The sequence below is a fragment of the Streptomyces sp. NPDC034111 genome, from assembly GCF_055575375.1.
In genome coordinates, this window is the sequence record NZ_JBVIST010000017.1 from 57672 (window position 1) to 115014 (window position 57343).

The 57343-nt window shown below is 70.7% G+C and carries 47 protein-coding genes (2 of these 47 only partly in view); 14 read left to right on the top strand and 33 right to left on the bottom strand.

Translation table 11 applies throughout. The features are described from left to right. Positions 1–217 carry the end of an aminoglycoside phosphotransferase family protein gene (locus ACZ55A_RS28940; RefSeq protein ID WP_468846028.1) on the top strand. 695 nt of this gene lie to the left of the window's left edge, so only the last 217 of its 912 coding nucleotides appear in the window; its start codon lies beyond the left edge, outside the window; it ends in the stop codon at positions 215–217. A 61-nt stretch (positions 218–278) separates the two neighbouring features. Here ACZ55A_RS28940 and ACZ55A_RS28945 read toward each other — a convergent pair whose 3' ends face one another. The 10 genes from ACZ55A_RS28945 to ACZ55A_RS28990 form a co-directional block, all read right to left on the bottom strand. Next, complete coding sequence (locus tag ACZ55A_RS28945) at positions 279–1988, bottom strand: proline--tRNA ligase (protein ID WP_468846030.1); 1710 nt, start codon at positions 1986–1988, stop codon at positions 279–281. 382 nt (positions 1989–2370) lie between these two features. Continuing rightward, positions 2371–2907, bottom strand: coding sequence for a GNAT family N-acetyltransferase (locus ACZ55A_RS28950; RefSeq protein ID WP_468846033.1), 537 nt, complete (start codon positions 2905–2907; stop codon positions 2371–2373). A gap of 48 nt (positions 2908–2955) precedes the next feature. Continuing rightward, positions 2956–3801 carry a GNAT family N-acetyltransferase gene (locus tag ACZ55A_RS28955; protein ID WP_468846035.1) on the bottom strand — a complete coding sequence of 282 codons (846 nt, stop codon included), beginning with the start codon at positions 3799–3801 and terminating at the stop codon, positions 2956–2958. A 174-nt stretch (positions 3802–3975) separates the two neighbouring features. Further along, complete coding sequence (gene ispG / locus ACZ55A_RS28960) at positions 3976–5133, bottom strand: flavodoxin-dependent (E)-4-hydroxy-3-methylbut-2-enyl-diphosphate synthase (RefSeq protein WP_468846038.1); 1158 nt, start codon at positions 5131–5133, stop codon at positions 3976–3978. Positions 5134–5320: 187 nt separating this feature from the next. After that, positions 5321–6622 (bottom strand): M50 family metallopeptidase, encoded by a 1302-nt coding sequence (locus ACZ55A_RS28965; protein ID WP_468846041.1) that lies wholly within the window; start codon positions 6620–6622, stop codon positions 5321–5323. After that, a complete protein-coding gene (gene dxr / locus ACZ55A_RS28970; protein ID WP_468846044.1) occupies positions 6619–7884 on the bottom strand; it encodes a 1-deoxy-D-xylulose-5-phosphate reductoisomerase in 1266 nt (421 codons plus the stop codon). The genes ACZ55A_RS28965 and dxr overlap by 4 nt, the downstream gene beginning before the upstream one ends. A gap of 109 nt (positions 7885–7993) precedes the next feature. After that, the gene (locus ACZ55A_RS28975; RefSeq protein ID WP_468846047.1) at positions 7994–9913 is read right to left on the bottom strand and encodes an acyl-CoA dehydrogenase family protein; all 1920 of its coding nucleotides are present in this window, start codon (positions 9911–9913) and stop codon (positions 7994–7996) included. Positions 9914–10442: 529 nt separating this feature from the next. Next, on the bottom strand, positions 10443–11903 hold the full coding sequence (locus tag ACZ55A_RS28980) for an aldehyde dehydrogenase family protein (RefSeq protein WP_468846050.1): 1461 nt from the start codon (positions 11901–11903) through the stop codon (positions 10443–10445). A gap of 284 nt (positions 11904–12187) precedes the next feature. Next, complete coding sequence (locus ACZ55A_RS28985; protein ID WP_468846052.1) at positions 12188–13852, bottom strand: PucR family transcriptional regulator; 1665 nt, start codon at positions 13850–13852, stop codon at positions 12188–12190. Between the two features lie 181 nt (positions 13853–14033). Further along, on the bottom strand, positions 14034–16526 hold the full coding sequence (locus ACZ55A_RS28990) for an ATP/GTP-binding protein (protein ID WP_468846055.1): 2493 nt from the start codon (positions 16524–16526) through the stop codon (positions 14034–14036). Between the two features lie 288 nt (positions 16527–16814). On the opposite strand from ACZ55A_RS28990, the gene gabT reads away from it, so the two are divergent. Both gabT and ACZ55A_RS29000 read left to right on the top strand, forming a co-directional pair. Beyond that, positions 16815–18164: a 4-aminobutyrate--2-oxoglutarate transaminase gene (gabT, locus tag ACZ55A_RS28995; RefSeq protein ID WP_468846058.1), complete on the top strand. Its 1350-nt coding sequence runs from the start codon at positions 16815–16817 to the stop codon at positions 18162–18164. Between the two features lie 545 nt (positions 18165–18709). Next, positions 18710–19489 (top strand): phosphatase PAP2 family protein, encoded by a 780-nt coding sequence (locus ACZ55A_RS29000; protein WP_468846060.1) that lies wholly within the window; start codon positions 18710–18712, stop codon positions 19487–19489. 128 nt (positions 19490–19617) lie between these two features. Here the strand turns inward: ACZ55A_RS29000 and ACZ55A_RS29005 are convergent, their stop codons facing one another. The 6 genes from ACZ55A_RS29005 to ACZ55A_RS29030 all read right to left on the bottom strand — a co-directional run bounded on the left by ACZ55A_RS29005 (position 19618) and on the right by ACZ55A_RS29030 (position 26956). Beyond that, entirely contained in the window at positions 19618–21033 is a 1416-nt protein-coding gene (locus ACZ55A_RS29005; protein ID WP_468846262.1) for an NAD(P)/FAD-dependent oxidoreductase, read from the bottom strand. Positions 21034–21053: 20 nt separating this feature from the next. Then, on the bottom strand, positions 21054–21917 hold the full coding sequence (locus tag ACZ55A_RS29010; protein WP_468846062.1) for an ABC transporter permease: 864 nt from the start codon (positions 21915–21917) through the stop codon (positions 21054–21056). After that, positions 21917–22855: an ABC transporter permease gene (locus tag ACZ55A_RS29015; RefSeq protein ID WP_468846064.1), complete on the bottom strand. Its 939-nt coding sequence runs from the start codon at positions 22853–22855 to the stop codon at positions 21917–21919. The genes ACZ55A_RS29010 and ACZ55A_RS29015 overlap by 1 nt, the downstream gene beginning before the upstream one ends. Further along, positions 22852–24015 carry an ABC transporter ATP-binding protein gene (locus tag ACZ55A_RS29020; protein ID WP_468846068.1) on the bottom strand — a complete coding sequence of 388 codons (1164 nt, stop codon included), beginning with the start codon at positions 24013–24015 and terminating at the stop codon, positions 22852–22854. The genes ACZ55A_RS29015 and ACZ55A_RS29020 overlap by 4 nt, the downstream gene beginning before the upstream one ends. Positions 24016–24100: 85 nt before the next feature. Beyond that, complete coding sequence (locus ACZ55A_RS29025) at positions 24101–25348, bottom strand: polyamine ABC transporter substrate-binding protein (RefSeq protein WP_468846070.1); 1248 nt, start codon at positions 25346–25348, stop codon at positions 24101–24103. Between the two features lie 90 nt (positions 25349–25438). Beyond that, positions 25439–26956 carry a gamma-aminobutyraldehyde dehydrogenase gene (locus ACZ55A_RS29030; RefSeq protein ID WP_468846073.1) on the bottom strand — a complete coding sequence of 506 codons (1518 nt, stop codon included), beginning with the start codon at positions 26954–26956 and terminating at the stop codon, positions 25439–25441. A 201-nt stretch (positions 26957–27157) separates the two neighbouring features. On the opposite strand from ACZ55A_RS29030, the gene ACZ55A_RS29035 reads away from it, so the two are divergent. After that, positions 27158–27781, top strand: a complete 624-nt coding sequence (locus tag ACZ55A_RS29035; protein WP_468846075.1) for an NADAR family protein — start codon at positions 27158–27160, stop codon at positions 27779–27781. 13 nt (positions 27782–27794) lie between these two features. Then, complete coding sequence (locus ACZ55A_RS29040; RefSeq protein ID WP_468846078.1) at positions 27795–28865, top strand: adenosine deaminase; 1071 nt, start codon at positions 27795–27797, stop codon at positions 28863–28865. Positions 28866–28974: 109 nt separating this feature from the next. Here the strand turns inward: ACZ55A_RS29040 and ACZ55A_RS29045 are convergent, their stop codons facing one another. Then, positions 28975–30156 (bottom strand): polyamine ABC transporter substrate-binding protein, encoded by a 1182-nt coding sequence (locus tag ACZ55A_RS29045; protein WP_468846080.1) that lies wholly within the window; start codon positions 30154–30156, stop codon positions 28975–28977. A 141-nt stretch (positions 30157–30297) separates the two neighbouring features. Next, positions 30298–31752 (bottom strand): gamma-aminobutyraldehyde dehydrogenase, encoded by a 1455-nt coding sequence (locus ACZ55A_RS29050; protein WP_468846083.1) that lies wholly within the window; start codon positions 31750–31752, stop codon positions 30298–30300. A gap of 177 nt (positions 31753–31929) precedes the next feature. On the opposite strand from ACZ55A_RS29050, the gene ACZ55A_RS29055 reads away from it, so the two are divergent. From ACZ55A_RS29055 to ACZ55A_RS29070, 4 genes are all read left to right on the top strand, one after another. Continuing rightward, positions 31930–32403, top strand: coding sequence for an Lrp/AsnC family transcriptional regulator (locus tag ACZ55A_RS29055; protein WP_018087114.1), 474 nt, complete (start codon positions 31930–31932; stop codon positions 32401–32403). A gap of 2 nt (positions 32404–32405) precedes the next feature. Continuing rightward, complete coding sequence (locus ACZ55A_RS29060; RefSeq protein WP_468846086.1) at positions 32406–33767, top strand: aspartate aminotransferase family protein; 1362 nt, start codon at positions 32406–32408, stop codon at positions 33765–33767. A 254-nt stretch (positions 33768–34021) separates the two neighbouring features. Then, positions 34022–34762, top strand: a complete 741-nt coding sequence (locus ACZ55A_RS29065; protein ID WP_468846089.1) for an ABC transporter ATP-binding protein — start codon at positions 34022–34024, stop codon at positions 34760–34762. Further along, entirely contained in the window at positions 34744–35916 is a 1173-nt protein-coding gene (locus ACZ55A_RS29070; RefSeq protein WP_468846091.1) for a hypothetical protein, read from the top strand. The genes ACZ55A_RS29065 and ACZ55A_RS29070 overlap by 19 nt, the downstream gene beginning before the upstream one ends. Before the next feature lie 189 nt (positions 35917–36105). Here ACZ55A_RS29070 and ACZ55A_RS29075 read toward each other — a convergent pair whose 3' ends face one another. Both ACZ55A_RS29075 and ACZ55A_RS29080 read right to left on the bottom strand, forming a co-directional pair. Beyond that, positions 36106–36537 (bottom strand): protein-tyrosine phosphatase family protein, encoded by a 432-nt coding sequence (locus ACZ55A_RS29075; protein WP_468846094.1) that lies wholly within the window; start codon positions 36535–36537, stop codon positions 36106–36108. Between the two features lie 141 nt (positions 36538–36678). Beyond that, on the bottom strand, positions 36679–37119 hold the full coding sequence (locus ACZ55A_RS29080; protein ID WP_468846097.1) for a RidA family protein: 441 nt from the start codon (positions 37117–37119) through the stop codon (positions 36679–36681). A gap of 131 nt (positions 37120–37250) precedes the next feature. On the opposite strand from ACZ55A_RS29080, the gene ACZ55A_RS29085 reads away from it, so the two are divergent. From ACZ55A_RS29085 to ACZ55A_RS29095, 3 genes are all read left to right on the top strand, one after another. Continuing rightward, positions 37251–37658, top strand: coding sequence for a MarR family winged helix-turn-helix transcriptional regulator (locus ACZ55A_RS29085; RefSeq protein ID WP_468846264.1), 408 nt, complete (start codon positions 37251–37253; stop codon positions 37656–37658). A 10-nt stretch (positions 37659–37668) separates the two neighbouring features. Continuing rightward, positions 37669–38880: an LOG family protein gene (locus tag ACZ55A_RS29090; protein WP_468846100.1), complete on the top strand. Its 1212-nt coding sequence runs from the start codon at positions 37669–37671 to the stop codon at positions 38878–38880. Between the two features lie 139 nt (positions 38881–39019). Then, entirely contained in the window at positions 39020–40021 is a 1002-nt protein-coding gene (locus ACZ55A_RS29095) for a DMT family protein (RefSeq protein WP_468846103.1), read from the top strand. 88 nt (positions 40022–40109) lie between these two features. Here ACZ55A_RS29095 and ACZ55A_RS29100 read toward each other — a convergent pair whose 3' ends face one another. The 4 genes from ACZ55A_RS29100 to rlmN form a co-directional block, all read right to left on the bottom strand. Continuing rightward, complete coding sequence (locus ACZ55A_RS29100) at positions 40110–41195, bottom strand: ABC transporter ATP-binding protein (protein ID WP_468846106.1); 1086 nt, start codon at positions 41193–41195, stop codon at positions 40110–40112. Beyond that, entirely contained in the window at positions 41195–42937 is a 1743-nt protein-coding gene (locus ACZ55A_RS29105; protein WP_468846266.1) for an ABC transporter permease, read from the bottom strand. Before ACZ55A_RS29105 ends, ACZ55A_RS29100 begins: the two co-directional genes overlap by 1 nt. Beyond that, positions 42913–43992, bottom strand: a complete 1080-nt coding sequence (locus ACZ55A_RS29110) for a thiamine ABC transporter substrate-binding protein (protein ID WP_468846109.1) — start codon at positions 43990–43992, stop codon at positions 42913–42915. Before ACZ55A_RS29110 ends, ACZ55A_RS29105 begins: the two co-directional genes overlap by 25 nt. Positions 43993–44250: 258 nt before the next feature. After that, positions 44251–45357: a dual-specificity RNA methyltransferase RlmN gene (rlmN, locus tag ACZ55A_RS29115; RefSeq protein ID WP_468846112.1), complete on the bottom strand. Its 1107-nt coding sequence runs from the start codon at positions 45355–45357 to the stop codon at positions 44251–44253. 183 nt (positions 45358–45540) lie between these two features. On the opposite strand from rlmN, the gene ACZ55A_RS29120 reads away from it, so the two are divergent. Further along, positions 45541–46332, top strand: coding sequence for a bestrophin-like domain (locus ACZ55A_RS29120; RefSeq protein WP_468846115.1), 792 nt, complete (start codon positions 45541–45543; stop codon positions 46330–46332). A gap of 232 nt (positions 46333–46564) precedes the next feature. Here the strand turns inward: ACZ55A_RS29120 and ACZ55A_RS29125 are convergent, their stop codons facing one another. The 5 genes from ACZ55A_RS29125 to rpsB all read right to left on the bottom strand — a co-directional run bounded on the left by ACZ55A_RS29125 (position 46565) and on the right by rpsB (position 51223). Then, positions 46565–47731 carry a phosphatidate cytidylyltransferase gene (locus ACZ55A_RS29125; RefSeq protein WP_468846117.1) on the bottom strand — a complete coding sequence of 389 codons (1167 nt, stop codon included), beginning with the start codon at positions 47729–47731 and terminating at the stop codon, positions 46565–46567. Then, positions 47731–48288: a ribosome recycling factor gene (frr, locus tag ACZ55A_RS29130; protein ID WP_030413725.1), complete on the bottom strand. Its 558-nt coding sequence runs from the start codon at positions 48286–48288 to the stop codon at positions 47731–47733. Before frr ends, ACZ55A_RS29125 begins: the two co-directional genes overlap by 1 nt. 176 nt (positions 48289–48464) lie before the next feature. Further along, positions 48465–49235, bottom strand: coding sequence for a UMP kinase (gene pyrH, locus ACZ55A_RS29135; RefSeq protein WP_468846120.1), 771 nt, complete (start codon positions 49233–49235; stop codon positions 48465–48467). A gap of 164 nt (positions 49236–49399) precedes the next feature. Beyond that, on the bottom strand, positions 49400–50236 hold the full coding sequence (tsf, locus tag ACZ55A_RS29140; RefSeq protein ID WP_468846123.1) for a translation elongation factor Ts: 837 nt from the start codon (positions 50234–50236) through the stop codon (positions 49400–49402). Between the two features lie 108 nt (positions 50237–50344). Further along, positions 50345–51223, bottom strand: coding sequence for a 30S ribosomal protein S2 (rpsB, locus tag ACZ55A_RS29145; protein WP_336051814.1), 879 nt, complete (start codon positions 51221–51223; stop codon positions 50345–50347). 645 nt (positions 51224–51868) lie between these two features. Here rpsB and ACZ55A_RS29150 point away from each other — a divergent pair. Next, a complete protein-coding gene (locus ACZ55A_RS29150; RefSeq protein WP_468846126.1) occupies positions 51869–52894 on the top strand; it encodes a murein hydrolase activator EnvC family protein in 1026 nt (341 codons plus the stop codon). A 423-nt stretch (positions 52895–53317) separates the two neighbouring features. Here ACZ55A_RS29150 and ACZ55A_RS29155 read toward each other — a convergent pair whose 3' ends face one another. From ACZ55A_RS29155 to ACZ55A_RS29170, 4 genes are all read right to left on the bottom strand, one after another. Then, complete coding sequence (locus ACZ55A_RS29155) at positions 53318–53860, bottom strand: TetR/AcrR family transcriptional regulator (RefSeq protein ID WP_468846268.1); 543 nt, start codon at positions 53858–53860, stop codon at positions 53318–53320. A gap of 122 nt (positions 53861–53982) precedes the next feature. After that, the gene (gene whiG, locus ACZ55A_RS29160) at positions 53983–54819 is read right to left on the bottom strand and encodes an RNA polymerase sigma factor WhiG (RefSeq protein WP_468846129.1); all 837 of its coding nucleotides are present in this window, start codon (positions 54817–54819) and stop codon (positions 53983–53985) included. 361 nt (positions 54820–55180) lie between these two features. Beyond that, positions 55181–56398: a DNA-processing protein DprA gene (gene dprA, locus ACZ55A_RS29165; protein WP_468846132.1), complete on the bottom strand. Its 1218-nt coding sequence runs from the start codon at positions 56396–56398 to the stop codon at positions 55181–55183. A gap of 4 nt (positions 56399–56402) precedes the next feature. Next, positions 56403–57343, bottom strand: the 3' portion of a protein-coding gene (locus ACZ55A_RS29170; protein WP_468846134.1) for a YifB family Mg chelatase-like AAA ATPase. 736 nt of this gene lie beyond the right edge of the window; only the last 941 of its 1677 coding nucleotides appear in the window; its start codon lies off the right edge, out of view; it ends in the stop codon at positions 56403–56405.

The window sequence follows — 57343 nt, forward strand, 5'->3', positions numbered from 1 at the left end:
GCTGGTGCTGGACCGCTTCGAGGACCTGATGGCCGGCTCCGGTGCAGCCGCCGCGGCCCGCCGCCGGGTCGCCAAGCTCGCCGACTCCCTGGACGTGGACCGGGACCGGCTGCGCGGCTGGGCGCTCTACCGGGCGGTGGCCGCGGGCGTGCGCGAGGTGGCCGGGGGCGACCGCCGGCGCGGCGAACTGCTGCTGGAGTTCGCGGCCTGGCTGTAGCGCGGACGCGAACGGGCCGGCCCGGGGCGCTCTTCCCCGGGCCGGCCCGTTCGCCTTGCCGTTACGCGCTGAGCCGGGCGACGGCCTCCTCGACCGTCAGCTCCTCACGCTCGCCGGTGCGCCGGTCCTTGACCTCGACGACGCCCTCGGCGGCGCGCCGCCCGGCGACCACGATGGTGGGCACGCCCAGCAGCTCGGCGTCGGTGAACTTCACACCGGGCGAGACACCGGCCCGGTCGTCGACCAGCACCCGCAGGCCCGCGGCGCCGAGCCGGTCGCCGATCTCCAGCGCGAGTTCGGTCTGGGTGGCCTTGCCGGCCGCGACGACATGGACGTCGGCCGGTGCGACCTCGCGCGGCCAGCACAGCCCCTTCTCGTCGTGGGTCTGCTCGGCGAGCGCGGCCACCGCACGGGAGACACCGATGCCGTACGAACCCATCGTCACCCGGGCCGGCTTGCCGTTCTGGCCCAGGACGTCGAGCTCGAAGGCGTCCGCGTACTTGCGGCCGAGCTGGAAGATGTGGCCGATCTCGATGGCGCGGTCGATACGCAGGCCGGTGCCGCACTTCGGGCAGGGGTCGCCGGGCTCGACGACGACCACGTCGAGGTACTCGTCGACCTCGAAGTCACGGCCGGCGACCACGTTGCGGGCGTGCTTGCCGTCCTTGTTGGCGCCGGTGACCCAGGCCGTGCCGGGGGCGACCCGGGGGTCGGCGAGGTACTTGAACGCCTTGCCTGCCAGGCCCTGCGGGCCGACGTAGCCGCGGACCAGTTCGGGGTGGGCCACGAAGTCCTCGGCGGTGACGAGTTCGACGGTGGCCGGCGCGAGGTGCTCGCCGAGCTTGCCCATGTCCACCTCGCGGTCACCGGGCACGCCCACCGCGACGATCTCGCCGTCGACCTTGACCAGGAGGTTCTTCAGCGTCGCGGAGGCCGGTACGTCCAGGAACTCGGCCAGCGTCTCGATGGTCGGGGTGTCGGGGGTGTCCAACTCCTCGACGGGGCCGTGCCCGGAGCCGTCGACCGGTTCGACCTTGACCGTCACGGCCTCGGTGTTGGCGGCGTAGTCGCAGTTCGGGCAGTCGACGAAGGTGTCCTCACCGGCCGCGGCGGGCGCCAGGAACTCCTCGGAGGCGGAGCCGCCCATCGCGCCGGAGACGGCGGAGACGATGCGGTAGTCCAGGCCCAGCCGCTCGAAGATCTTCTGGTAGGCCCCGCGGTGCAGCGCGTAGGACTGCGCCAGACCCTCGTCGGTGGTGTCGAAGCTGTACGAGTCCTTCATGTGGAACTCGCGGCCGCGCAGCACACCGGAGCGGGGGCGGGCCTCGTCGCGGTACTTGATCTGGATCTGGTAGAGGATCACCGGCAGGTCCTTGTAGGACGTGCACTGGTCCTTGACCGTGAGGGTGAAGATCTCCTCGTGAGTGGGGCCGAGGAGGTAGTCGGCGCCCTTGCGGTCCTTGAGGCGGAAGAGCAGGTCGCCGTACTCCTCCCAGCGGCCGCTGGTCTCGTAGGGCTCCTTGGGCAGGAGGGCCGGCAGCAGGACTTCCTGGCCGCCGATCGCGTCCATCTCCTCGCGGACGACGCGGGAGACGTTCTCCAGGACCTTCATGCCCAGCGGCAGCCACGTCCAGATGCCGGCGGAGGAACGGCGGACGTACCCGGCGCGGACGAGCAGCTTGTGGCTGGCGGTCTCGGCGTCGGCCGGGTCGTCGCGCAGTGTCTTGATCATCAAGCGGGACATGCGCTGGACCTGTGCGGCGTTGGCCATGGGAGATTCTCCTGCGTAAGAAAGGTGACTCCCTGGAGGTTAGCCGGAGGGGGATGTCCCGCGGAAATGGGATGCCGCTGCGCTTGGGCTTGCTTCCCACGTTTTCGGCTGTCCCGCCGTGGTGGTTTCGCGTCGTTGCGCCGCTCCGCTGCGCTTTGCCTTGGCCCACGTTGTCGGCTGCGGCGCCGTGCGTGTTCTCGCCGTTGCGCCTGCGGCGGGCGGTTGTGTGGTGGGTGCGGTGACGGGCCTCCGGGGCCTTGTTTGTGGACTGCTTCGCTTTACGTCCACAAACAAGGCCCCTCCGGCCCGTCCCCTCCCGTGGTGGGAAGGGAAAAGGCCGGTGGGGGCGGGGGTGAGTGGTCCCCTGGGGTCTGTGGCGCGGTCAGCGGCGCTTCAGGGGGAGCTGGGCTCCCATTACCGCGTACGGCGTCGGGGCGCTGGGGAAGAGCACCCGGCGGGCGATGTCCTCGTAGCCGAGGGAGCGGTACAGCTTGCGGGCGGGGCTTTCGACGTCGATGGCCGACAGGATGGAGCGCGGCTGGCTCGCCTCGTCGGTGATCCGGGTGATCAGTTCGCGTCCGATGCCGTGCCCCTGGTAGGCGGGGTGGACATGCAGCTCGGTGATCGTGAAGGAGTCGTCGAGCCAGTGGTCGAGGCCTTCCCTGCGCAGATACGGCTCGACGACGGTGGACCACCAGTGGGCGCGGTCGTTGGGCATCCCGTAGACGAAGCCCACGAGCCGGCCGGCGGGAGTGGTGGCGCCGAGGGCGCGGGCGCCGGTGCAGCCGAGGTGGCGCAGCACGATGTGGCGGCGGACGGCGATCTCCTCGTCGCTCAGTCCGAAGGCGAGCGCCTGGACGGCGAGCGCGTCATCCACGCGGGCAGCGAGATCGAGGGGGCCGACCGCGACGTCATCCATGGTCGGAGCGTACAAGGCCGCGGGCCGGAACAGTACGTTCCCGGCAGGTCAGAACAGCACGCTCATGAAGGCGCCGACTTCCTCGAAGCCCACCCTGCGGTAGGACGCGCGGGCGGCGGTGTTGAAGTCGTTGACGTAGAGGCTGACGACCGGGGCGACATCGCTGAGCGCATAGCGCAGCACCGCTGCCATACCGGTCTCCGACAGGCCCTTGCCGCGGTAGGCGGGGTCGACCCAGACGCCCTGGATCTGGCAGGCGCGCGGGGTGGCGGCGCCGATCTCGGCCTTGAAGATGACCTTGCCGTTCTCGACGCGGGCGAAGGAGCGGCCGGCGCCGACGAGTTCGGCGACCCGGGCCTGGTAGAGCAGCCCGCCGTCGCCGGCCATCGGGGAGATGCCGACCTCTTCGGTGAACATGGCCACGCACGCCGGCATGATCAGGTCCATCTCGTTCTTGCGGATCCGCCGGACGTACGGGTCGGGCGCGATCTCGGCGGACGGCGAGCTGGTGACCATCAGGGGCTGGTGGGCGCGGATCTCGCGGGCCGGGCCCCAGTGGGGCTCCAGGAGGGACCACAGTTCGGCGGTGGGTCCCGCGGGGCCGACGATGGAGGAGCAGCGGCGGCCCTGCCGGCGGGCGCGCTCGGCGAAGCCGTGGACGGCCTCGGAGGTGGCGCAGACGGGGACGAGGTTGGCGCCGGCGTAGCAGAGCGATTCCAGGCGGCCGCCGGCGTACCAGCCCCACATCTCGCCGCCCAGCCGCCAGGGGTCGAGCCCGGCGACCTGCACGCGGGCGGTGACGAAGGCATTGGTGACCGGATCGCGGTCGAGCACCGCGAGTGCGTCATCGAGCTCCCCGGGCTCGAGGACCTTGATGGCAGGGGTCGTCAGCACGTCTCGGAATGCCTCACCGTTACGGGCCTGGGAGGCCAGGCGGGAGCAGGTCTTGGCACTTTACCTCCACCTGCGCGGGAGTACCCGGCCCGCGTCGGGAGGGACCACACCGGGCAGCCGTGAGCCCCGCGGCCCGGGTGGGCGGCGGGGCTCACACGTGGCTGTGGCGGCGGGTCAGCCGGCGGCGGTGACGACCGGTTCGCCGGAGGCGACGCCGTCCTTCTCCATCTGCTCGGCGATCTTCATGGCCTCTTCGATGAGGGTCTCGACGATCTTCGACTCGGGGACGGTCTTGATGACCTCGCCCTTGACGAAGATCTGGCCCTTGCCGTTGCCGGAGGCGACACCGAGGTCGGCCTCGCGGGCCTCGCCGGGGCCGTTGACGACACAGCCCATGACGGCGACGCGGAGCGGCACCTCCATGCCCTCCAGGCCCGCGGTGACCTCGTCGGCGAGCTTGTAGACGTCGACCTGGGCGCGGCCGCAGGACGGGCAGGAGACGATCTCCAGCCGGCGCTGGCGGAGGTTGAGCGACTCCAGGATGGAGATGCCGACCTTGACCTCTTCGGCGGGCGGCGCGGAGAGGGAGACGCGGATGGTGTCGCCGATGCCCTCGGAGAGCAGGGCACCGAAGGCGACCGCCGACTTGATGGTGCCCTGGAAGGCGGGGCCGGCCTCGGTGACGCCGAGGTGGAGCGGGTAGTCGCACTGGGCGGCAAGCTGGCGGTAGGCGTTGACCATCACGACCGGGTCGTTGTGCTTGACCGAGATCTTGATGTCGCGGAAGCCGTGCTCCTCGAAGAGGGACGCCTCCCACAGCGCGGATTCGACCAGTGCCTCGGGGGTGGCCTTGCCGTACTTCTGGAGCAGCCGGCGGTCCAGGGAGCCGGCGTTGACGCCGATCCGGATCGGGGTGCTGGCGTCGCCGGCCGCCTTGGCGATCTCCTTGACCTTGTCGTCGAACTGCTTGATGTTGCCGGGGTTCACCCGGACCGCGGCGCAGCCGGCGTCGATGGCGGCGAAGACGTACTTCGGCTGGAAATGGATGTCCGCGATGACTGGAATCTGCGACTTCCGGGCGATCACGGGAAGCGCATCGGCGTCGTCCTGGGTCGGGCAGGCGACCCGGACGATCTGGCAGCCGGAGGCCGTCAGCTCGGCGATCTGCTGAAGCGTCGCCCCGATGTCGGACGTACGTGTGGTCGTCATCGACTGCACCGAGACCGGTGCGTCTCCGCCCACGGCGACCGGACCGACGTGGATCTTGCGGCTGACCCGTCGGTCGGCAAGCTTGGTCGGTACGTCCGGCATTCCCAGTGAAATGGCAGTCATCTGGCGAGCAACCCCAAGGTATGTATCAAGGTCCCGAATCGGCGGGCTCCGGCTTCCGAGGTTACGGCACAGGGGTTGCAGGAGGCACATCGCTCCCCCGTGGCCCCTCGAAAGGAGAAGGCCGGACACCTCCAAACGCCACGGAGGTGCCCGGCCGCCGTAAACCCGCGTTTTTCGGTCGGCGCTGTCAGGTCAGTTTCACCGGGTTCACCACGTCGGCGACGAGCACCAGCAGGGTGAAGCAGATGAAGATCCCGGCGACCACATAGGCGACCGGCATCAGCTTGGCCACGTCGAAGGGGCCGGGGTCCGGCCGCCGGACGATCTTGGCGAAGGCGCGGCGGATCGACTCCCACACGGCGCCGGCGATGTGCCCGCCGTCCAGCGGCAGCAGCGGCAGCATGTTGAACAGGAACAGCGAGAGGTTGAAGCCGGCGACCAGGAAGAGCATGGTCGCCACCCGCTGCTCCGGCGGGATGTGCAGCGAGAAGACCTCGCCGCCGACCCGGGCCGCGCCGACCACGCCCATCGGGGAGTCCTGCTTGCGCTCGCCGCCGTTGAAGGCCGCGTCCCACAGGTCCGGGACCTTGGCGGGCAGGTTGACCAGCGAGGACACGCCCTGCTCGACCATGTTGCCCATCCGGTCCACGGACTGGCCGAAGCTCTGCTTGACGACGCCGCTGGCCGGCGTGAAGCCGAGGAAGCCGGCCTTGACGAACTGCCCGGGGACATAGCCGCCGTGCCCGTCGGTCTTGGCGACCTTGTTCTCGATCAGATCGGCGTGCAGCGTGGTGCGTGCGCCGTGCCGCTCGACGACCAGGGTGGCCGCCCCGGTGGTCTCGCGGATCTGCTGCTGGAGGGTCCCCCAGTCCGGTACGGCGTGGCCGTTGAACGAGACGATCTTGTCGCCGGCCCGCAGGCCCGCGGCCTTGGCCGGGGAGTCCTTGGCGCCGGCCGGGCACTTGTCGGTCTTGGCGGCGGCCGAGATCACACAGTCCGAGACGGAGCCGACCTGGGTGGTCTGGGTGCTGATGCCGAAGCCCATCAGCACGCTCATGAAGATCACGACCGCCAGGATCAGATTCATGAACGGCCCGGCGAACATCACGATGATGCGTTTCCAGGGCTTACGGGTGTAGAAGAGCCGCTTCTCGTCACCGGGCTGTAGCTCCTCGAAGGCCGCCGAGCGGGCGTCCTCGATCATCCCGCGGAACGGCGAGGTGGAGCGGGCCTGCAACTTTCCGTCGTCCCCGGGCGGGAACATCCCGATCATGCGGATGTAGCCGCCGAGCGGAATGGCCTTGATGCCGTACTCGGTGTCGCCCTTCTTACGGGAGAAGAGCGTCGGCCCGAAGCCCACCATGTACTGCGGCACGCGGATACCGAACATCTTGGCCGTCGAGAGATGGCCGAGCTCGTGCCAGGCGATGGAGAACAGCAGGCCGACGACGAAGACGACTATGCCGAGGATGGTCATCCAGGTCGTCATGCGCGAGCCTCCGAAGGTGTCCGTGCCGCACGGGCGGCCAGTTCGCGGGCGCGGGCGCGCGCCCAGGTTTCCGCCTCCAGGACGTCCGCGACGGTGAGGGAGGTTCCCTGCGAGGGCGTTCCGTGTTCGGCGACCACATCGGCGACGGTATCCACAATCCCTGTGAACGGCAGCCCGCCCTTGAGGAATGCCTCCACGCACTCCTCGTTGGCCGCGTTGAAGACCGCCGGGGCGGTGCCGCCCAGGTCACCCACGTGGCAGGCGAGCGGGACGGACGGGAAGGCCGACGCGTCGAGCGGGAAGAACTCCCAGGTCTGGGCCTTGGTCCAGTCCACGCCCGGTGCGGCGTCCGGGACCCGCTCGGGCCAGCCCATGCCCAGCGCGATCGGCATCCGCATGTCGGGCGGGCTGGCCTGGGCGAGCGTGGAGCCGTCGGTGAACTCCACCATCGAGTGGATGTAGGACTGCGGGTGGACGACGACCTCGATGCGGTCGAACGGCACATCGAAGAGCAGATGCGCCTCGATCACCTCCAGGCCCTTGTTGACCAAGGTCGCCGAGTTGATGGTGACGACCGGGCCCATGGACCAGGTGGGGTGGGCCAGTGCCTGCTCGGGCGTGACATCGGCCAGCTGCTGCTTCGTACGGCCGCGGAACGGGCCGCCGGAGGCGGTGACCACGAGCTTGCGGACCTCGGCGCGCTCGCCGCCGGCCAGCGCCTGGAAGAGCGCGGAGTGTTCGGAGTCGACCGGGACGATCTGACCGGGCTTGGCGAGCGCCTTGACCAGCGGACCGCCGACGATCAGCGATTCCTTGTTGGCGAGGGCCAGCACCCGGCCCGCCTTCAGGGCGGCCAGGGTGGGGGCGAGGCCGATGGAACCGGTGATGCCGTTGAGGACGGTGTGGCACTCGGAGGCGGCCAGCTCGGTGGCCGCGTCGGGGCCGGCCAGGATCTCGGGCAGCGGCTCGCCCGCGCCGTACCGCTCGGCCAGCGCGGCGCGCAGCGCCGGCACCGCGTCCTCGCGCGCCACCGCGACGGTGGCCACTCCCAGCTGGTGCGCCTGCTCGGCGAGCAGCCCGGTCCGGCCGCCGGCCGCGGAGAGCGCAGTGACCCGGAAGCGGTCGGGGTTGCGCAGCACGATGTCGATCGCCTGGGTGCCGATCGAGCCGGTGGAGCCGAGGATCACGACACGGCGCGGGCCGTCGGGGTTGCCGGAGGCCGGCTCGAAGCGCAGGTGCGGATGGGCGAGGGAGTCCGTCATGGGGTCCATTGTGGCCGGTCGCCGGGGTGGCGTGGACACGGAGGGCGCGCCCGGGGCCCGTCCGGCGGATCTTCACCGGACGGGCCCCGGGCGTACGGTCGCGGCGGGCTCAGTGGATCGGGCGGTGGACGTTGTCCTTGCGGCTGGGGCCCGGGGTGGCGTCGGCGATCCAGGGGCCGTCGCCGCTGGGGTCGACGACGCCCTCCTCCAGCCAGGCGTAGCTGCCGCCGAGGACGCCGGAGACGACCTTGCGGTCGAGCTCGTCGGTGTTGGTCCACAGCCGGCCGAACAGCTCCTCGATGCGGATCCGGGCCTGCCGGCAGAACACATCGGCCAGCTGCTGCGCCTCGCGGCCGTGCTCGCCGGTCTCGCGCAGGTACTCGGCCCGTACGCAGGCGGCGCTCATCGCAAAGAGCTCGGCGCCGATGTCGACGATCCGGCCGAGGAAGCCCTGTTTGGTCTCCATCCGGCCCTGCCAGCGGGACATCGCGTAGAACGTGGAGCGGGCGAGCTTGCGCGAGGTCCGCTCGACATACCGCAGCTGGCCGGCCAGCAGGCCGAACTCCTGATAGGTACGCGGGAGTTGGCCGGGTCCGGCGACGAGCTTGGGCAGCCAGCGGGCGTAGAAGCCGCCGGCCCTGGCCGCCGCCCTGCCCTTGTCGGCGAGGGTCTTGTCGGGGTCGATGAGGTCGCCGGCGACGGACAGATGGGCGTCCACCGCCTCGCGGGCGATCAGCAGATGCATGATCTCCGTCGACCCCTCGAAGATCCGGTTGATGCGCATATCGCGCAGCATCTGCTCGGCGGGTACGGCACGTTCGCCGCGGGCGGCGAGCGAGGGGGCGGTCTCGAAGCCGCGGCCGCCGCGGATCTGGACGAGTTCGTCGGCCATCAGCCAGCCCATCTCGGAGCCGTAGAGCTTGGCGAGGGCGGCCTCGATACGGATGTCGTTGCGGTTCTCGTCGGCCATCTGGGAGGAGAGGTCGACGACCGCTTCGAGGGCGAAGGTGGTGGCGGCGATGAAGGAGATCTTGGCGCCGACGGCCTCGTGCTTGGCGATCGGCCGGCCCCACTGCTCACGGGCCGCCGACCACTCCCGGGCGACCTTCAGGCACCACTTGCCGGAGCCGACGCACATCGCGGGCAGCGAGAGCCGTCCGGTGTTGAGCGTGGTCAGGGCGATCTTCAGGCCGGCGCCCTCGGGGCCGATGCGGTTGGCGGCCGGGACCCGTACCTGGTGGAAGCGGGTGACGCCGTTCTCCAGGCCGCGCAGGCCCATGAAGGCGTTGCGGTTCTCGACCGTGATGCCGGGCGAGTTCGCCTCTACGACGAAGGCGGTGATGCCGCCCTTGTGTCCCTCGGAGGCGGGCACCCGTGCCATCACCACCAGCAGGTCGGCGACCACACCGTTGGTGGTCCACAGCTTCACCCCGTCGAGGATGTAGTCCTCGCCGTCCGGGACGGCCGTGGTCGCCAGCCGGGCCGGGTCGGAGCCGACGTCGGGCTCGGTCAGCAGGAACGCCGAGATGTCCGTACGGGCCAGCCGCGGCAGGAAGGTCTCCTTCTGCTGCTGGGTGCCGAACAGCTTCAGCGGCTGCGGTACGCCGATCGACTGATGCGCGGAGAGCAGCGCGCCGATGGCCGGGCTGGCGGTGCCGACCAGCGACAGCGCCCGGTTGTAGTAGACCTGGGTGAGCCCGAGACCGCCGTACTTCGGGTCGATCTTCATCCCGAGGGCGCCGAGCTCCTTGAGCCCGTTGACCGTCTCGTCCGGAATCTTCCCCTCGCGCTCGATCCGGGCGCTGTCGACCTTGGTCTCGCAGAATTCCCGCAGTGTGGCGAGGAACTTCTCGCCCCGGCGCACATCGTCGACCGCGGGGGTCGGGTGCGGATGGATGAGGTCGAGCCGGAAGCGCCCCAGGAACAGTTCCTTGGCGAAGCTGGGCTTGCGCCAGTCCTGCTCACGGGCCGCCTCGGCGACCTGGCGTGCTTCGCGCTCGGAAACGTTGCGGATGGATGGAGCGGTCATCAGGAGCTCACCTCGCCGCGGAATCGGGAGTTCTGCGCCGGCGGGCCGGACGGGCCGCTGGAACAGCGCTACTTGTGAGAGTTACCCGATCCGCGCGGGTTGCACCACTGGAGGTACCGGGAGAACAGGTCCCGAGCGATGCCTCCTGGCCATGCGGGACACAGCCGTCGGGGCGGCCTCCGGTCGCCCCGGCGCTCTCCGCCCTTCGGGGGGTGCCGCATACCGCGCCGGCAGTACTCCCGACCGCGTCTCCCCCTTGAGGCAGGCCCCCGGCTCCGCCTCCGACAGGAGGCATCGGCCGCGGCCGCGCCGTACGGTCAAGATCCGGCGTGGGGGGGGGCTGCGCTGCCGGCGGGGGGAGAACGGGGGGGCGCGGCGCGCTCCGGAAACAGGGTGCCGGAGCGCGCCGCGTCAGGGGCCGGCGCCGGGGGGTGCGCCGGCCGGGGCCCGGACGGTGATACGGCCCAAGGGACGGCCGTCGCTGTCCACCGGTCCGGGCCGCGCCGGGGGATATCCGCTCGAGGGCGGGTTACAGCGCCAGCCCGGTGAGGACCAGCACCCGCTCGTAGGTGTAGTCCTCCATCGCGAAGCGCACACCCTCGCGGCCCACACCGGACTGCTTGACGCCGCCGTACGGCATCTGGTCGGCGCGGTAGGACGGCACGTCGCCGATGACCACGCCGCCGACCTCCAGCGCGCGGTGGGCACGGAAGGCGGTCTGCGTGTCGTGCGTGAACACCCCCGCCTGGAGGCCGAACTTGGAGTCGTTGACGGCTGCGAACGCCTCGTCCTCCCCGTCGACCTTCTTGAGGGTGAGCACCGGGCCGAAGACCTCCTCGCAGGCGAGGGTGGCGTCGGCGGGCACGTCCTCCAGGACGGTCGGCGCGTAGGAGGCACCGTCGCGCTTGCCGCCGGCGAGGAGCTTCGCACCCCGCTCCACGGCCTCGTCCACCCAGGCCTCGACGCGCTTGGCCGCGTCCTCGTTCACCAGCGGGCCGACCTCGGTCGCATCGTCCGACGGATCGCCGGTGACCTGCGCCTCGACGGCCGCCACGATCTTCGGCACCAGCCGGTCGTACACGGAGGCGTCCGCGATGACCCGCTGCACCGAGATGCAGGACTGGCCGCCCTGGTAGTTGGAGAAGATCGCGATGCGCTGCGCCGCCCGGTCCAGGTCCGCCTCGGAGGACCAGTCGGGCAGTACGACGGCCGCGCCGTTGCCGCCGAGCTCCAGGGTGCAGTGCTTGCGCGGCACCGAGTCGAGGATGGCGTAGCCGACCTTCTCGGAGCCGGTGAAGGAGACGACCGGCAGCCGCTCGTCCTGGACCAGCGCCGGCATCCGGTCGTTGGGCACCGGGAGGATCGACCAGGAACCGGCCGGCAGGTCGGTCTCGGCCAGCAGCTCGCCGATGATCAGGCCGGAGAGCGGGGTGGCCGGCGCGGGCTTGAGGATGATCGGGGCGCCGGCGGCGATGGCCGGGGCGACCTTGTGGGCGCAGAGGTTCAGCGGGAAGTTGAACGGCGCGATGCCCAGGACCGTGCCGCGCGGGAAGCGGCGGGTCAGCGCGAGCCGGCCGGCGCCACCCGCGTCGGTGTCCAGCCGCTGTGCCTCGCCACCGTTGAAGCGGCGGGCCTCCTCAGCGGCGAAGCGGAACACGGAGATGGCCCGGCCGACCTCACCGCGCGCCCACTTGACCGGCTTGCCGTTCTCCGCGGAGATCAGCTGCGCGATCTCCTCCGTACGCTCCACCAGCCGGCGCTGCACATGGTCCAGCGCGGCGGCCCGCACATGCGCGGGGGTCGCCGCGAACTCCGCCTGGACGGCGACGGAGGCGGCGATCGCCTCCTCGACCTGGGCCTCGGTGGGAACGCTCACCGTGCCGACGAGGCGTCCGTCCCAGGGGGAGGTGACATCGAAGGTGGCGTCGCCGGTGGCCTTGCGGCCGGCGAGCCAGAAGGCGGTGGGGGCTGCATCAGTGTGGATCGGCACAGTGGAACCCGGCCCTTCAGAAGTGGTGGGTGGTGCGCAAGGCTCAGGGAGCGGCTCTGCGATGTGGACTCTGCCCCCACGGTAGGGGTGCGGCGGCGCCAAGGCGTTTGTCCGAAGCGTAGTAATGCGGGGGCGGGCCTCTCCGTGGTGGAGGGGGCACTCGGGGCGGGGGCAACGCCCGGCCAGGGCAGACGTCACCGGGGCCCGGGCACAGCCACGCCCAGGCCTGGTTCAGTCGGCCAGGCGTTCACTCACGGGACCGCCACGTCCGGCGTCACGCGGCGTCACTCCCCCTGCGGCGCCGACGTCGCCTTCAACGCCAGCCACAGCTCCATCCGCACATCCGCATCGTCCAGCGAGCGGCCCAGGATCTCCTCCACCCGCCGCATCCGGTAGCGCAGTGTGTGCCGGTGTACGCCCAGGTCGGCGGCGGCCGCGTCCCACTGGCCGTGCCGGGCGAGCCAGGCGCGCAGCGACGCCACCAGATCGCCGCGGCCGTGCGCATCGTGCTCGCGCAGAGCCCGCAGCAGCCCGTCCGCGAAGGCCCGTACCGCCTCATCGGCGAGCAGCGGCAGCACCGACCCCGCCGCCACGTCCTCGTGCTCGACCAGCGCCCGTCCGCGCCGGCGGGCCACCGACAGCGCCTGCTCGGCCTGCCGGTAGGCGTTGGCGGCCGCTATCGGCCCGGTCGGCGCCGACAGCCCGACCGCCACGGTGGCGCCGCCGTGCGCCGCCCCGTCCCGCCCCGACCGGCCACGCGGCCGCCCCTGCGCACCCGACCGGGCCTGGGCCTCCGCGGCGTACGCGGCACAGGCGTCCGCGGCCGCGCCGCCGTCCGCGACCAGCACGATCAGCCGCCCGCCGTCCGGGACCGCGAGCACCGCCTCACCGGTCCGCGCGGCCGCCGAATCCATCGCGTCGGCGAGCTCCTCCAGCACCCCGGCGGGCCCGGTGCCGACGCCCGAGGACGCGGCCCCGCCGCTCGACGCCTGCTCCTCGGCCGGCACCGGCTCGGCGACCACCATCCGGAACGGTGCGTCCAGCAGCCCCCCGTAGAGACGTCCGGCCACCGCCCGCGCATGGTCCGGCTCCCCCGCGAGCAGCATCTTCAGCACGGCCGCGCCCAGCCGCTGCTCGGCGTCCTGGAGCGCCCGGGACCGCTCGGTGGTCAGCGTGAGCAGCGCGACCGCGGAGTGCACCGCGTACCGCTCGGCCGTACCGAGCCGGGCGCCCGTCCCGACGGCCAGCACACCGCGCGCCCTGCGCCCCGTACCCAGCGACTGAAGCTCGACCCGGTCGTCCCCCTCCGCATCGCTGACGACCGAGCTTGCGGGCGCGGGCCGCTCCCGCAGCCGCCCCACGTCCTCCGCAAGCCGGGCCGCCCGCCGCGCCGCCCAGTCGGGAGCGGCGGCCACCACCGCCCCCGACGCGTCGTAGAGCGCCGCCCAGCCGTCCAGATGCGCCGCGAGCCGGGCCAACAGCTCCGCCGGCCCCTCCGCACTCAGCGCCGCCCGGGTCAGCTCCCGCTGCGCCTCGAAGCCCGCGGTCACCGCGCGGTACTGATCGGCGGCCACCGCGGCCGAAACGGCCTTGCTGATCGCGATGAACGGCGTCCTGCGCGGCACCCCGAGCAGCGGCAGCCCCTCCGCCCGCGCCGCCTCGACCAGCGCCCGCGGTACGTCCTCGTAATTCACCCCGACCGCGAACCCCAGCCCGACCACGCCGGCCTCCGCGATCCGCCGCACATACCGGCGGGTCGCCTCCGGATCCTCCGCGTCCAGCTTGAGCGCGGTGATCAGCAGCAGCTCACCGCCCTCCATGTACGGCACCGGATCGATCAGCTCACTGGCATGCGCCCAGCGCACCGGAACGTCCAGCCGCTCCTCGCCCGCGAGCACACTCAGCTTGAGCGCGGTGTGGTTGACCAGAGAAGCGAGGGTGTGCGGCATGAGACCTTCGATGGCTTTGAAGACTCCGACGACTCGACGCCTTCGACGACTGCGGTCGACAACCGGGCGCCGACCGATACTTTGCGCCGCCCCGTATGAACGGCCCATGTCGATTCTGCCTCAGCGGAGGAATCCGAGGGAGCCCCACTCCCGTGGCTACGCCGGTATGCCGCTACACCGGTCAGGACCGCAGGTCGACGAGTACGGGCGGCGCCGACTCCCCGGTCACGGAGGTCACGGACACCACCGCATGACCGGGCGGCAACGCATTGGCGAGGTCGGAGGCCGACCAGCGCTCCCGCTCCACGGTGCGCACGGTGACGGCCTTGGCGGTCACGTTCTTCCCGGTGACCAACCGCCGGATGGAGTGCAGGACCTTGGTGAACGGCTCGTCGGAGACGATCTGCCGGTCGGTGACATCGCGTGTCTCCACCCAGGCCTTGCCCCACACCTCGGCGAACCGCGCCCCGTCCCAGGTCGTCACGCCCGCGAACGCCATCCGGCAGCCGACCGCCCCGAGCAGCGCACCCCGCAGCGACTCAGGTACGTCGTCCAGCCCCCGTAGGGTCAGCACGGCCCCCGCATTCGCCGTTCGCAGCCGCTGCAGTCCGCGCAGCGCCTCCTGCGTGATCACATGTGACGCGTCGTCAAGCACCAGGCAGGCGAAGACGGACCGGTCCGTCCGGGCCGCCGCGCACTCGGTGAACTGCGCGAGCACCAGCCGGGCCAGGATCCGCGAGGCGTCCGCGTGCCCGCGCTCGGGCAGGTCGATCCGCACCCGCAGAGGGTGGTCGAGGGAGCGCAGGGAGACCTGTCGCGAACGCCCGGTCGGATCGAAGAACTCCGCGAAGGCCGGCCGGTCCAGCAGCGCGATCCGGTCGGCGAGCAGCACTCCGAGGTCCCCGGGCCGCTCGGCCTGCCGCTCCCGCGCGTCCAGCTCCCGCAGCGCACCGTCCTCCTCGGCCGCCTGCAACGCGGTGCGCAGGCCCGCCATCGCTTCCCTGGATCCGTCCAGCAGCTCCCGCAACTCGGGCACCCGGGGGAACCGGCCGTACGCGGTCCGGAACGGCCCGAGCAGCTGCCCCAGCACGGTGGCCGCCCGCCGCCCGTCTCCCCCGGGCATCGCCGCGACCAGGTCACCCACCAGGGCCTCGGCCAGGATCGCGGCCGCCTCATCGGCGTCCGTCGTCCCGCCGTACAGGTCCAGGTCGCAGTCCGCGTCGCGCTGGCCGACCCTGATCACGGCGTCGAAGGCGTCATCGGGCGCGGACGCCGCCCCCGCCGTCCCGACGGACACCACGGCGGCCCGCCCGGAGAGCGCCTGGAGGCACAGGGCCTCCACCAGGGGCCGCACCAGGCGAGAGGTCTTTCCGGAGCCGGCCGGACCGAGCGCCAGCAGCGACGTGCCGAGCACGTCCGGTTCGAGCGCGAAGCCGGTGCCACGCCGGTCGTAGGGATTGCGTGTGTCTTCGGACGCGGTGCCGATCCGTACCTGGGAGGTCAGCAGGTCGTGCCGTGCGGTACGCGTCGTCAGATCCCGTGCCCCCGACGGGTGCAGGCAGGCGGCGGCTCCGGCCTTCCGAACGCTGTCGATGAACGCAGGCAGCCGGCTGGGCTGCGCGCGCACCGACTGCCAGGCACGGCTGAGCCGAGCGTGATCGACGTCGTTCATGAGCCCGGACCGCGCCTCGGACGCCAGGCGGTCGGCGGCCTCAGAGGCGCCGGCCGCACGAAGATCGGCCCACTCGGCCTGATCGACCTCGAGCAGCCGGGCACCGTTCTCCGGGGCCTTTGCGGCATCGGCGGTCGCCCGGCGGCCCGAGGAAACGTAGCGGCGCCACGCTTCGGGCAGACACGCGAACCTGCCGAAGAGGGCCAGCAGCAGCCCCAGGTCGATGAGCGAATAGCTGGTGGCGTAGTAGAAGTAGGACGCCCCCTGCCCCGACACCGGCGTCATGTTCTCCAACTGCAGCATCAGGAGCGACGAATCGGTCGTCTTGTCGATGCACCACTGCCAGAGAAACCAGACGAGCACCAGAGTCACGGCGGCCCGCGCGAGCAGCTGCCCGTCGGGGAGGGAGCCCGGTTCCTTGGGCGCGAGCCAGGAAGGAAGCCGGTCCCAGACCCGGTTCGCCACTGGGGCGATGAGCCGGCGGACAAGCGTGGGCCATCGCCCCACCCTGCCGAAGAGGATGACGATCGCGCCGAGCACAAGCGCCATATAGACGAACGACGAGATGATGTTGGCGTTGCCCGTCTTCCACGAGTCGGGCAGCATCACCTCGCGCGGCCATTTCCAGTAGGGGCCGAGGTAGTCGTTCATCAGCAGCGACCAGACCAGCCAGGCGCACAGGAACGAAATCACCGCTCCGGCGATGAGCTGCGGCACCGCGATCTCTTGCGGTTCGTCCTGTGGTTTGGGTTTGTGCTCGAACGCCCACACGCCCGGCCCGGCCAGTACGCGCGGAGCGCTCAGCCAGGCCATGAAGGGGGACTGCGGAGCAGCGCCGGCCGGGCCCGCGGCAGCGGGCGTCACGCCCGCGCCGCCCGCGCCGGACGGGACGGTGAGCCGCGGTGGCGCACTGGGCCGCGGCGGGGTGTCCGGGGGTGCCGCCGGCCGCGGGACCTGGTCGGAGCGGGTGTTGCGTGCGTCGTGCGTGCCCTCGGTGTCCATCCGGTGCCCCTTGTCCCCCTTGAGCCGTGGCCTGGTGCGTTGTTGGGGCGGCTGCCGGTCGGGCGGCCGCCTTGCCATTGTCATGCCCGCGCTCGCGCCCGCCGGTGCCGGGCGCGCCGTCGCTCAATCTACTGGCCGCGGTCCGTCGCTATGTCCGGTGCGGACAACGCAACACGCGCACTTCTCCCGAACGGAACATGCCAGACCCGCCCGGCCGCCCCTAACCTGCGAGAACAAGACCTCTGTACGAGACCTGTGTACGTTCCCGTTCCACTCCAGGAGACTGCCATGACCGAACTGTCCGGAGGCCCCGGCCTCCCCCAGGAGCGTCGCGTCGTCACCGCGATCCCCGGCCCGAAGTCGCAGGAGCTGTGGGCCCGTAAGCAGGCCACCGTGGCCGGTGGTGTCGGCGCCGTGCTGCCCGTGTTCGTCAAGCGCGCGGGCGGCGGTGTCCTGGAGGACGTGGACGGCAACTCCCTGATCGACTTCGGCTCGGGCATCGCGGTGACCTCGGTCGGCAACAGCGCGGAGGCGGTCGTCCGCCGGGCCACCGCGCAGCTCGCCGACTTCACCCACACCTGTGCGATGGTCACGCCGTACGAGCCGTACATCGAGGTCTGTGAGCAGCTGGCCGAGCTGACGCCGGGCGACCACGCGAAGAAGTCGGCGCTGTTCAACTCGGGTGCGGAGGCCGTGGAGAACGCGGTCAAGATCGCGCGTGCGTACACCAAGCGGCAGGCCGTGGTCGTGTTCGACCACGGCTACCACGGCCGTACGAACCTGACGATGGCGCTGACCTCCAAGAACATGCCGTACAAGCACGGCTTCGGCCCGTTCGCGCCCGAGGTCTACCGCGTGCCGCTGGCGTACCCCTTCCGCTGGCTGACCGGCCCGGAGAACTGTGCGCAGGAGGCCGCCGACCAGGCCATCTCGCAGATCACCAAGCAGGTCGGCGCGGAGAACGTCGCGGCGATCATCATCGAGCCGCTGCTCGGTGAGGGCGGCTTCATCGAGCCGGCGAAGGGCTTCCTCCCGGCGATCGCGAACTTCGCCAAGGAGAACGGGATCGTCTTCGTCGCGGACGAGATCCAGTCCGGCTTCTGCCGTACGGGTCAGTGGTTCGCGTGTGAGGACGAGGGCATCGTGCCGGACCTGATCACGACCGCCAAGGGCATTGCCGGTGGTCTGCCGCTGGCCGCCGTGACCGGCCGTGCGGAGATCATGGACGCCGCGCACGCGGGCGGCCTGGGCGGCACCTACGGCGGTAACCCGGTGGCCTGCGCCGCGGCGCTCGGCTCGATCGAGACCATGCGCGAGCAGGACCTGAACGCCAAGGCGCGGCGGATCGGCGAGATCATGAAGGCACGCCTGACCGCGATCGCCGAGAAGTACGACATCATCGGCGAGGTCCGCGGCCGCGGCGCGATGATCGCGATCGAGCTGGTCAAGTCCGGTTCCAAGGACCCCAACCCGGAGGCGACCGGCGCGCTCGCCAAGGCCTGCCACCAGGAGGGCCTGCTGGTCCTGACGACCGGTACCTACGGCAATGTGCTGCGCTTCCTGCCGCCGCTGGTCATCGGCGAGGACCTGCTCAACGAGGGTCTGGACATCCTCGAGGCGGCGTTCGCCAAGATCTGAGTGTGCCCGGCGTACGGCCCGGGGGACGGCTGCGGTCGTTCTCCGGGCCGTACCCGTTGGCGTGCCCGTTCGCCGGCCGGTCCGGGCTCTGCGCGCGTGCCGCCGGACGCGGGTAGCTGGAGGGGCGGCGTGAAGAAGATGTGCGGGGCCAATGGCGGCCGGGTGATGCGCCTGTCGGATGCGCTCCCAGTGCCGTACGGTTTCTGCAGATGAGAGAAACACCCCGCCCGCAGGGGACTGCGGGTGACGCCCGGTCGGCGCTTCCCCGGCTCCGATCAGGCCGTGCCCTCGCGCACAAGACCGGAACCCCTGGAATGGGGGGCTCCGGGAATCCTCACCGATCGGATGTCCGCCCGCCCCATACCCCCCGGGGCGCGCGGAACACCGGTCAGCACGGCCGCCTCGGAACCACCCCCCCTGTTCCGAGGCGGCCGCCCCTTTTTCCGGTTTTCCCGGGTTCCCCTTGCTCGCCAGGCCGGCGCGGCGCCTCGCCTCTGACGGTCGGTCTCTTCAGCGCGCTGCTCTTCGCCGCGCTCACCTGGCAGGTGGCGGACCACGGCCCGTTGCGCGTCCTCGACGAACGGGTGGGCCGCGCCGTCGCCGACGGCGGACCGTCCTCCTCCGGATCCCCCGTCTCCGCCTTCGCGTCCTCGGCCTTCCCGTCCTCCGTCGCCGAGTTGTTCGCCGATCTCGGCAATACGGTCGTCGCGCTGCCGGTGCTGCTGGCGGTGATGGTGTGGGCGGGGTGGCAGGAGTGGCGTCGCAGGAGCCAGGACGTGGCGGACGGTGGCCGTGCCGGTGTGCGCTGGTGGCTGCCGTCGTGCACCGCCGGGCTCGTACTGGCCGCGGTGCCCGCGCTCGTCGTCCCTCTCAAGCTCTGGCTCGCCCGGCCGGGCCCGCCGCGGATGGCCGGCGGTCCGCACGACGGCTTCTATCCCTCGGGGCACGGCGCCACGGCGGCGGTCGCCTACGGAGTGGCCGCGCTGCTGCTGATACGGGGTCAGGAGGGCCGGCGGGCCGGCCGATGGCGGGACAGGACGAGCACGGTGGTGCTCTGTGCGGGGGTCGTTCTGCTCAACGCCGGTGTGGGTGCCGGTCTGGTCCGCCGCGGCTACCACTGGCCGCTGGACGTACTCGGCAGCTGGTGTCTGGCCGGGGTGCTGCTCGCGGTGTGGTGGGCGGTGTGCGGCCGGTGGTGTTCCAAGGGCGGGCAGCCATCGTGTTCCAAGGCCGGACAGCGGTCGCGGTCCTACGGCGGACAGCGGTCACGGCCCAACGACGGACAGCGGTTGCGGGCCAACGGCGGGCGGCGGGCCGGGGCGTAGCCGGGCGGGGTTGACCGTGGGCGCCGCGCGGCGTGGCGTATGGAAGCGCGTGGGGGCGTGCGGCCTCGATCACGCGACTGCACATGCCCCCACGCCCCAACCCTCCGTGTCAGCTGTCGGATCCCACCTCAGCTGTCGAAGCCCAGGCCCACCTTGTCCATGGCCTTCAGCCACAGATTGCGGCGCCCTCCGTGGGTGTCGGCGCGGGTCATCGACCACTGGGTGATGCCGATGCCCGCCCAGCGCAGCGGCTCGGGCGGGAAGGGCAGTGGCTTGCGGCGCACCATTTCCAGTTCGGTGCGCTCGGTGCGTTCGCCCGCGAGCAGGTCGAGCATCACGTCGGCGCCGAAGCGGGTGGCGCCCACGCCGAGCCCGGTGTAGCCGGTGGCGTAGGCGACCCGGCCGGCGTGTGCGGTGCCGAAGAAGGCCGAGAAGCGCGAGCAGGTGTCGATGGCGCCGCCCCAGCTGTGGGTGAAGCGCAGCCCCTCCAGCTGCGGGAAGCAGCGGAAGAAGTGCCGGGCGAGCTTCTCGTACGTGGCCGGGTGGTGGTCGTACTCGGCGCGTACCCCGCCGCCGTAGCGGTAGACGATGTCGTAGCCGCCCCACAGGATGCGGTTGTCGGCGGTGATGCGGAAGTAGTGGAAGTGGTTGTTGCTGTCGGAGAGGCCCTGGCGGTTCTTCCAGCCGATGGCGGCGAGCTGTTCGTCGGAGAGCGGCTCGGTCATCAGGGCGTGGTCGTAGACCGGGACGACGTACGGGCGTACCCGCTTGACCAGTGAGGGGAAGGCGTTGGTGCCGAGGGCGACTTGGCGGGCGAAGACCCGGCCGTAGGAGGTGCGGACGGCCATGCCGGTGCCCTCGGAGGCGAGCGCGGTGGCGGGGGTGCGCTCGTAGATGCGGACGCCGAGGCCGAGGCATGCCTTCTTCAGGCCCCAGGCCAGACGGGCCGGGTTGAGCATGGCGACGCCGTCGCGGTCCCACAGGCCGGCCAGGAAGGTCGGGGAGTCGACCTCGGCGCGCAGGGCGTCCTGGTCGAGGAAGGTGTGCCGGTCGAGGCCGAGCTGTGCGGCCTCATCGGCGGCTTCCTGGAGTTCGGCGACCTGGTGGGGCTCGGTGGCGATGTCGATCTCGCCGGTGCGCTCGAAGGCGCAGTCGATGCCGTAGCGGGCGACCGCCTCCTCGATGGCGTCGAGGTTGCGGATGCCGAGCTCTTCGAGCGTGGCGAGTTCACCGGGCCAGCGGGCCAGGCCGTTGCCGAGGCCGTGGGTGAGGGAGGCGGCGCAGAACCCGCCGTTGCGTCCGGAGGCGGCCCAGCCGACCTCGGCGCCTTCGATGAGCACGACGTCGCGCTCCGGGTCACGCTCCTTGGCGATCAGTGCGGTCCACAGCCCGGAGTAGCCTCCGCCGACGACGAGCAGATCGCAGGTCTCGTCGCCGACGAGGGCGGGCCGGGCGGCGGGGCGGGCCGGGTCGTCGAGCCAGAAGGGGGTGGGGGCGGCGTCCGCGAGCGCATGGACGGCGGACGTTCCGGACAGGTGCGGCATGGCAGCTCGTGCCATGGTTCTCAGCTCCTCTTGCTCCTCTTACGGCGGTTTCCGGCCAGTTGGCCGACGACTACGCACAACACGGCGACCAGGAACATCGCCGTACCGATGACATTGATCTGGACGGGCGTGCCGCGCTGCGCCGATCCCCAGACGAACATGGGGAAGGTGACGGTCGAGCCTGCGTTGAAGTTGGTGATGATGAAGTCGTCGAAGGAGAGCGCGAAGGACAGCAGCGCGCCGGCCGCGATACCGGGCGCGGCGATCGGCAGCGTCACCCGCAGGAAGGTCTGGGTGGGCGAGGCGTAGAGGTCCTGGGCGGCCTGTTCGAGCCGCGGGTCCATGCTCATCACCCGGGCCTTGACGGCGGTGACGACGAAGCTCAGACAGAACATGATGTGCGCGATGAGGATCGTCCAGAAGCCGAACTCGATGCCCATGTTGAGGAAGAGGGTCGCCAGCGAGGCGGCCATGACGACCTCGGGCATCGCCATCGGCAGGAAGATCAGGGTGTTGACGCCGGCCCGGGCGCGGAAGCGGTAGCGGGCCAGCGCGAACGCGATCAGGGTGCCGAGTACGGTCGCGCCGACGGTGGCCCAGACGGCGATCTGGAGGCTCAGGCCCAGCGAGCCGCACAGGTCGGCGACACCGCACGGATCGGTCCAGGCGTCCGTGGAGAAGTGCTGCCACTGGTAGTTGAAGCGGCCGTTGGGCTTGTTGAAGGAGAAGACCATCACGACGACGTTGGGCAGGATCAGATAGGCCAGGGTGGCCAGTCCCGCGAGCGTGATGATGTTGCGGCGCAGCCAGCGCAGCCCCTTGTTGGGCGTGCGGGCGGCGGTGGGTGCGGCGGTCCCGGTTGCCGTGGTCCCGTTTGCTGCCATCAGACCAGATCCTCCGTCCCGGACTTGCGGATGTAGATCGTGACCATCGCGAGGATGGCCGCCATGAGGATGAAGGAGAGCGCGGCGGCGGTCGGGTAGTCCAGGACCCGCAGGAACTGCGACTGGATGACGTTGCCGATCATCTTCTGGTCGGTGGAGCCCAGCAGTTCGGCGTTGATGTAGTCACCGGCGGCCGGGATGAAGGTGAGCAGGGTGCCGGCGACGACACCGGGCATGGACAGCGGGAACGTCACCCGGCGGAAGGTGGTCGCCGGGCGGGCGTAGAGGTCGCCGGCGGCCTCGTGCAGCCGGGGGTCGATGCGCTCCAGCGAGCTGTAGAGCGGCAGGACCATGAACGGAAGGAAGTTGTAGGTCAGTCCGCAGACCACCGCGAGCGGGGTGGCCAGCACCCGGTGCCCTTCGGTGATGCCCAGGGCGCTGGTGAGGTCCAGGAGGTGCAGCGAGTTCAGCACGCCGACCACCGGACCGCCGTCGGCCAGGATCGTCTTCCAGGCGAGCGTGCGGATCAGGAAGCTGGTGAAGAACGGGGCGATGACCAGGATCATCACCAGATTGCGCCAGCGTCCCGCCTTGAAGGCGATGAGGTACGCCAGCGGGTAGCCCAGGAGCAGACAGAGCGCGGTGGCGACCGCGGCGTAGCCCACGGAGCGGAGGAACTGCGGCCAGTACTCGCCGAGTGCGTCCCAGTAGGTGGCGAAGTGCCAGGTGACCTTGAAGCCCTCTTCGAGGGAGCCGGTCTGGATCGAGGTCGACGCCTGGTAGACGAGCGGGGCGGCGAAGAAGACGATCAGCCACAGGATGCCGGGCAGCAGCAGCCAGTAGGGGACGAGCCGCTTGCGGGCCGGGACCTTGCGGAGGGCGAGCGGTGCGGCCTCGGCCTGCTCGTCCGGCGGCGCGGGTGTCTCGGTGGTGGTCATGCGGCCTCCTCGTCGAGGTCCGCACCGGCCTGGATGTCCTGGGCGGCGTCCAGCCCGAAGGTGTGCGCCGGGCTCCAGTGCAGCACGACCTCGGCGCCGGGGACGAGGCGGCCGTCGCGCTCGATGTTCTGCTCGTAGACGGCGAGTTCGCCCAGGCCCGGCACATCGACGACGTACTGGGTGGAGACGCCGATGAAGCTGGCGTCCTTGATGCGGCCGGGCAGCCGGTTGTGGCCTTCGGTGATGGCGCCGGCGTCGTCGGTGTGCTTGAGGGCGACCTTCTCGGGCCGTACGCCGGCCAGCACCTTCTCGCCCGTACGGGCCGAGGCGCTGCATCGGGCGGCGGGCAGCCGCAGCTTGGCGTCGGCCGCCTTGAGCAGCAGCTCGTCACCGCCGGCCTCGACGACCTCGGCCTCGATGAGGTTGGAGGTGCCCAGGAAGTTGGCGACGAACGTGGTGGCGGGGTTCTCGTAGAGGTCGGCGGGGGCGCCGAGCTGTTCGACCCGGCCGCCGTTCATCACCGCCACGGTGTCGGCCATCGTCATGGCCTCCTCCTGGTCGTGGGTGACATGCACGAAGGTGATGCCGACCTCGGTCTGGATGCGCTTGAGCTCCAGCTGCATCTGGCGGCGCAGCTTGAGGTCGAGGGCGCCCAGCGGCTCGTCCAGCAGCAGCACCTGGGGGTGGTTGATCAGCGCCCGGGCGACGGCGACGCGCTGCTGCTGGCCGCCGGAGAGCTGCTGCGGCTTGCGGCGCGCCATCGGGCCGAGCTGGACCAGGTCGAGCATCTCCTCGACCTGCTTCTTGACGGACTTGATGCCGCGCCGGCGCAGTCCGAAGGCGACGTTCTCGTAGATGTCCAGGTGCGGGAAGAGCGCGTAGTTCTGGAAGACGGTGTTGACCTGGCGCTTGTAGGGCGGCAGGGCGGTGACGTCCTGGCCCGACAGCTCGACGGTGCCGGTGGTGGGCTCCTCCAGTCCGGCGATCATCCGCAGGGTGGTGGTCTTGCCGCAGCCGGAGGCGCCCAGCAGCGCGAAGAAGGAGCCCGCGGGGACGGTGAGGTCGAGCGGGTGGACGGCGGTGAAGGAGCCGTAGGTTTTGCTGATCCCGGTGAGGCGGACGTCACCGCCGCTGCTCTGGGTGTGCGCGTTCTTGGTCATGTCGGTCGTCCCGTGGGTCGGAGGTCGAAGACGGCTCGTGGGGGGGGTGGCGTAGCCGGGCGCGTGGCGCGCCGGTCATATCCGGTCAGGCGCCGGTGAGCTGGGTGAACTTCTCGCTGAACGCCTTGCTCTCCTTGGCGCTCAGGGCGCGGAAGGAGTGGGACCTCTCGGCCATCTCCTCGTCCGGGATGATCAGCGGGTTGCGCGCCGCCTCCTTGTCGATCTTGGCAAGCTCGTCGCGTACGCCCTCCACGGGGCAGACGTAGTTGATGTACGCCGCGATCTTCGCCGCCACCTTCGGCTCGTAGAAGTAGTCGATGAGCCGTTCGGCATTGGCCTTGTGACGTGCCTTGTTCGGCACCATCAGGTTGTCCGTGGACGTCATACAGCCGGCCTTGGGGATGGCGAACTCGATGTCCGGGTTGTCGTTCTGCAACTGGACGACATCACCCGCCCAGGCCACACAGGCCGCGAGGTCGCCCTTGTCCAGGTCGGTGGTGTAGTCGTTGCCGGTGAAGCGGCGGATCTGCTTGCGGTCGACGCCCTTCTGGAGCCGGGCGATGGCCGCGTCGAAGTCGTCCGCGGTGACGTCCTCGGGCTTCTTGCCCATGTCCAGCAGGGTCAGCCCGACGCTGTCGCGCATCTCGGTGAGGAATCCGACCCGGCCCTTGAGCTTGGGGTCCTCCAGCAGCTGGCTGATCGAGTCGACCTTGCGTCCGCCGGTGGCCTTCTTGTTGTACGCGATGAGCGCCGGGATGCCCTGCCAGGTGTAGGAGTGCGCACGGCCCGGGTCCCAGGCGGGGTTGCGGAACTGCGGCGAGAGGTGGGCGTAGGCGTTCGGGAGGTTGGCCGGATCCAGCTTCTCGATCCAGCCCAGGGAGATCATCCGCGCGCACATCCAGTCGGTGAGCACGATCAGATCCCGGCCGGTGTCCTGTCCGTTGGCCAGCTGCGCCTGGATCTTGCCGAAGAACTCGTCGTTGTCGTTGATGTCCTCGGTGTACTTGACGGCTATGCCGGTGCGCTTGGTGAAGGCTTCCAGCGTCGGCCGGTGCTTGCCGTCGTCGGTGACATCGATGTACTCGGTCCAGTTGGAGAAGGTGATGCGCTTCTCCTTCGCCGAGTGGTCCGTGGTCGAGCCCGCGTCCGTACGGCTCGCGGGCGGGATGCCGCAGCCGGACAGCGCCCCCAGGCCCCCCGTCACGGCCGCCATGGCACCGGTCGCGCGCAGCAGCGAGCGGCGGGTCATGGCGAGCCGGCCGCTGGTCCAGCTACGGCGCACGGCGGCCAGTTCGGCCGCGGAGAATGGTTCGGGCTGCTCGTGGTGCTCCATGCGCGGTGCCTTTCAGGAGGGGAGCCCGGCGCGGGGCCGGTGAGGAGGGTGCCGCATGGGGGGTGGGGGGTTCGATCCAGGGGACGGGGGCTAGCCGCGGTCCCCGAAGATCGTGCGGTGCCAGTCCTTCCTGGCGACCGCGGTGTTGTCGTACATGACGTGCTTGACCTGGGTGTACTCCTCGAAGGAGTAGGCCGACATGTCCTTGCCGAAGCCGGACGCCTTGGCGCCGCCGTGCGGCATCTCGCTGATGATCGGGATGTGGTCGTTGACCCAGACGCAGCCGGCGTTGATCTCGCGGGTGGCGCGGCCGGTGCGGTAGACGTCCCGGCTCCAGGCGGAGGCGGCCAGCCCGTAGGGGGTGTCATTGGCCAGCGCGATGCCCTCGTCGTCGCTGTCGAAGGGCAGCACGACCAGCACCGGGCCGAAGATCTCGGACTGCACGATCTCGCTGTCCTGTGCGGCCCCGGCGATCAGTGTGGGCCGGTAGTACGCGCCCTTGGCCAGCTCGTCCTGGGGTGCCTCGCCGCCGGTGACGACGGTGGCGTAGCCGCGCGCCCGGTCCACGAAACCCGCCACCCGGTCGCGCTGGGCGTGCGAGATCAGCGGGCCCAGGTCGGTGGACGGGTCGAAGGGGTCGCCGAGCCGTACGGTCGCCATCAGGTCGGCGACGCCGCTGACGAACGCGTCGTAGAGCGGGCGCTGCACATAGGCGCGGGTGGCGGCGGTGCAGTCCTGGCCGGTGTTGATCAGGGCGCCGGCGACCGCGCCGTGCACCGCGGCCTCCAGATCGGCGTCGTCGAAGACGACGAACGGGGCCTTGCCGCCGAGTTCGAGGTGGAGGCGCTTGACGGTGCCGGTGGCGATCTCGGCGACCCGTTTGCCGACCGCGGTCGAGCCGGTGAAGGAGGTCATCGCGACCGAGCGGTGGCCCACCAGGTGCTCACCGGCGTCCCGGCCGGCCCCGGAGACGATGTTGAGCACACCGTCGGGCAGGCCCGCGCGCCGGGCGGCCTGGGCGAACAGAAGCGAGGTGAACGGGGTGATCTCGGCGGGCTTGAGGACGATGGTGTTGCCCGCGGCGATGGCCGGCAGCACCTTCCAGGCGGCCATCTGGAGCGGATAGTTCCACGGCGCGATGGAGCCGACGACACCGACCGGCTCGCGGCGGATCACCGAGGTGTGGTCGGCGCTGTATTCGCCGGCCGCCTTGCCCTCCAGATGGCGGGCGGCACCGGCGAAGAACGCGGCGTTGTCGATGGAACCCGGCACATCGAACTCGGTGCTGAGCTTGATCGGCTTTCCGCAGTTCAGCGATTCGGCGTAGGCGAGATCGGCGGCGTCCTCGGCGAGCGCCGCGGCGAAGCGGTGCAGGGTGTCGGAGCGCTCGCCGGGCGTGGCGCCGCCCCATTCCGGGAAGGCCCGCTCGGCTGCCTCGACGGCCGCGTCCACCTCGGCCGTACCTGCAAGTTCGTAGGAGTACACCGTCTCGCCCGTGGCCGGGTCCACCACGGCCTGCGTACGGCCGGAGGTGCCGCTGCGCAGACTGCCCGCGATGAATTGCGCGCCCTCGGCGAAGCGCTCGGTGACATCGAAACGGTGATCCATGGTGCTCTCCTCCGCCGGGTGCCGGGGCCGCTCAGCGGCACTGGCTGGCGTAGCTACTTCCGGAATTGATGGCCGATCTTGACAGAGGAAGGCGCCCTCAACAAGGGATTCCGTTGTTGCCTTTTGGTTACGCGACGGATTCTGCGATTTCGGGGTGGGCGACCCCGACACGTTGTCAGTGCCCGCTGACAGAATCCCGGCATGATGCACGACAGCACGGGGGCCGCCCCGGAGATCACCGCCGGGCGGAGCACGGACGGGCCGCGTTCGGTCGAGGAACTGCGCCGGGAGACCGCCGCCGGCAGACGCCACAAGTACGTCCATTTCTGGGGCCACAGCCCACGGCGCGACGGCAGCCTCGGCGCGAGCTGCTTCAGCCAGTGGTGGCCGTCCCCGTTCACCGTCGACGGCGTCGGCTACGCAACCGCGGAACACTGGATGATGGCCGGCAAGGCCCGTCTGTTCGGCGATGCGGACGCGGAGCGTCGCGCGCTCGCCGCGAAGCACCCCAAGCAGGCCAAGGACGCCGGGCGCAGGGTCCGCGGCTTCGACGAGGCGACCTGGCAGCGGCACCGCTTCGAGCTGGTCGTCACCGGCAGCCTGCACAAGTTCGGGCAGGACCCCGCCCTCCAGGAGTATCTGCTGGGCACGAACTCCCGGGTGCTGGTCGAGGCCAGCCCGCTGGACCGGATATGGGGCATCGGCCTCGCCGCCGACGACGAGCGCGCCGCCGACCCGGCGCGCTGGCGTGGGCTGAATCTGCTGGGCTTCGCACTGATGGAGGCCCGCCAGCAGCTGCGGGAGGCGGCCGGGCGGCAGCCATAGCTGCCCGCATAGCATGACCGGGCCGCTCCACGCGCCCGGCGCACTCTTCGACCAGGAGGAACCGTTGTCCGATCTCGATGCCTTCATCGCGGGTCTGCCCAAGGCGGAGCTGCACGTCCACCATGTCGGATCGGCCTCGCCCCGCATCGTCGCCGAACTGGCCGCCCGGCACCCCGACTCCGCCGTCCCCACCGACCCCGAAGCGCTGGCCGACTACTTCACCTTCCGCGACTTCGCGCACTTCATCGAGGTCTACCTCTCCGTCGTGGACCTGATCCGCGACGCCGAGGACGTCCGGCTGCTGACGTACGAGGTCGCCCGGGACATGGCGCGTCAGCAGATCCGCTACGCCGAGCTGACGATCACGCCCTTCAGCTCCACCCGCCGCGGCATCCCCGACGCCGCGTTCGTCGAGGCCATCGAGGACGCCCGCAAGGCCGCGGAGTCCGAGCTGGGCGTGGCGCTGCGCTGGTGCTTCGACATCCCCGGCGAGGCGGGCCTGGAGGCGGCCGAGGAGACCGCCCGGATCGCCTGCGACCTACAGCCCGAGGGCCTGGTCTCCTTCGGGCTGGGCGGCCCCGAAATCGGCGTCCCCCGCCCGCAGTTCAAGCCGTACTTCGACCGCGCCCTCGCCGCCGGGCTGCACTCCGTACCGCACGCCGGGGAGACGACCGGCCCCGGCACGATCTGGGACGCCCTCAACGACCTGCGCGCCGAGCGCATCGGCCACGGCACGAGCGCCACGCAGGACCCTGAGCTGCTGGCCCATCTCGCCGCGCACCGCATCCCGTTGGAGGTCTGCCCCACCTCCAACATCGCGACCCGCGCGGTGCGCACCCTGGAGGAGCACCCCCTCAAGGAGATGGTCGACGCGGGCGTCCTGGTCACGATCAACAGCGACGACCCCCCGATGTTCGGCACCGACCTCAACACCGAGTACGGCGTCGCCGCCCGCCTGCTGGGACTGGACACCACGGGCCTCGGCGCACTGGCCAAGAACGCCGTGGAGGCCTCCTTCATGGACGCCCCCGCAAAGGCCCGGCTGGCAGCCGAGATCGACGCCTACACAGCATCGTGGCACTGAGCGCCACAGCGTCACACCGTCACACAGCACGGGGAACTGATTACTCTCCGTAATCGTTGCCGGAACAAGGAGGCGCGACACGGCAGAGGGCACCGCACGGCCAGCACGCTCACAACCCCACGATCCCGTTCCACTCCCTCGCGAACGCGGTCCGCTCCTTGGACGTGATGTCACGGGCGATCGCCAGCCGCTTGCGCATCGCGTCGTCGGGGAAGATCAGCGGGTCCTCGGCCAGCGCGGCGCGCTCCTTGTCCTTGGAGGAGGCCAGGACGTCGCGCGCGGCCGGGACGGGGCAGACGTAGTTGACCCAGGCGGCCAGCTCGGCGGCGACCTCGGGCTCGTAGTAGTAGTCGATCAGCTGCTCGGCGTTGCGCTTGTGGGCGGCGAGGTTGGGGACCATCAGGCTCTCTGCCCACAGCTCGGCGCCCTCCTGCGGCACCACGAACTCGATATCCGGGTTGTCCGCCTGGAGCTGGATCACATCGCCCGAGTAGGCCTGGGCGGCGAGCACATCGCCGGAGTCGAGGTCCTTGATGTAGTCGTTGCCGGTGAAGCGCCGGATGTGGCCCTTGCGTACCAGCCCACGGAGCTGGTCGGTCATCCGGTGGAAGTCGTCCGCGGTCCAGCGGGTGATGTCGACGCCCTGGCCCTGCATCAGCAGGGCGAACGCCTCGTCGAGTCCGGACAGCAGCGTGACCCGGCCGCGCAGCTCGTCCCGCCACAGGTCGGAGGTGTGCTGGATCTCCCGCCCGAGCCTGCGGCGGTTGTAGGCGATGCCGGTGATCCCGGACTGCCAGGGCACGGAGTGCTTGCGGCCGGGGTCGAAGTGCGGGGTGCGCAGCAGCGGATCGAGGTACCTGGCGACATGCGGCTGAGCGGACCGGTCCATCTCCTGGACCCAGCCCAGCCGGACGAACCGGGCGCACATCCAGTCGCTGATCACCATGAGATCGCGCCCGGTGCTCTGGTGGTTCATCAGCCCGGGGCTGACCTTGCCGAAGAACTCGTCATTGTCGTTGATCTCCTCGGTGTACGTCACGGAGATCCCGGTGCGCCGCCGGAAGGTGTCGAGGGTGGGCCGGCGCTGTTTGTCGTGGTCGTCGACGTCGATGTAGAGCGGCCAGTTGGCGAAGACAAGGGCGCGGTCCCGGGCCGAGCGATCCGTACCCGCCCGGTCCGCCGCCGCGACGTACGCCGGCGGCACCCCGCATCCGGTCATGGCGGCCAGCGCCCCCGTCCCGCCCATTGCGCCCATGCCCCGGAGCAGCGCCCGCCGCGAAAGATCAGCCATGGCGAGCACTCTCACGTGCCGCGGGCGGAGGCGGCAAGCGACAGAGCGTCAGTTGCCGGGCCTCCGCCCGCGACGGTGTGTCGAGCGTTGCGTGCCGCTCGACGGTGGTGAGCCCCCGGCCGGCGGGACCGGCCGGCCGGCTCAGCCGTCCAGCGAGGTCATCACGTGCTTGATGCGGGTGTAGTCGTCGAAGCCGTAGGCCGAAAGGTCCTTGCCGTAACCGGACTTCTTGAATCCGCCGTGCGGCATCTCGGCGACCAGCGGAATGTGGGTGTTGATCCACACACAGCCGAAGTCGAGGCTCCTGGACATCCGCATGGCGCGGGCGTGGTCCTTGGTCCACACCGAGGACGCCAGCGCGTACTCGACGCCGTTGGCCCACTCCACCGCCTGCTTCTCGTCGGAGAAGGACTGGACGGTGATGACCGGGCCGAAGACCTCGTGCTGGATGATCTCGTCGTCCTGCTTGAGGCCCGAGACGACGGTCGGGGCGAAGAAGTAGCCCTTCTCGCCGACCTGCTCGCCGCCCGCCTCGATCTTGGCGTGCGCGGGCAGCCGCTCGATGAAGCCCTTGACCTGGTTGAGCTGGTTGGCGTTGTTCAACGGGCCGTAGAGCACGTCCTCGTCGTCGATCGCGCCGGTCTTGGTTTCCGCGGCCTTCTTGGCCAGCGCGGCGACGAACTCGTCGTGGATGGACTCGTGGACGAGCACCCGGGTCGCGGCCGTACAGTCCTGGCCGGCGTTGAAGTAGCCGGCGACCGAGATGTCCTCGACGGCCTTGGGGATGTCGGTGTCCTCGAAGACCACGACCGGCGCCTTGCCGCCCAGCTCCAGGTGGACCCGCTTGAGGTCCTTGGACGCGGACTCGGCGACCTGCATACCGGCGCGGACCGAGCCGGTGATCGAGGCCATCGCCGGGACCTTGTGCTCGACCATCAGCCGGCCGGTCTCGCGGTCACCGCAGATGACGTTGAAGACACCGCGGGGGTGGCCGAGCTCGTCCAGCACGCTGCCGATGATGTCGGCGATCAGCACGGTCGAGGCGGGCGTGGTGTCGGACGGCTTGATGACCACGGCGTTGCCCGCGGCCAGCGCCGGGGCGAACTTCCAGACGGCCATCATCATCGGGTAGTTCCACGGTGCGACCTGGGCGCAGACGCCGACCGGCTCACGGCGGATGATGGAGGTGAAGCCCTCCATGTACTCGCCGGCCGAGCGGCCCTCGAGCATCCGGGCGGCGCCCGCGAAGAAGCGGATCTGGTCCACCATCGGCGGGATTTCCTCGGAGCGTACGAGGGCGATCGGCTTGCCGCAGTTCTCGGACTCGGCGGCGATCAGCTCCTCGGCCCGCTCCTCGAAGCGGTCGGCGACCTTGAGGAGCACCTTCTGGCGCTCGGCCGGGATGAGGTCGCGCCAGACGGGGAAGGCGGCCTCGGCGGCAGCCATCGCCGCGTCCACGTCGGCGGCGCCCGAGAGCGGGGCGGTGGCGTACGCCTCACCCGTCGCGGGGTTGACCACCTCCGTGGTCCGCCCGTCGGCGGCGTCCCGGAACTCCCCGTCGATGTAGTTGCGCAGACGACGCAGTGCGGTGGTCACTGTGCGCCCCCTTCAGTCAGATGTCCGTTGGTATGGACCCACCCTAGCCAGGGAACCCACGTTTTCAACACACCCGCCACTCAGGAACAACGGAATCAGTGAATTTTCGAGCCCATCACGACTAATTTCATCGATTCGGGGTTGCGAGACTGACGAGGCTCGTGCACAGTGAGGGACGTGGCCACTCGTGACAGAAACGGCACTCCGTCGATCGACTCCGTCTCCCTGGCGATCATCGAGCAGCTCCAGGAGGACGGGCGCCGTCCGTACGCCGCGATCGGCAAGGCCGTGGGCCTGTCCGAGGCGGCGGTCCGACAGCGCGTACAGAAACTGCTCGACCAAGGCGTGATGCAGATCGTCGCGGTCACCGACCCCCTCACGGTCGGTTTCCGCCGGCAGGCAATGGTCGGCATCAACGTCGAGGGTGACCTCGACCCCGTGGCCGACGCCCTGACGACCATGGAAGAAGTCGAGTACGTCGTCATGACGGCAGGCTCCTTCGATCTCATCATCGAGATCGTCTGCGAGGACGACGACCACCTCCTGGAAATGATCAACAAGCGGATCCGCACGCTGCCCGGCGTCCGATCCACCGAGAGCTTCGTGTACCTCAAGCTCCGGAAGCAGACCTACACCTGGGGAACGAGATAGCAATGAGTCGCGACCTCTCCAAGACGGCCTACGACCACCTGTGGATGCACTTCACCCGCATGTCGTCGTACGAGAACGCCCCCGTGCCGACGATCGTGCGCGGCGAGGGCACCAACATCTACGACGACAAGGGCAAGCGCTACATCGACGGCCTCGCCGGCCTCTTCGTGGTCAACGCCGGCCATGGCCGGGTCGAGCTCGCCGAGACCGCCTACAAGCAGGCGCAGGAGCTGGCCTTCTTCCCCGTGTGGTCCTACGCCCACCCCAAGGCCGTGGAGCTCGCCGAGCGGCTGGCCAACGAGGCCCCCGGCGACCTCAACAAGGTCTTCTTCACCACCGGCGGCGGCGAGGCCGTCGAGACCGCCTGGAAGCTGGCCAAGCAGTACTTCAAGCTCGTCGGCAAGCCGATGAAGCACAAGGTGATATCCCGCGCGGTGGCCTACCACGGCACCCCGCAGGGCGCCCTGTCGATCACCGGTCTGCCCGGTCTGAAGGCCCCCTTCGAGCCGCTGGTCCCCGGCGCGCACAAGGTCCCGAACACCAACATCTACCGCGCCCCGATCCACGGCGACGACCCCGAGGCCTTCGGCCGCTGGGCCGCCGACCAGATCGAGCAGCAGATCCTCTTCGAGGGCCCCGAGACCGTCGCCGCGGTGTTCCTGGAGCCGGTGCAGAACGCCGGTGGCTGCTTCCCGCCGCCGCCCGGCTACTTCCAGCGGGTCCGCGAGATCTGCGACCAGTACGACGTGCTGCTCGTCTCCGACGAGGTCATCTGCGCCTTCGGCCGCCTGGGCACGACCTTCGCCTGTGACAAGTTCGGCTACATCCCGGACATGATCACCTGCGCCAAGGGCATGACCTCGGGCTACTCCCCGATCGGCGCCTGCATCATCTCCGACCGCCTGGCCGAGCCGTTCTACAAGGGCGACAACACCTTCCTGCACGGCTACACCTTCGGCGGCCACCCGGTCTCCGCGGCCGTCGGTGTCGCCAACCTCGACATCTTCGAGCGCGAGGGCCTCAACCAGCACGTCCTCGACAACGAGGGCAACTTCCTGAACACCCTCCAGAAACTGCACGACCTGCCGATCGTCGGCGACGTCCGCGGCAACGGCTTCTTCTACGGCATCGAGCTCGTCAAGGACAAGGCCACCAAGGAGTCCTTCAACGAGGAGGAGACCGAGCGCGTCCTGTACGGCTTCCTGTCCAAGGCGCTGTACGACAACGGTCTCTACTGCCGCGCCGACGACCGTGGCGACCCGGTCATCCAGCTCGCCCCGCCGCTGATCGCCGACCAGCCGGTCTTCGACGAGATCGAGCAGATCCTGCGCACGGTCCTCACCGAGGCCTGGACCAAGCTCTGACCAGCGCATTTCCCGGCGCGCCGACTCCCGGTGCGCCGGGAGCCGGCTGACGAATACCAGCCGGCCGCTCCACAACAGAACACCTCCGGCTCAGATTCACTCACTTCAAGCCATACGAGTGAATCTGGGCCGTTGTGCTGCCAAGCGACGAATACCGGGGGTCACCAGTACTTACCGTGCTAGTGACCGATACCCTCCATGGTCGTTCACCCGCTCGGGGAACGAGTCGACGCGAACTATCAAGAGGTGCGCAGATGGTGGCCCCGCCTGACAACGACGTTCTCTGGGCCCGCGGCCTGCACCACACGTACGGTGGCACCATCGCCCTCGCCGAGGTCTCCCTCGGCGTCAGCGAAGGCGAGATCCTCGCTGTCACCGGCCCGCGCGGCAGTGGCAAGACGACCCTCCTGAAATGCCTCTCCGGTCAACTCGCCCCCGACGAGGGCGAGATCTGGTTCAACAGCGCCCCCACGCACACCCTCTCCTCCCCCAGCCGCGAGCGGCTGCGCCTGGACCGCTTCGGCTGGATCGACACCGAGCCGCACCTCGTCCCCGAACTCACCGCCTGGGAGAACGCCGCCCTTCCGCTGCTGCTGCGCGGCACCGGAACCCGCTCCGCCAAGCACACCGCCCTGGAATGGCTGGACCGCCTCGACGTCGGCATGTGTGCCCGCCGCCGCCCCCGCCAGCTCGACCAGTCACAGCGCCAGCGCATCGCCATCGCCCGCGCGCTCGCCGCCACTCCGCAGGTGCTGTTCGCCGACGAGCCGACCGCCCCGCTGCACCACTCCGACGGCATCCAGGTGCTGCGCACCCTCACCACCGCGGCCCGCTCGCACCAGATCACCGTGGTCCTGGCGACCCATGACGCCGAAGTCGCCACGCTCGCGGACCGGTCCCTCGCACTGCTCGACGGGCGCCCGTCGAACGCCGCACCCGCCGGCACGGGCTCCTCCGATGAGGAAAGCAGGGCAGCGTGCTCGCTCTCCGTCTAGCCCGTGGCTCCCACCCCCTCGTTCTGCTGCGCCGCCTCGGCGTGGCCACCGCCGCGGCCGGTACCGGCTTCCTCCTGCTGTCCACCATCGGCCATGCCGCCGGCCACCCGGCCGCGGGGGACGAATCGCTGCTACGGCTGCTGTGGTGCGCGGCGCCGCTCGCCGCCACCGCCCAGTTCGCGGTGTCCACGGCCCGTACGGATCCCGCCGCCCGGCTCCAGCGCGGTATGGCCGCCGCCGGTCTCGGTCCCCTGCGTCTCACCCTCCTCGCCACCGCCTCCACCGCGCTGACCTGCCTTCTCGGCGTCCTTCTCGCCCTGCTCGTGTTCCTCCATCTCCGCGGCGACCTCGGCGGCCCGGACACCGCCTCGTCCCTCGGCATCGACGCCGACCTCCTGGGCGCCGGCCACCCCGTGCCGCTCGTCGGCGCCTTGATGCTGCTGGCGCTCGTACCGCTGACGGCCGCCGCCGCGACCGCCGTCTCCCTGCGCCCCCGCGACGAGACGGGCTCCGTGGACGCCGAGGCCGGCCCCAGGTCCGCCCCGCCCTCCGGCCTGCCCTGGGGCATCGCCCTGGCCGCGGCGGGCCTGGCGATCGAGGCCTACACCAGCCGCAGCACCCCCGCCTCCGGCGGACTGCTCCCCCTCCCCGGCCGCCTCATCGGCAGCCCCCCGGGCGTACTGGCCGGCTGGGCCCTGTCCACCTTCGGCCTGGTCCTGGCCGGCCCCGGCCTGGTCCATCTGTGCGGCCGCCTCCTCTGCGCGGGCCGCCCCGGCGCGCTGCGTCTCCTGTCCGGCCGCGTCCTCCAGGAGGAGTCCCACCGCCTCGGCCGCCCGCTCGGCGTCCTGTGCGCGGTCGCCTCCGCCGCGTACGCCGCGGTCAAGGTCTACGAGGCCTCCCCCTCCCGTCCGTTCGGACCACTCACCGCCGTCGGCGCAGTGGTCGTCCTCGCCTGTGTCACGGCCAGCGCCCTCACCGCGGGTCTCGAATCCCGCGCCGCCCGCGCCCACACCACCGCCGCCCTACGCCGCCTCGGCGCCTCCGCTTCCGTCCTCCACCGCGCCGCCGCCCTCCGCACCCTCTCCCTCCTGATCGTGCTGACCCCGCTGACCTGGACCGTCGCGGAAATGGCGACCCTGCCACTGGTGCATTGAGCCGGGCAGCCTCGGACCTGAGAAGCCGTCAGGCCTTGGCCCTCGCCCGGCCACAGGGTGCCCCTGGCCCCTGCTTGAGCCCGGATCTCCGCCCAGGAGCCGTCGATGTCCTGAGGGGCCGGCGCAAGCCAGGTCGAACGGGAGCTGCGCACCGGCCCGTTCAAGAGGCAAGTCGGCCCGCCGTCACGGTCAGGCGGTGAAGCGGCGGACGTAGCGCTTCTGCCAGGGGGTTTCGACGGCTCGGGGGTCGTAGTTGCGGCGTACGAACTCCACTGCCTGGCCGGGCGGGACTCCGTCCAGGACGGCGAGGCAGGCGAGGGCGGTACCCGTCCGGCCGCGGCCGCCGCCGCAGGCGAGCTCGACCCGCTCGCCGTCGGCACGGTCCCATGCCTCACCGAGGAGGGCCCGGGCCTGGGCATGACTGCTCGGCAGCCGGAAGTCCGGCCAGCGCAGCCACCGGGCTTCCCAGGAAACCTCGGGTGGTTGCTTGCCCAGCAGATAGACGGCGAAGGTGGGCGTCGGCCCGGACGGCAGCGGATTGCGCAGCCCACGGCCCCGGATCAGCCGCCTGGAGGGCAGCCGCAGGACTCCGGTGTCAGTGGCCTTCCAGGTCTCGGTCATCCGCTCACGGTAGTTCCACGGGTGGGCCAGGAGCGGCCCTTTTCCGGCGGCGAGGTGACACATCGCCGTACGCAAAGGCACACAGAGCTCGGATGATCGATGCGGATCGGTGCCGTGCGGTGCGGCGCGTACGGCCCCGGCTCAGCTGCGGGCGAGCGCCGTGGCCTCGATCTCTATGCGCCAGTCCGGCTGGGCCAGCGAGGACACTTCGAGCAGAGTGTCCGCGGGATACGGCTGGGACAGGAACTCGCCGCGCAGCGTGAGGACATCGTCGAGGTGGGCCGCCATGTCCGTCACAAAGATGCCGACCTTCACCACATCGGCGAGCGAGGCGCCGGCTGCGGCCAGGACCCGTTCGACGTTCTTGAATGCCTGTCGTCCTTGGGTGAGGAAGTCGTCCGAGACCGTTCTGCCCCGCTCGTCGATCCCTGCCTGGCCCGACACATGGATCCATCCGCCTGCCTTGATCGCCTGCGAGATCCGGTACGGCTCGTACCAGTCCGGAGTGGTCGCGATGCGCTCGATCCGCGGCACGCCCGGAGTCTTCTCCGTCGCCGTGGCGGTCGTTGTCGTGGTCGACATTGGTGTGGGTCCTCCCCCTCAGGTCCATGCGCATACATTCCTTGCATGCACATACATAAGTTTCTGGTGCATGTACGCTGCTGTCAAGACCCCAGCGGAAACGGCGGAACGGCAGCGGAGAGCGGATGGCGATGGACGCGGAGCACTGGGACCGGCTCGGCACACTGCACACGCGCGTCGAGCAGGAGCTGGCACGAGCCCTGCAACAGCACCACGGCATCGGACTCTCCGAGTACCGTGCGCTGGCCCGGCTGGCGGAGTCGGACGACGGCGAGCTGCGGATGCAGGAACTCGCCGACCTCATCGGACTCAACCAGAGCTCTGTCAGCCGGCTGGCCTCCCGCCTGGAGTCCTCCGGCCTGACGCGCCGTGACCTCTGCCCCGACGACCGGCGTGGCGTCTACAGCGTGATCACGGACGAAGGCCGGAAGGTGCAGAAGAAGGCGCGCCCGACCTATGACGGCGCGCTGCGGGACGCGCTCGACGCGGCGTCCGCGGACGGGCACCTCGGACCCCTGGTGCAATCCCTGCGGTCCTAACATGGCGGGCGTGCAGCCGAATTCAGAGCCCCCAGCGCCCCGCCACCATGCCTTCCATGACGACGACCCTGGCCACGGCCACGGCCACGAGCACGAACACGACCTCGACCGAGCTCACGGCCAGGCCCGTACGGCCGACCGCGAGATTGAATCCCTCGAGGAGTTCGACCGGGTCGTCGCCTCGGGCAGCCTCGCCGGACACCGCGTCCAGTCGGTCGACCTGACGGACCGTTCCTTCGCGCTGCTCAGCACGGACACCACGGATTCCGTGTTCCTCGGCTGCCCCATGGAGCCGGACGCCGCCGCGAAGGTCCGTGCCGGGGGCGCGCTGGTCTTCCCGCCGATACCGGGCCTGCCGTTCGATCCGTACCGGGGCGGTCTGTACGGGCCGGACGAGCTCTTCGACGGACTGTCCGACGCCGGCTACGAAGCCACCCCGGACGCCCGCACCTATCACTGGTACCAGCAGACAAAGACGGACGGCGACATCTTCGCTTCGATGCTGCGCGGCATCCACGACGACGCGGTCTCCGACGCCCTGGACGAACACCTCGCCGGCGCCCAGGTGGTGGGCGTCATGGGCGGGCACGCCCTGGAGCGCGGCTCCGCCGCCTACGCGGGCGCGGCCCGGCTCGGCCGCCGGCTCACCCGCGACGGTCTGACCGTGGCGACGGGCGGCGGCCCCGGTGCAATGGAGGCAGCGAACCTCGGGGCGTACGCCGCGCCCTTCGAGGACGCCATGCTCGACTGGGCACTGGAACTCCTCTCCAAGGCACCGGGCTTCACCCCCTCGGTCACCGACTGGGCACAGGCCGCCTTCGACATACGCCGGAACCGGCCGGGCGGCGGCGCCTCGGTCGGCATCCCCACCTGGTTCTACGGGCACGAGCCGCCCAACGCCTTCGCGACCCATATCGCCAAGTACTTCATCAACGCGCTGCGCGAGGACGGGCTGCTGGCGCGCTGCACTGCGGGCGTCGTCTTCCTTCCGGGCGCGGCCGGGACCCTACAGGAGATCTTCGACAACGCGACCCCGAACTACTACGGGTCGCGGGGCGAGCCGACCCCGATGGTGCTGGTGAACCGCGCGCACTGGACCGAGAAGCTGCCCGCGTGGCCGCTGCTCCAAGCCCTCGCGGCGGACCGCCCCATGGCGGCCCGGGTCGCCCTGGTGGAATCGGTGGACGAGGTCCCGGAGGCACTGGCCCGTCTGCGGCCCTGACCCGCCGTAAGCCCTGGCCCGTCTCGGGGCGGGGGCGTCCGCACGATCTGTTTGCCTTCCGAGGCAACTCCCGTCCCGAAATGCGCGTCTGCCAGGCCAGGTAATGAACAGGTAATGCAGCGGGCGAACGGAGCTCTTGGTGATCATCGGCCTTCTGACGGCCGTAGCGGCGTCGGCCTGCTACGGCACGGGTTCGGTCCTACAGGCGGTGGGTTCCCGCAAGTCCGCCCGCCGGGAGGCGGCCAAGGCCACCACCACCAGCGGCGTCACCCAGCACGGCGGTCCCAGCCTCTCCTCCACCGCGAAGGCCGCGGTGACCTGGGAGTTCATGGTGGGCACGGTGCTGGACTTCGTCGGTTTCGGGCTCGGTGCGCTGGCGGCGAGGCTGCTGCCGCTGTTCCTGTCCCAGACCGTGATCAGCGCCAACCTCGTGATCACGGCCGTACTGAGCATCAAGCTCCTCGGCATCCGGCTCAACCGCGCCGAGTGGGGCTCCATCGCCGTCGTCTGTTCGGCGCTGGTGCTGCTCGCCACGGCCGCCGGGCCGGAGGGCAGCGGGCACACCCCGATCGCCACCCACTGGTGGCTGCTTGTCGCATCCGTCGTGCTCATCGGCGGCGGCACCCTGGTCGTGCGCCTGCTGGGCAGCCGGGCCGCGATCCTCGCCGGTCTGCTCTCCGGTCTGGGCTTCGGCGCGCTCGGCGTCGGCGTACGGGTGCTGAACGGCGTCGACCCCTTCCATCTGCCCTCCCTGCTCGGCGACCCGGCCCTGTACGCAATTCTCGTGGCGGGCATCGGCGGAATGTATCTGCACACCGTCGCCCTCCAGATCGGATCGGTGAACGGCGCCACGGCGGCGCTGGTGGTGGGCGAGACCGTGGTCCCCGGCATCCTCGGGGTGATGTGGCTCGGCGACGCGTCCCGGCCGGGCTTCGCCTGGGTCGCCGTGCTCGGCTTCGTCGTGGCGGTGGCCGGGGCGGTCGCGGTCGCGTGGTTCGGCGAGCCGGAGCCGACGGAGGCGGACGCCACGACGGCGACGGAGTCGGAGGCCATGGCGGAGGCGGAACCGGGCCCGGCGAGGGAGTCGGGCGCCGCCGCCGAAGCCCCGGGGCACCCCCTGGCGGCCACTCCCGAACGCTGAGCCTGCCAGGGCCTGCAAGGCACTGCCAAGGCTGCTTGCGCCCCGGCCCCTACTGCCCCACGACTTTCCCCTAGGCGGCCCCGTCCCCTTACTCCCCGTCCGCCTCCTCCGCATTCAGCACCACCACATCCGCCGCCGCGAAGGTGAGGCCGACCCGCTCCCCCACCTCCGGTGCGTCCGGCAGTGCGCAGGCCGCCTCCACCTGGGGGCCGGCGGCCGGCTGGAGGAGCAGCGCGACGTGCGTGCCGCGGAACGTCCGGGCCTCGACCGTGGCGGGCAGCCCGTCGGCAGCGGAGGTGAGCCGTACGCCGGCCGGGCGTACGAGCAGACGGCACGGGCCGTCCTGGGTGCCGTCCGGGACGGGGACCTTGCCCCAGGGGGTCGCGGCGGCCTCGCCCTGCACCGTCGCGCCGACGACGTTGTCGAAGCCGAGGAAGCGGGCGACGAATTCGGTGGCCGGGCGCTGCCAGACCTCCAGGGGGCTGCCGGTCTGGGCGATCCGGCCGTCCTGCATCACCACGACCCGGTCGGCGAGCGCAAAGGCCTCCCCCTGGTCGTGGGTGACGGCGAGCACGGTCGTGCCCAAGTCGTGGAAGAGACGGCGGAGTTCGACGACGAGCCGTTCGCGCAGTCCGCGGTCGAGCTGCCCCAGCGGCTCGTCCAGCATCAGCAGGCGGGGGCGCGGCGCCAGCGCGCGGGCCAGGGCGACCCGCTGCTGTTCGCCGCCGGACAGCGAGGCCACGGCGCGCCGCTGGGCTCCCGGCAGCCCGACGAGGTCCAGCAGCCCGGCGACCGTACGCTCCTGTTCGGCGCGCGAGGAGCCCCGCATCCGCAGCCCGAAGGCGACGTTGCCCGCGACATCGCGCTGCGGGAAGAGCTGGTGGTCCTGGAACATCAGCCCGACCCCGCGCCGGTGCGTGGGCACTCCCGACTGGTCCCGTCCCTCCAGCAACACCTGCCCCGCATCGGCCTGTTGGAGGCCGGCAACCACCCGCAGCAGGGTGGACTTGCCGCTGCCGCTCGGCCCCAGGACGCAGACGATTTCGTGGGCGGCGACATCCAGGTCCAGCGCGTCCAGCGCGGGCCGCCCGGAGGTGCCGAAGCGGACGGTCACCCCGTCCAGCCGCAGCAGCTGGTGCGGCGGCTGGGCGGCGGTCCCGGTCCGTGCCGTCATCAGAACTCCCCGGAATGGTCGGTTCGGGCGCGCTCCAGGGCCAGCAGGGCCCCGGCGCACACCACCATCAAGATGGTCGACAGGGCCATCGCCTGCCCGTAGTTGAGCTCTCCTGCACGTCCCAGCAGGCGTGCCACGGCCACCGGGAGCGTCGGCCGGTCCGGCCGGGAGATGAAGACCGTCGCGCCGAACTCACCGAGCGATACCGCGAAGGCGAAGCCCGCGGCGATCAGCAGGGCCCGGCGCACCATCGGCAGATCCACCTCGCGCCACACCCGCCATGGCGAGGCGCCGAGCACCGCGGCCGCCTCCCGCAGCCGCCCGTCGACGGCCCGCAGGACGGGCAGCATGGTCCGGACCACGAACGGCACCCCCACCAGGGCCTGGGCGAGCGGAACCAGCCACCACGAGGCGCGCAGATCCAGCGGAGGCCGGTCCAGGGTGATCAGAAAGCCGAAGCCGACGGTCACCGCGGAGACGCCCAGGGGCAGCATCAGCAGGGCGTCGAAGCCCCGGACGAACCGGCTGATCACCGGGGTCCGCCCGGACGGTCCGCGGCGCAGCCGGGGAAGGGTCAGTGCGGCGGCCGCCAGCCCGCCAACGACCAGGGCGATCACGGTGGCCGCGGCCCCGTAGGCGAGGGAGTTCCACAGCGCGTCCAGGGGGGCGACGGCAAAGGTGCTGTCGGCCGTGGCGGCGGAGCGCAGCGATGCGTAGAAGACCGCTCCGTAGCCGTCCGGCCCGGCGAACGACCGTTCCACGAGCACCGCCAGCGGCACGATGAGCAGGACGGCGATGACCAGCAGCGTCCCCCACAGCAGCGCCCACTGGCCGCGGCCACGGGGCCGGTGGGCGGTCCGCGCGGCGTCCACCAGCCGCAGGGCGGACTCCCTGCGGCGTACCGTCCAGGCGTGCAGCGCGAGTACGCCCAGCACCGCCGCGAACTGGATCATGGTGAGGACGGCGGCCGTCGGCAGGTCCAGGAAGTCCGCGGTCTGCCGGTAGATCTCCACCTCGAGTGTCGAGAAGGTGGGCCCGCCGAGAATCTGCACCACCCCGAAGGAGGTGAAGGTGAACAGAAAGACCATCAGGGCGGCGGCCGCGACGGCCGGTCCCAGCGCGGGCAGCGTCACCCGCCGCCAGGCCGTGAACCGGCCGGCTCCCAGCACCCGCGCGGCCTCTTCCTGCAGCGGGTCGAGCTGCGCCCACAGCCCGCCCACGGTCCGGACCACCACCGCGTAGTTGAAGAAGACATGCGCCAGCAGAATCGCCCAGACCGACGTGTCCAGGCGCAGGCCCCACACCTCGTCCAGCAGCCCGCCCCGGCCGAGCAGCGCCAAGAAGGCCGAGCCGACGACGACGGTGGGCAGCACGAACGGCACCGCCACCACCGCCCGCAGCAGCTGTTTGCCGGGGAAGTCGAAGCGCGCGAAGACATACGCGCCGGGCAGCGCGATCAGCAGCGTCAGGCCGGTCGAGGCGGCCGCCTGCCAGAGGGTGAACCACAGCACGTGCACGACATCCGGGTCGCTCAGCACCGCCCCGAACCGGCCGAGCTGCCACTGTCCGCCGTCCTTCAGCCCCCGCCCGACGATCGCCACCACCGGATAGGCGAAGAACAGCGCGAAGAAGGCGAGCGGCACCGCCATCAGGCCGAGCCGCACCGCCGTTCCCCGCGCCGGCCGTCCGCGCCGGGCCCCGTTGGCCCGGTCAGGCGTTACTTCAGAACGAGCGAGGACCACTGCTTGATCCACTGTTCACGGTTCTTGGTGATCGTCTCCGGGGCCAGTGTGGCGGGCTTGTCGATCGTCGTGCCGTACTTGGTGAACAGCTCCGGCACCTTGGCGTCCTTGCGTGCCGGATTCACGAACATCTGCAGCGGCTCGTCCTCCTGGAACTTCTTGCTCAGCAGGAAGTCCAGCAGCGCCTTGCCGCCCTTCTCGTTCTTCGCGCCCTTCAGCAGACCACCGAATTCGATCTGCCGGAAGCAGGTGCCGGTCGCGACCCCGGTCGGCGCCTCCTTGGGCGCGGGCTTCTTGCCCAGCACCTCGGCGGGCGGGCTGGAGGCGTAGGAGACCACCAGCGGCTTGTCGCCCTTGCCGTGGCCGGCCGCGGAGCCGGAGAACCGCTCGTTGTAGGCCTGCTCCCAGCCGTCGACGACCTCGACGCCGTTGGCCTTGAGCTTCTTCCAGTAGTCCTGCCAGCCTTGCCCGGTCCCGTACTTGGCGATGGTGGCGAGCTGGAAGGCGAGCCCCGGCGAGGAGGTCGCGGAGTTCTCCGTGACGAGCAGCCCCTTGTAGCGGGGCTTGATCAGGTCGTCGAAGGTCTTCGGCGGCGCGATCTTGTGCCGGGCGAAGAAGCCGCGGTCGTAGTTGACGCAGATGTCGCCGTAGTCGAGGGGGGTGACTCGGTGCTCGCCCTTGTCGAGCTGGAGCTCCGCCGGGACGTTCGCCAGCCCCTTGGCCTCGTACGGGCTGAACAGACCGGCGTTCAGACCGCGCGAGAGCAGGGTGTTGTCGATCCCGAAGAGCACATCGCCCTGCGGGTTGTCCTTCGACAGGATCGCCTGGTTGACGGCCTTGCCGGCGTCCCCGCCCCTGAGGACCTTCACCTTGTAGCCGCTCTCCTTCTCGAAGGCGGCGAGAACGGACTTGGAGGCGTTGAACGAGTCATGGCTGACGAGCGTGACGGTCTTGGCGTCCGCGCTCCCGCCGTCCTGGCTGCCGCACGCGGCGAGTGCGGTCATGCCGACCGCGGCCGCAACGGCGCTCGCGGTGATCCTGCTGGTGGTGCTCACTGATGTCCTCCTGGCTGGCCAGGAAGAGACGCGGCCCTGCCCCGGGTCCGCGGCTCGCGACGTCCGAGGACGTACGGAGGGGACCCGGGGCAGGGCGCAACAGCATGAGTAATGACCGAACTTCCTACCCGGAATGACCCGGGCGAGGTTCAAGGGTCTGCGGGCACCGTATGGCTACGGCGCTACCGCACTCTCAGCGCTGTGGCGCTCCCCTGTCGGAATGTGCATTTGTTCGAGCACACCGTACCAGCGGGCAGGTCAGCGTTCCGAGGCCGCGAGCTGCCCGCAGGCGCCGTCGATCTCCTGCCCACGGGTGTCGCGGACGGTCACCGGAACCCCGTGCGCCTCGATGGCCTGGACGAACGCCCGCTCGTCCTCGGGGCGCGAGGCGGTCCACTTCGACCCGGGTGTCGGGTTCAGCGGAATCAGGTTCACATGGACCCGCTTGCCCTTCAGCAGCCGCCCCAGCAGGTCACCGCGCCAGGCCTGGTCGTTGATGTCCCGGATCAGGGCGTACTCGATCGAGATCCGCCGCCCGGACTTCTCCGCGTACTCCCAGGCCGCGTCCAGCACCTCACGCACCTTCCAGCGCGTGTTGACGGGGACGAGCGTGTCCCGCAGCTCGTCGTCCGGCGCATGCAGGGAGACGGCCAGCCGGCACTTGAAGCCCTCGTCGGCGAACCGCAGCATCGCCGGCACCAGACCGACCGTGGAGACCGTGATCCCCCGCTGGGACAGCCCCAGCCCGTCCGGCTCGGGATCCGTCAGCCGCCGGATGGCGCCGACCACCCTCTTGTAGTTGGCCAGCGGCTCGCCCATCCCCATGAAGACGATGTTCGACAGCCGCGCCGCGCCGCCCGGCACCTCGCCGTCGCGCAGCGCCCGCATCCCGTCGACGATCTGGTGCACGATCTCGGCGGTGGACAGGTTCCGGTCCAGCCCCGCCTGTCCCGTCGCACAGAACGGGCAGTTCATCCCGCAGCCGGCCTGCGAGGAGATGCACATCGTGACCCGGTCCGGGTAACGCATCAGCACGGACTCGACGAGCGTGCCGTCGTGCAGCTTCCACAGCGTCTTGCGGGTGGTGTCGTTGTCGCACGAGATATGCCGGACCACATTCATCAGGTCCGGCAGCAGCTCGCTCGCCAGCTTCTCGCGCGCCGCCGCCGGGATGTCGGTCCACTGCGCCGGGTCATGCGCATAACGGGCGAAGTAGTGCTGCGAAAGCTGCTTGGCCCGGAACGGCTTCTCACCGATCGCGGCCACCGCTTCGCGGCGCTCAACAGGACTGAGATCGGCGAGGTGCCGAGGGGGCTTCTTCGCGCCACGGGGCGCGACAAACGTGAGTTCTCCGGGTGCAGGCATGGTGGATCCAGTGTCGCAGATCGTTTACGGGAGCCCAGGCCGGAGTGGTGAGGCGACGGTCACCCGCTGTGCTCCTCTGCCATCGGCGCCGAAGAGATGACGAGGGCGTGTCCGCAGTCCGGTGCGTTCGTTGGCCACCGCGCCGGTGGTGGCGGGTGTGGGGTACGTCAGGAGCGTGGAACAGTGACCCGTTGGATCGTGATCAACGTCCCTTCCTGGTTGCTGCTGGCAGGGCTCATCGTCGGTATCGCCGGCGGGACAGCAGCCGTCCAGGCGATCGTCCGGCACCGTTACCCACGCCTCAAGCAGGGCGAGCACAACGAGGTCGCCACATTCCTGTTCCCCGTCATCGCCGTCGTCTACGGGTTCCTCATCGGCTTCATCGTCCTCGCGCTCTGGGGCCAGGTGAACTCGGCGGACCAGACGACGCGCACCGAGGGCTCCGAGGCGGTGCACATGGCCATGGGCCGCGACGCGTTCGGCAAGACCGAGAGCGCCCGGATCCGGCAGGGCCTGAGGGAGTACGGACGCGCGGCGGCGGCCGAGTGGTCCCGCGCGGGCCTCGGCGCCACCACGCCCGAGGCCGAGAACGCGCTGAACCGCCTGCACAGCACGTACGAGCACATCAGGCCGCGCAGCGATACCCAACGGGCCTTCCTCGCCAGCTCGCTCACGTCCCTGAGGGAATTGAGCGTCGCCCGCACGGAACGGCTGCTCGCGGCGCGCAGCAACATCGGCCCGCCCCTGTCCTTGTGGATGGTGATCTTTCTGACCAGCGGGCTGGTCCTCGGGTTCTCCGTCGTCTACGGCTCCGAGCAGACCTGGATGCACTACGGAATGGTCGGGGCGGTGAGTGTCCTCGTGGCCACCAACCTGTTCCTCGTCACGGAACTGTCGTATCCCTTCCTCGGCGAGTTCTCCACGTCGCCGGAGCCGCTGAAGGTGCTGGTCCAGGTCGTGTCGTCGCCCCGGTAGACCGGAGGGCGGGGCGAGGCCGTCGATCGCGGTGACGCCCTCTCATGCCGGCACAACTCGTAGTGCCTCGCTGTGCAGCACCGCGACGCTGAGGTGCCGCAGAGACGCGAAAAGGGGCCTGCCGCACAGCGCGGCAGGCCCCTCGTGGGCCTCGGGCGGTCCCCGCTGAGCGCAGGGAACGATCAGCGCGAGTACGCCGACACGCCCTCGCTCACCTGGAAGAACCTCATGCTCAGCCCGACCCCACGAAGATCACGTACAGCAGCCAGACCACCGGGGCGGTCGGCAGGAGGGAGTCGAGGCGGTCCATGATCCCGCCATGGCCGGGGAGCAAGGTGCCCATGTCCTTGATGCCCAGGTCGCGCTTGATCATGGATTCGCCGAGGTCGCCGAGGGTGGCGCTGACCGCGACGGCGAGGCCGAGCAGCAGGCCCTGCCACCAGACGCCGTTCTTGATCAGGAACTGCATGCACACGGCGCCGGCCACCATCGCGAAGAGCACCGCGCCGAGCAGGCCTTCGCGGGTCTTGCCGGGGCTGATGCGGGGGGCGAGCTTGTGCCTGCCGAACCGCCAGCCGACCGCGTACGCGCCGGTGTCGCTGACGACCGTCAGCAGCAGGAAGGTCAGCACCCGCTGCGGCCCGTCGGCCTCCGCGGCGAGCATCAGCGCCACGAACGTCGCCAGGAAAGGCACATAGATCGCCGCGAAGACGCCGGCGGTGACGTCCCGCAGGTAGTTCTCGGGGGCCTCGGTCATCCGCCAGACGAGGACGGCCAGGGCGGTGAGCGCCATGGCCACCCATGCGCCTTCCGCGCCGCGTACATATCCGGCGACCACCATGGCGGTGCCGCCGACCGCGAGCGGCACCAGCGGCACCTTGATGTCCTTGCGCTCCGCCAGCCGCGAGGTCAGTTCCCACAGCCCGACGACGACGGCGATCGCGATCACGCCGATGAAGAGGGGCTTGTAGACGAAGAGCGACGCGAGGATGACCGCGCCGAGACCGACACCGACCCCTATCGCGGCACGCAGGTTGCGGCCCGCGCTCTTCTTCTTCGGCTTCTCTGAGTCCGGCGAACGGTCGGACCCGGGAAAGGAGGGGGGCATGGGCTCCTGCGGCTTTTCGTCGCGGAACAGGGGGCCGCTCCGTCGAGCAGCCCCCCGGTCGTCCAGGTGGTTCCGGCTGTCCCGGATCTCCCGATGTTCCCGGTCGTCGTCCTGGTGTCCGCCTGGCTCGGGCACGATGGGCATGGGCCGAGTCTGCGCCGCGTCGGCCCACTCGTGCACGGGACCCGCCGAGGCGGGGGGCGCCACCCCGCGAAGCGAGGAGGCCGGTCCATGGTCGGGCGGTCCCCATCGACCGGCGGCGGGCGGGGCCCCCCAGGATGACTCGTTCATCAGACCTCGAGGAGCTCGGATTCCTTGTGCTTGAGCAGCTCGTCCACCTGCGCGACGTACTTCGCGGTGGTGTCGTCGAGCTCCTTCTCGGCGCGGCGCACCTCGTCCTCGCCGCTCTCCTTGTCCTTGACGAGCTTGTCGAGGGACTCCTTGGCCTTACGGCGGACGCTGCGGATCGAGATCTTGGCGTCCTCGCCCTTGTTCTTGGCGACCTTGATGAACTCCTTGCGGCGCTCCTCGGTCAGCTCGGGGAAGGTCACCCGGATGATATTGCCGTCGTTGCTCGGGTTGACGCCGAGGTCGGAGTCGCGGATGGCCTGCTCGATGTTGCGCAGCGCGCTCTTGTCGAACGGGGTCACCACGGCCATCCGCGGCTCGGGTACCGAGAACGACGCCAGCTGGTTGATCGGCGTCATCGCGCCGTAGTAGTCCGCCACGATCTTGTTGAACATCGCCGGGTGCGCACGCCCGGTGCGAATCGCGGCGAAGTCCTCCTTGGCGACCACGACGGCCTTCTCCATCTTCTCCTCGGCCTCGAGGAGGATCTCTTCGATCACCACTTGCTCCTGGTCTTTTCGGTAAGAAGCAGAGCCTCGCCCCTGCCGCGCGTCTTCTCCTGCACGGTGTCCGACCGGCAGGCAGTTGTCCATCCCCGTACCGGGGATCTTCCCCCGGCGGGGAGCTGCCGCCCGTACGGGCCGATGCCCGTACGGAATCGCGGCAGTTGGGGCCGTCAGGCCCGGGTGTCCTGATCGCTGACGAGCGTGCCGATCTTCTCACCCTTCACCGCACGCGCGATGTTGCCCTCGGCGAGCAGTTCGAACACGAGGATCGGGAGCTTGTTGTCCCGGCACAGCGTGATGGCGGTGGCATCGGCGACCTTCAGGTCGCGGGTGATGACCTCGCCGTATTCGAGGGCGTCGAACTTGACCGCGTCGGGGTTGGTCTTGGGGTCGGAGTCGTAGACACCGTCGACACCGTTCTTGCCCATCAGCATGGCCTCTGCGTCGATCTCCAGGGCGCGCTGGGCGGCGGTGGTGTCGGTGGAGAAGTACGGCATGCCCATGCCGGCGCCGAAGATGACGACCCGGCCCTTCTCCAGGTGGCGCACCGCGCGCAGCGGAATGTACGGCTCCGCAACCTGGCCCATGGTGATCGCCGTCTGGACGCGGGAGTCGATGCCTTCCTTCTCCAGGAAGTCCTGGAGGGCCAGACAGTTCATGACCGTGCCGAGCATGCCCATGTAGTCGGAGCGGGCCCGGTCCATGCCTCGCTGCTGGAGTTCGGCGCCGCGGAAGAAGTTGCCGCCGCCGATCACGATGGCGATCTCGTAGCCGTCGCGTACCACGGCGGCAATCTCGCGGGCCATCGCGTGCACGACGTCGGGGTCGACGCCCAGCCCGCCGCCGCCGGCGAACGCCTCGCCCGACAGCTTCAGCAGGAAGCGTCGCCTGCCGCCGTGACCGGCATGGTCTGTGTGCGCGCCGTCGGCACCGTGATTCATTGAGCTCTCCTCGTGCACATACGAAGAAGGCCATTGCCGTGGGTCTGGTCCAGATCCCTCTGCGGCAATGGCCTCCTCGTCACATCTGCGGCCGGCCGTTGAGCGGCCGACTGCGTACGACCCTAGCGGGGTCGTAGGTCATTCGCTGCCTTCGCGGCAGGCTCTCAGATGCCGACCTTGATGCGCGAGAAGCGCTTCAGGGTGACACCGGCCTCCTGGAGGACCTTCTCGACGGACTTCTTGTTGTCGAGCGCGTACGGCTGGCCGAGCAGCGTCGCGTCCTTGAAGAAGCCGTTGAGGCGACCCTCGACGATCTTCGGCAGGGCAGCCTCGGGCTTGCCCTCCGCACGCGTGGTCTCCTCGGCGACGCGGCGCTCGGCCTCGACGACCTCGGCCGGGACGTCCTCACGGGAGAGGTACTTCGGCGCGAAGGCGGCGATGTGCTGAGCCACGCCCTTGGCGACCTCGGCGTTCTCCTTGTCGAGCTCGACGAGGACACCGATCTGCGGCGGCAGGTCGGGCATGGTGCGGTGCATGTACGCCGACACGTAGCCGTCGGAGAACTGCGCGAAGCGGTCCAGGACGATCTTCTCGCCCAGGGTGGCGTTGGCCTCGTCGACGAACGCCTGGACGGTCTTGCCGGGCTCGATCTCGGAGGCGAGCAGGGCCTCGATGTCAGCCGGAGCGGTCTTCGCGACGTGCGCGGCGATCTCGTTGGCGACGGCCTGGAACTTCTCGCCCTTGGCGACGAAGTCCGTCTCGCACTTCAGCTCGACGATGACACCGGAGGCGTTGTCGTCCGCGATCAGGGAGACCACCGCACCGTTCTCGGCGGAGCGGCCCTCGCGCTTGGCGACGCCCTTCTGGCCCTTGATGCGCAGCGCCTCGACGGCCTTGTCGACGTTGCCCTCGGCCTCGTCCAGGGCCTTCTTGCAGTCCATCATGCCGGCGCCGGTGAGCTCGCGGAGCTTCTTGACGTCAGCGGCGGTGTAGTTCGCCATGGTCTGTGAGTCTCTTCTCGAAATCTCGAAGTCGAAAGATCTACGGGTGGACGGCGGGGGCGGCGCTCGCCGCGCCCTCCCCCGCCGTCATCAGCCGGATGCTGCGGGTCAGGCCTGCTCGGCGTCCGCGGCCGGCTTCTCGGCCTCGGCGGCGGGGGCCTCAGCAGGCTTCTCCTCGGCCTTGGGGGCCTCGTCGTCAGCCTTCTTCTCGCCCTCGAGCAGGTCGCGCTCCCACTCGGCCAGCGGCTCGGCGGCAGCGGCCTTCTCGCCGGGCTTCTGGTCGCCGGTGGCAGCGCCGGAGCGGGCGATGAGGCCCTCGGCGACGGCGTCGGCGATCACGCGGGTGAGCAGGGTGACGGAGCGGATCGCGTCGTCGTTGCCCGGGATCTTGTAGTCGACCTCGTCCGGGTCGCAGTTGGTGTCGAGGATCGCGACGACCGGGATGTTGAGCTTGCGCGCCTCACCGACGGCAATGTGCTCCTTCTTGGTGTCCACGATCCAGACGGCGCTGGGCACCTTCTGCATCTCGCGGATACCGCCCAGGGTCTTCTCCAGCTTGGCCTTCTCGCGGGAGAGAACCAGGAGCTCCTTCTTGGTGAGGCCGGAGGCGGCCACATCCTCGAAGTCGATCTGCTCGAGCTCCTTCAGGCGCTGCAGGCGCTTGTAGACGGTCGAGAAGTTGGTCAGCATGCCGCCGAGCCAGCGCTGGTTCACGTAGGGCATGCCCACGCGGGTCGCCTGCTCGGCAATGGCCTCCTGGGCCTGCTTCTTCGTGCCGACGAACATGACGGAGCCGCCGTGGGCGACGGTCTCCTTGACGAACTCGTAGGCGCGGTCGATGTACGACAGCGACTGGAGCAGGTCGATGATGTAGATGCCGTTGCGCTCGGTGAAGATGAAGCGCTTCATCTTCGGGTTCCAGCGGCGGGTCTGGTGCCCGAAGTGGACGCCGCTCTCCAGCAGCTCCCGCATCGTGACGACGGCCATGGCCGTACTCCTTGTTGTTCTCGGTTCCACTGCGACCGGTCGGCCGCGGTGCCTGACGCCCCGACGCGCCTGCCGGGGAAGACACCTTGCGGAGTCGTCCGAGGACCGAGGGACGCGGCCGTCGTGCTGCCCGAAAGGGACTGCTGCACTGACGGCGGGGCGTGCGAAGTCGACCCGGTGACCCGGATCGCCATCAGAAGTGTACGGGACTGCCGATGCACCGGGCGACACGCACCATTTCGAACCCCAGGCGGGTGAGCACCGTGGACTGGCCGGGTGACGGACGGGGGCCGGGCGAGTGAGAGCCGGGGTCTGGGGCGCGGCGGGATCTCGACGGTAGCTCTGTGGGCTCTCGTCGCCCGCTCGGTGGGTCTCGACGCTGGCTCGGTGGGTCTCGGCCCTGGCTCGGTGGGGGCCCGGTGGGGCGGAGCCCCCGGGGCGGGTGACGCCGTTGTCCACAACCGGCCCGTTATCCACAACTACGGACCAAGATCCCCACGCCACGGCCGACTGCGCCAGGGTCGAGACATGCGACAAGACATGCGACAAGACAAACGACAACCGCGACGAGAGACCGGCGCGACGGTCCGGTCAGCTCTCGGATGCCTGCGCGGCAGGAGTACGGCGGACCGCCACAGGCAGCGCATGGACCGAGACCGGTGCCGACCACGACGCAGGCCAGGTACAACAGTCCCGCCCAGCCCCCGAGCAGGCTTCGGACCACCGACGCCCTTACCGCCGGCACCACACAGGGAGCCGCACGCCTACGGCCCGAGCTGCTTCTTTCCGGCCCGCGCGGCGGCCGCACTCCTGGCCCCCGCAACAGCTGCGGTGCTCGCCGTGCCGGCCGTGCACCTGGCTCTCCCGCTCACTCCCGCCGCCGCTCCGGCCCTGGCCGCAGCCGCGGAGCCCGCGGGAGGGCATGAGCGCACCCATGAGCCGGCCCATATCGATACGCAGACACCCGCTGACCAGGCCTGGCCGGTGGCGGACCGGGCCTGGCCGGTGAAGGGGAAAGGGCCGACAGGCATACGGCCCACCGTGTTACGCGGCTGGGAGCCGCCGCCCGCCCCCTGGGCATCCGGGCACCGGGGCGTGGACCTGGCCTCATCCGCCGGCGCGACGGTACGGGCCGCCGCGCCGGGCCGGGTGGCCTTCGCCGGGAACGTCGCCGGCCGCGGCGTCCTCACCATCGAGGTCTCCGACTCTGGCCGCCCTCCCCTGCACACCACCTACGAACCAGTGCGCGCCACCGTTCGGAAGGGCCAGCGCGTCACGGCGGGCCAGCCCGTTGCCGTCCTCCAACGCGGCCCGTTCCACTGCCGCGCGCCCTGCCTCCACTGGGGGCTGCGCCGCGGCAAGACGTACCTGAACCCGCTGACGCTGCTCCCCGAGAGCATGCGCACCAGCGGCCCCTCCCGACTGCTACCGCTCTTCGGAGTCCCCGTACCACCGGACGGCTTGACGCCCTCCCGGCCACCAAGACCACCGCCCACACCAGCACGGCCAGAGCCAATGGCCCAGCAAGGACGGACGGCCCCATCGGGTACGGCACTGGCAGCAGCGGTCAGCCTCGCGGCGGTGGCGCTCTGGGCACTGGGTCGGCTCTCCCCCGGTCGGCCGTCGGAGCGGAAGGAGCGTGATCGGCCGGTGAGGCGTGGGGAGCGTTAGGGCCAGGGGCGAGCGTGAGCGGGCGGGGAGGTGGGGGCAGGGGCAGGACCGGGGCAGGGCCGAGGCGGGGGATCCGATGCAGCGGATCTGATGGTGAGCGATCGCGGGGCCGGCGATGACCGGGGCGTGAGCTGCGGCGCGGGGCGTGAGAGCGGGCGGGGGCGGGCACGGCCAGGGGGCTCTCCTGCTGCGGAGGTGACAGCTCCGGCGGGGTGGCAAGCCGAGCAAGGTGGGGCCGCATGGCTCATTGCGCCAGCACCCGCCAGACCATCCGGCCGATGCCGCTGCGGGCTGCGGGCTGCGGGCTGCGGGCTGCGGGCTGCGGGCTGCGGGCTGCGGGGCCAACGAGGGGTGGGGTGGGAGGGGGCGGGGCCCCGGGGGGGGGAGGGAGAAGCAGGGGCGGGAGGCGGGGAAGGGCCCCTGTCAGGGGTGGGTTACGCCGTGGAGGGCCATACCGACCGCTGCTTCGGTGATGTCGTTCGGGTCTTCCGCGGCGCCGAGTTCGATGCGGCGGACCGCGGCGTCGACGACGCCCTGGAGGAGCATGGCCGCGAGCCGGGGCTGGGCGTGGCCGAGGTCGGCGAGCGCTTCGACGATCATGGCGATGAGGCCGCCGTGTGCCGCGCGGATCTTCTCGCGTGCGCCCGCGTCCAGTTCGCCGGCGGAGATGGCGACGACAGCACGGTGGCGGCGGTCGCCGACCAGTGCGAGCTGCCGGCGTACATACGCCTCGATCTTCTCCTCGGGCGTGTCGGCGCGCTCCATCGCCGCTTCGACCTCAGCGGCCCATACGGGGAAGTCGACCGCGCACAGCTCTTCGACGACGGCCGCGCGGGAGCGGAAGTACTCGTACACGGAGGAGCGCGCGAGTCCCGTGCGTTCGGCGAGGGCGGGGAAGGTCAGTGCTTCCGTTCCGCCCTCGGACAGCAGGGTGCGGGCGGCGTCCAAAAGGGCGCCGCGCTGCATGGTCCGGTGCTCGGCCACAGAGGCCGCTCGAATCCTGGGCACGTCACCACTCTACGGATGGCGTGCCGGGCGCGGCACTCCGCATGGCCACTCGGCGTGGGCGGCGGGGCTGCGCGAGTGCTTCAGCGTCCGACGTCGGCGAGCTTCGCCCGGAGCTGGAGTACGGACTTGGTGTGGATCTGGCTGACCCTGCTCTCCGTGACGCCGAGCACGTTGCCGATCTCGGCGAGGGTGAGGCCTTCGTAGTAATAGAGGGTGACCACGGTCTTCTCACGGTCGGGGAGGGTGTTGATAGCGCGGGCGAGGAGCCGGCGCAGTTCGCGGTCCTCGGCGATCTCGACGGGGTTCTCGGCGGCCGTGTCCTCGAGGGTGTCCATCAGGCTCAGCCGTTCGCCGCCCTCGCCGCCGACGTGCAGCAGCTCTTCCAGCGCCACCACGTTCGCCAGGGAGAGCTGGCTGAACACCCCGTGGAGTTCCTCCAGCGCAATGCCCATCTCGTCGGCGACCTCCGCCTCGGTGGGGGTGCGGCGCAGCTGGGCTTCGAGGGTGGCGTAGGCGCGTTCGACGGCGCGGGCCTTCTGCCGTACGGAGCGCGGGATCCAGTCCAGTGCGCGCAGTTCGTCGATCATCGCGCCGCGGATGCGGGTGATGGCGTAGGTCTCGAACTTGATGGAGCGTTCGGGGTCGAACTTCTCGATGGCGTCGATCAGTCCGAAGACGCCGGAAGAGACGAAGTCGGCCTGCTCGACGTTGGGCGGCAGGCCGACGCTGACGCGGCCGGCGACGTATTTGACCAGTGGCGAGTAGTGCAGGATCAGCTGTTCCCGCAGCCGGCCGTCGCCCGATGTCTTGTAGGAGCGCCACAGCTCGTCGAGGGAGCTGGGCGGGGCGGGGCGCACGCTGCCGCGTGCGGCAGGTGGTACTGCCGCACGGTCAGACCCGGAGGTGTGCTGGGGCATTCGTCGCCTTGAGCCGTTCTGCCGAGACGCGGGTGGATGGATGTATGAGGGTTGAATTGCCTGTGAGCGTAGCGTGACCGGAGTGTCGCGGTGCGCGAGGAGCGCAGGTTCGGGGGTGCGCAGATACGTTCCGCTGCCCGCACCTCAGGGTTACCTCGTACGGCGTGTCGACACCCGGAAGCGGTGCCGGACGGGGGCGCTCGGGGGGCCATGCGTACGGATGCGGTGATACGGCGGGCGCGAGCGTGTGCGCCCGTTGCGCCACTTCGCCGTCTCTCCACGGGGCGCACCCATGCGCCGAAGCGTGGCAAACCTGGATTCTGCGGTCATTCCCCTCACCCTTTCACCCGTTCGCCCCAGGTCAAGTACCGCCTCGCCGGGAACCGTCGGTCGTCTCGGCGCGTCGCGCCAACTCCCAGCGGTCGCCGCACCTTTGAACGAATCCGAGGGACAGCAGCTCTTGGAGCTTGGCGTGGGCGAGGTCGCGGGGTGTGCCGGCTTCCCGCGCCAGGTGGTCGGTGTCCGCGCTGGCGCGGGCGGGCAGCGCCTCCAGTACGCGGGCTGCCACGGGGTCCAGGAGGTCGCGGACGAGGGTCGGTCCGCATCGCTCGGGGGCTAGGTCGCCGATGCTGCCGACGAGTTCGATGACTTCGTCGGCGTCGGTTACCACCGTGGCCTCACCGCGCAGGAGTTGATGGACACCGGCGGACAGACCGCTGGTGACGGGGCCCGGCATGCCCATCGTGAAACGTCCGAGGGCGAGTGCGCGCCGGGCGGTGACCAGGGAGCCACTGCGGAGTTCGGCCTCCACGACGACAGTTCCTCGGGTGAGTGCGGCGATCACGCGGTTGCGCTGGACGAAGCGGCTGCGGGTGGGGTGGTCGCCTGGTGGTAACTCGGCGACCACCAAGCCTTGTTCGGCGATCCGGCCGATCAACTCGGTGTGGCCGCGCGGATAGGCGTAGTCGACGCCGGAGGCGAGTACGGCGATGGTGGCGCCGTCCGCGGCGAGCGTGCCGCGGTGGGCCGCACCGTCGACTCCGTATGCGGCGCCGGAGGCGACGGTCCAGCCGCGTTCGGCGAGTCCGGCGCCGAGGGTGGCGGCGAGGTGGGCGCCGTATTCGGTACAGGCCCGGGCGCCGACGACGGCGACGGAGCGCAGCGCCCACAGACGGAGGTTGGCCTTGCCGCGCACCCAGAGGCCGATGGGGCGGCCGTCACCGAGGTCGTCGAGCTGGCGGGGCCATTCGTCGTCGCCGGGGCAGATGAAGCGGCCGCCCAGGGCGGTGACCGCAGCGAGGTCCTCCGCAGGGCGGGCCCGGGCGGCGCGCAGTCTCAGGCCTGTGACCTTGGCCGGGCTTGCGCCAGGGGGCGGGTCGGCGTCCTCGTCGGAGAGCGCGTGCCACAGGGCCACCGGCCCCATGTCGCGCAGCCACCGTCCGGCGCTTTCGTCGCCCGGTTCGAGGATCCGGGTGAGGGCGGCGCGGGCCGTGTGCTGTGGTTCGCAGGCCGGGCGGGGAGCCGGTGGGTGTCCGGTGGGCTCGCCGGTGGCGAAGCCCCATGCGTCGATGCCGGTCATGGTTTCACCCCTGCTCGCCGGGTGGCCGGGTGGTCACGGTCTCGCGGCGGCTTGCTTCGGCGGTTGTGCTGCTGGCTCCGCCCGCCGTCGTCGGCGCTCCGCGGCGGACGCCCGTGCGCAGTTCCAGGGCCCAGTTGACGTCTTCTCTGGTGGGGCGGTCGCGGCCTGCCAGGTCGGCGGCGGTCCAGGCGACGCGTAGTACGCGGTCCAGGCCGCGGGCCGTAAGGAGGCCGCATTCGAGGTCGCGTTCCGCTTGGGCCAAGGCGCCGGGGTGGACCTGCCAGCGGGTTCTGAGCTCATGGCCGGGGATTTCGCTGTTGGTGTGCCAGGGGGTGTCGACGAGGCGGGCCTCGGCGCGTTCGCGGGCGGCCTGGACGCGTTCGGCGACGGTCGCGGTGGATTCGGCCCCGCGGCCGAGTGCGACCAGTTCGGAGCGGGCGACCGGTTCCACGGAGATCCGCAGGTCGACCCGGTCCATCAGCGGTCCGGAGAGGCGGGCGCGGTAGCGGCGGATGGAGGACGGCCGGCATTCACAGCCGCCGCCGGTGGTGCCGTGGCGTCCGCACGGGCAGGGGTTGGCGGCCAGGGCCAGCAGGAATCGGGCGGGCATCCGCATCATGCCTGCGGCCCGGGCGACGACGACATGGCCGGCCTCCAGCGGCTGGCGCAATGCGTCCAGGACGCTGGGGCTGCACTCGGCGGCCTCGTCCATGAAGAGCACGCCGTGGTGGGCGAGGGATACGGCTCCTGGGCGGGGCAGTCCGGTGCCGCCGCCCACGAGGGAGGCCATCGTCGCGGAGTGGTGCGGGGCGCAGTAGGGCGGGCGGTGGAGAAGGGGTTGTCCTGGCGGGAGGGTGCCGGCCACCGAGTGGACGGCGGTGACCTCCAGTGCTTCCTGAGGGGACAGGGGTGGCAACAGGCCGGGGAGGCGTTCGGCGAGCATGG

Bases quoted from the DNA above. Each gene is read 5' to 3' on its own strand.
- ACZ55A_RS28945 (WP_468846030.1), bottom strand. From the start codon at position 1,988: ATGGCCAACGCCGCACAGGTCCAGCGCATGTCCCGCTTGATGATCAAG.
- ACZ55A_RS28950 (WP_468846033.1), bottom strand. From the start codon at position 2,907: ATGGATGACGTCGCGGTCGGCCCCCTCGATCTCGCTGCCCGCGTGGAT.
- ispG (WP_468846038.1), bottom strand. From the start codon at position 5,133: ATGACTGCCATTTCACTGGGAATGCCGGACGTACCGACCAAGCTTGCC.
- ACZ55A_RS28965 (WP_468846041.1), bottom strand. From the start codon at position 6,622: ATGACGACCTGGATGACCATCCTCGGCATAGTCGTCTTCGTCGTCGGC.
- dxr (WP_468846044.1), bottom strand. From the start codon at position 7,884: ATGACGGACTCCCTCGCCCATCCGCACCTGCGCTTCGAGCCGGCCTCC.
- ACZ55A_RS28975 (WP_468846047.1), bottom strand. From the start codon at position 9,913: ATGACCGCTCCATCCATCCGCAACGTTTCCGAGCGCGAAGCACGCCAG.
- ACZ55A_RS28985 (WP_468846052.1), bottom strand. From the start codon at position 13,852: ATGCCGCACACCCTCGCTTCTCTGGTCAACCACACCGCGCTCAAGCTG.
- ACZ55A_RS28990 (WP_468846055.1), bottom strand. From the start codon at position 16,526: ATGGACACCGAGGGCACGCACGACGCACGCAACACCCGCTCCGACCAG.
- gabT (WP_468846058.1), top strand. From the start codon at position 16,815: ATGACCGAACTGTCCGGAGGCCCCGGCCTCCCCCAGGAGCGTCGCGTC.
- ACZ55A_RS29005 (WP_468846262.1), bottom strand. From the start codon at position 21,033: ATGCCGCACCTGTCCGGAACGTCCGCCGTCCATGCGCTCGCGGACGCC.
- ACZ55A_RS29010 (WP_468846062.1), bottom strand. From the start codon at position 21,917: ATGGCAGCAAACGGGACCACGGCAACCGGGACCGCCGCACCCACCGCC.
- ACZ55A_RS29015 (WP_468846064.1), bottom strand. From the start codon at position 22,855: ATGACCACCACCGAGACACCCGCGCCGCCGGACGAGCAGGCCGAGGCC.
- ACZ55A_RS29020 (WP_468846068.1), bottom strand. From the start codon at position 24,015: ATGACCAAGAACGCGCACACCCAGAGCAGCGGCGGTGACGTCCGCCTC.
- ACZ55A_RS29025 (WP_468846070.1), bottom strand. From the start codon at position 25,348: ATGGAGCACCACGAGCAGCCCGAACCATTCTCCGCGGCCGAACTGGCC.
- ACZ55A_RS29030 (WP_468846073.1), bottom strand. From the start codon at position 26,956: ATGGATCACCGTTTCGATGTCACCGAGCGCTTCGCCGAGGGCGCGCAA.
- ACZ55A_RS29035 (WP_468846075.1), top strand. From the start codon at position 27,158: ATGATGCACGACAGCACGGGGGCCGCCCCGGAGATCACCGCCGGGCGG.
- ACZ55A_RS29040 (WP_468846078.1), top strand. From the start codon at position 27,795: ATGACCGGGCCGCTCCACGCGCCCGGCGCACTCTTCGACCAGGAGGAA.
- ACZ55A_RS29045 (WP_468846080.1), bottom strand. From the start codon at position 30,156: ATGGCTGATCTTTCGCGGCGGGCGCTGCTCCGGGGCATGGGCGCAATG.
- ACZ55A_RS29060 (WP_468846086.1), top strand. From the start codon at position 32,406: ATGAGTCGCGACCTCTCCAAGACGGCCTACGACCACCTGTGGATGCAC.
- ACZ55A_RS29065 (WP_468846089.1), top strand. From the start codon at position 34,022: ATGGTGGCCCCGCCTGACAACGACGTTCTCTGGGCCCGCGGCCTGCAC.
- ACZ55A_RS29075 (WP_468846094.1), bottom strand. From the start codon at position 36,537: ATGACCGAGACCTGGAAGGCCACTGACACCGGAGTCCTGCGGCTGCCC.
- ACZ55A_RS29080 (WP_468846097.1), bottom strand. From the start codon at position 37,119: ATGTCGACCACGACAACGACCGCCACGGCGACGGAGAAGACTCCGGGC.
- ACZ55A_RS29085 (WP_468846264.1), top strand. From the start codon at position 37,251: ATGGACGCGGAGCACTGGGACCGGCTCGGCACACTGCACACGCGCGTC.
- ACZ55A_RS29100 (WP_468846106.1), bottom strand. From the start codon at position 41,195: ATGACGGCACGGACCGGGACCGCCGCCCAGCCGCCGCACCAGCTGCTG.
- rlmN (WP_468846112.1), bottom strand. From the start codon at position 45,357: ATGCCTGCACCCGGAGAACTCACGTTTGTCGCGCCCCGTGGCGCGAAG.
- ACZ55A_RS29125 (WP_468846117.1), bottom strand. From the start codon at position 47,731: ATGAACGAGTCATCCTGGGGGGCCCCGCCCGCCGCCGGTCGATGGGGA.
- pyrH (WP_468846120.1), bottom strand. From the start codon at position 49,235: ATGAATCACGGTGCCGACGGCGCGCACACAGACCATGCCGGTCACGGC.
- tsf (WP_468846123.1), bottom strand. From the start codon at position 50,236: ATGGCGAACTACACCGCCGCTGACGTCAAGAAGCTCCGCGAGCTCACC.
- rpsB (WP_336051814.1), bottom strand. From the start codon at position 51,223: ATGGCCGTCGTCACGATGCGGGAGCTGCTGGAGAGCGGCGTCCACTTC.
- ACZ55A_RS29150 (WP_468846126.1), top strand. From the start codon at position 51,869: ATGGACCGAGACCGGTGCCGACCACGACGCAGGCCAGGTACAACAGTC.
- ACZ55A_RS29155 (WP_468846268.1), bottom strand. From the start codon at position 53,860: ATGCAGCGCGGCGCCCTTTTGGACGCCGCCCGCACCCTGCTGTCCGAG.
- whiG (WP_468846129.1), bottom strand. From the start codon at position 54,819: ATGCCCCAGCACACCTCCGGGTCTGACCGTGCGGCAGTACCACCTGCC.
- dprA (WP_468846132.1), bottom strand. From the start codon at position 56,398: ATGACCGGCATCGACGCATGGGGCTTCGCCACCGGCGAGCCCACCGGA.